General features: G+C 44.7%; 61 protein-coding genes, 2 pseudogenes and 2 riboswitches (1 of these 65 cut by a window edge). Of the genes and pseudogenes, 27 read left to right on the top strand and 36 right to left on the bottom strand.

The window, feature by feature from the left end; all coding sequences use genetic code 11:
• The first annotated feature begins 803 nt into the window (after positions 1–803).
• Together FLK61_RS03100 and FLK61_RS03095 are read left to right on the top strand one after the other, a co-directional pair.
• Positions 804–1781, top strand: a complete 978-nt coding sequence (locus FLK61_RS03100; protein WP_176008072.1) for a Gfo/Idh/MocA family protein — start codon at positions 804–806, stop codon at positions 1779–1781.
• A 23-nt stretch (positions 1782–1804) separates the two neighbouring features.
• Positions 1805–2239, top strand: coding sequence for a hypothetical protein (locus FLK61_RS03095; protein ID WP_176008071.1), 435 nt, complete (start codon positions 1805–1807; stop codon positions 2237–2239).
• A gap of 469 nt (positions 2240–2708) precedes the next feature.
• On the opposite strand, the gene FLK61_RS03090 is transcribed toward FLK61_RS03095, so the two are convergent.
• From FLK61_RS03090 to FLK61_RS03070, 5 genes are all read right to left on the bottom strand, one after another.
• The gene (locus tag FLK61_RS03090) at positions 2709–3827 is read right to left on the bottom strand and encodes a GntR family transcriptional regulator (RefSeq protein ID WP_176008070.1); all 1119 of its coding nucleotides are present in this window, start codon (positions 3825–3827) and stop codon (positions 2709–2711) included.
• A gap of 471 nt (positions 3828–4298) precedes the next feature.
• Positions 4299–5810: an arabinosylfuranosidase ArfA gene (gene arfA / locus FLK61_RS03085; RefSeq protein WP_176008069.1), complete on the bottom strand. Its 1512-nt coding sequence runs from the start codon at positions 5808–5810 to the stop codon at positions 4299–4301.
• Positions 5807–6439, bottom strand: a complete 633-nt coding sequence (locus FLK61_RS03080; protein ID WP_176008068.1) for a YesL family protein — start codon at positions 6437–6439, stop codon at positions 5807–5809. Before FLK61_RS03080 ends, arfA begins: the two co-directional genes overlap by 4 nt.
• Before the next feature lie 27 nt (positions 6440–6466).
• Complete coding sequence (locus FLK61_RS03075; RefSeq protein ID WP_176008067.1) at positions 6467–7321, bottom strand: carbohydrate ABC transporter permease; 855 nt, start codon at positions 7319–7321, stop codon at positions 6467–6469.
• Positions 7321–8238: a carbohydrate ABC transporter permease gene (locus tag FLK61_RS03070; RefSeq protein WP_176008066.1), complete on the bottom strand. Its 918-nt coding sequence runs from the start codon at positions 8236–8238 to the stop codon at positions 7321–7323. The genes FLK61_RS03075 and FLK61_RS03070 overlap by 1 nt, the downstream gene beginning before the upstream one ends.
• A gap of 486 nt (positions 8239–8724) precedes the next feature.
• Here FLK61_RS03070 and FLK61_RS03065 point away from each other — a divergent pair, with 486 nt between their 5' ends.
• From FLK61_RS03065 to araA, 4 genes and pseudogenes are all read left to right on the top strand, one after another.
• Complete coding sequence (locus tag FLK61_RS03065; RefSeq protein ID WP_176008065.1) at positions 8725–10083, top strand: ABC transporter substrate-binding protein; 1359 nt, start codon at positions 8725–8727, stop codon at positions 10081–10083.
• Positions 10084–10163: 80 nt separating this feature from the next.
• Positions 10164–10877 (top strand): annotated as a pseudogene (locus tag FLK61_RS03060) (L-ribulose-5-phosphate 4-epimerase).
• Entirely contained in the window at positions 10874–12559 is a 1686-nt protein-coding gene (locus FLK61_RS03055) for a ribulokinase (RefSeq protein ID WP_176008064.1), read from the top strand. Before FLK61_RS03060 ends, FLK61_RS03055 begins: the two are co-directional and overlap by 4 nt.
• Positions 12560–14023: an L-arabinose isomerase gene (araA, locus tag FLK61_RS03050; RefSeq protein ID WP_176008063.1), complete on the top strand. Its 1464-nt coding sequence runs from the start codon at positions 12560–12562 to the stop codon at positions 14021–14023.
• Positions 14024–14284: 261 nt separating this feature from the next.
• Here araA and FLK61_RS03045 read toward each other — a convergent pair whose 3' ends face one another.
• From FLK61_RS03045 to FLK61_RS03035, 3 genes are all read right to left on the bottom strand, one after another.
• The gene (locus tag FLK61_RS03045) at positions 14285–14632 is read right to left on the bottom strand and encodes a nuclear transport factor 2 family protein (RefSeq protein WP_176008062.1); all 348 of its coding nucleotides are present in this window, start codon (positions 14630–14632) and stop codon (positions 14285–14287) included.
• Positions 14633–14656: 24 nt separating this feature from the next.
• Positions 14657–14965: a hypothetical protein gene (locus FLK61_RS03040; protein WP_176008061.1), complete on the bottom strand. Its 309-nt coding sequence runs from the start codon at positions 14963–14965 to the stop codon at positions 14657–14659.
• An 83-nt stretch (positions 14966–15048) separates the two neighbouring features.
• Entirely contained in the window at positions 15049–15747 is a 699-nt protein-coding gene (locus tag FLK61_RS03035; protein ID WP_176008060.1) for a class D sortase, read from the bottom strand.
• 283 nt (positions 15748–16030) lie between these two features.
• Here FLK61_RS03035 and FLK61_RS03030 point away from each other — a divergent pair, with 283 nt between their 5' ends.
• Positions 16031–16633, top strand: coding sequence for a CHRD domain-containing protein (locus FLK61_RS03030; RefSeq protein ID WP_176008059.1), 603 nt, complete (start codon positions 16031–16033; stop codon positions 16631–16633).
• A gap of 137 nt (positions 16634–16770) precedes the next feature.
• On the opposite strand, the gene FLK61_RS03025 is transcribed toward FLK61_RS03030, so the two are convergent.
• The 3 genes from FLK61_RS03025 to FLK61_RS03015 all read right to left on the bottom strand — a co-directional run bounded on the left by FLK61_RS03025 (position 16771) and on the right by FLK61_RS03015 (position 19020).
• Positions 16771–17253, bottom strand: coding sequence for a DUF4188 domain-containing protein (locus FLK61_RS03025; RefSeq protein ID WP_176008058.1), 483 nt, complete (start codon positions 17251–17253; stop codon positions 16771–16773).
• 6 nt (positions 17254–17259) lie between these two features.
• Positions 17260–17793: a PadR family transcriptional regulator gene (locus FLK61_RS03020; RefSeq protein ID WP_176008057.1), complete on the bottom strand. Its 534-nt coding sequence runs from the start codon at positions 17791–17793 to the stop codon at positions 17260–17262.
• Positions 17794–18189: 396 nt separating this feature from the next.
• The gene (locus tag FLK61_RS03015) at positions 18190–19020 is read right to left on the bottom strand and encodes a stalk domain-containing protein (protein WP_249777666.1); all 831 of its coding nucleotides are present in this window, start codon (positions 19018–19020) and stop codon (positions 18190–18192) included.
• Between the two features lie 328 nt (positions 19021–19348).
• Between FLK61_RS03015 and FLK61_RS03010 the strand changes: the two genes are divergently transcribed.
• The 3 genes from FLK61_RS03010 to FLK61_RS03000 all read left to right on the top strand — a co-directional run bounded on the left by FLK61_RS03010 (position 19349) and on the right by FLK61_RS03000 (position 22444).
• Entirely contained in the window at positions 19349–20776 is a 1428-nt protein-coding gene (locus FLK61_RS03010) for a sodium/glutamate symporter (RefSeq protein WP_176008056.1), read from the top strand.
• Between the two features lie 275 nt (positions 20777–21051).
• On the top strand, positions 21052–21528 hold the full coding sequence (locus tag FLK61_RS03005) for a helix-turn-helix domain-containing protein (protein WP_176008055.1): 477 nt from the start codon (positions 21052–21054) through the stop codon (positions 21526–21528).
• A gap of 49 nt (positions 21529–21577) precedes the next feature.
• Positions 21578–22444 (top strand): IS3 family transposase, encoded by an 867-nt coding sequence (locus tag FLK61_RS03000; RefSeq protein ID WP_176008054.1) that lies wholly within the window; start codon positions 21578–21580, stop codon positions 22442–22444.
• A 362-nt stretch (positions 22445–22806) separates the two neighbouring features.
• Here FLK61_RS03000 and FLK61_RS02995 read toward each other — a convergent pair whose 3' ends face one another.
• The 5 genes from FLK61_RS02995 to FLK61_RS02975 all read right to left on the bottom strand — a co-directional run bounded on the left by FLK61_RS02995 (position 22807) and on the right by FLK61_RS02975 (position 25752).
• Positions 22807–23325 carry a phosphatase PAP2 family protein gene (locus FLK61_RS02995; protein ID WP_176008053.1) on the bottom strand — a complete coding sequence of 173 codons (519 nt, stop codon included), beginning with the start codon at positions 23323–23325 and terminating at the stop codon, positions 22807–22809.
• Between the two features lie 36 nt (positions 23326–23361).
• The gene (locus tag FLK61_RS02990) at positions 23362–23499 is read right to left on the bottom strand and encodes a hypothetical protein (protein WP_176008052.1); all 138 of its coding nucleotides are present in this window, start codon (positions 23497–23499) and stop codon (positions 23362–23364) included.
• A 57-nt stretch (positions 23500–23556) separates the two neighbouring features.
• Positions 23557–23862, bottom strand: coding sequence for a hypothetical protein (locus FLK61_RS02985; RefSeq protein WP_176008051.1), 306 nt, complete (start codon positions 23860–23862; stop codon positions 23557–23559).
• A gap of 97 nt (positions 23863–23959) precedes the next feature.
• On the bottom strand, positions 23960–24310 hold the full coding sequence (locus FLK61_RS02980; RefSeq protein ID WP_176008050.1) for a PH domain-containing protein: 351 nt from the start codon (positions 24308–24310) through the stop codon (positions 23960–23962).
• 176 nt (positions 24311–24486) lie between these two features.
• On the bottom strand, positions 24487–25752 hold the full coding sequence (locus FLK61_RS02975; protein ID WP_176008049.1) for an AAA family ATPase: 1266 nt from the start codon (positions 25750–25752) through the stop codon (positions 24487–24489).
• A 168-nt stretch (positions 25753–25920) separates the two neighbouring features.
• Positions 25921–26024: riboswitch (SAM riboswitch) on the top strand.
• Positions 26025–26092: 68 nt separating this feature from the next.
• Positions 26093–26195: riboswitch (SAM riboswitch) on the top strand.
• A gap of 65 nt (positions 26196–26260) precedes the next feature.
• Between FLK61_RS02975 and FLK61_RS02970 the strand changes: the two genes are divergently transcribed.
• The 6 genes and pseudogenes from FLK61_RS02970 to FLK61_RS02945 form a co-directional block, all read left to right on the top strand.
• Entirely contained in the window at positions 26261–26413 is a 153-nt protein-coding gene (locus tag FLK61_RS02970) for a Fur-regulated basic protein FbpA (RefSeq protein ID WP_176008048.1), read from the top strand.
• A complete protein-coding gene (locus tag FLK61_RS02965; protein WP_176008047.1) occupies positions 26410–26562 on the top strand; it encodes a YezD family protein in 153 nt (50 codons plus the stop codon). Before FLK61_RS02970 ends, FLK61_RS02965 begins: the two co-directional genes overlap by 4 nt.
• Before the next feature lie 96 nt (positions 26563–26658).
• Positions 26659–27684, top strand: a complete 1026-nt coding sequence (locus FLK61_RS02960) for a methionine ABC transporter ATP-binding protein (protein WP_176008046.1) — start codon at positions 26659–26661, stop codon at positions 27682–27684.
• Complete coding sequence (locus tag FLK61_RS02955) at positions 27674–28336, top strand: methionine ABC transporter permease (protein WP_176008045.1); 663 nt, start codon at positions 27674–27676, stop codon at positions 28334–28336. The genes FLK61_RS02960 and FLK61_RS02955 overlap by 11 nt, the downstream gene beginning before the upstream one ends.
• Positions 28337–28349: 13 nt before the next feature.
• Complete coding sequence (locus FLK61_RS02950; protein WP_176008044.1) at positions 28350–29216, top strand: MetQ/NlpA family ABC transporter substrate-binding protein; 867 nt, start codon at positions 28350–28352, stop codon at positions 29214–29216.
• Positions 29217–29218: 2 nt separating this feature from the next.
• Positions 29219–30079, top strand: a pseudogene (locus FLK61_RS02945) (M20 family metallopeptidase); the annotation flags it as partial.
• Between the two features lie 334 nt (positions 30080–30413).
• Here FLK61_RS02945 and FLK61_RS02940 read toward each other — a convergent pair.
• Complete coding sequence (locus tag FLK61_RS02940; RefSeq protein ID WP_249777665.1) at positions 30414–31457, bottom strand: NAD(P)-dependent alcohol dehydrogenase; 1044 nt, start codon at positions 31455–31457, stop codon at positions 30414–30416.
• Between the two features lie 99 nt (positions 31458–31556).
• Positions 31557–32063, bottom strand: a complete 507-nt coding sequence (locus FLK61_RS02935; protein WP_176008041.1) for a GNAT family N-acetyltransferase — start codon at positions 32061–32063, stop codon at positions 31557–31559.
• A 480-nt stretch (positions 32064–32543) separates the two neighbouring features.
• Here FLK61_RS02935 and hpt point away from each other — a divergent pair, with 480 nt between their 5' ends.
• On the top strand, positions 32544–33071 hold the full coding sequence (gene hpt / locus FLK61_RS02930; protein ID WP_176011117.1) for a hypoxanthine phosphoribosyltransferase: 528 nt from the start codon (positions 32544–32546) through the stop codon (positions 33069–33071).
• 29 nt (positions 33072–33100) lie between these two features.
• Here hpt and FLK61_RS02925 read toward each other — a convergent pair whose 3' ends face one another.
• Positions 33101–33334 (bottom strand): hypothetical protein, encoded by a 234-nt coding sequence (locus tag FLK61_RS02925; protein ID WP_176008040.1) that lies wholly within the window; start codon positions 33332–33334, stop codon positions 33101–33103.
• 513 nt (positions 33335–33847) lie between these two features.
• Here FLK61_RS02925 and FLK61_RS02920 point away from each other — a divergent pair.
• A complete protein-coding gene (locus tag FLK61_RS02920; protein ID WP_176008039.1) occupies positions 33848–34792 on the top strand; it encodes a sensor domain-containing diguanylate cyclase in 945 nt (314 codons plus the stop codon).
• Positions 34793–34897: 105 nt separating this feature from the next.
• Here FLK61_RS02920 and FLK61_RS02915 read toward each other — a convergent pair whose 3' ends face one another.
• Genes FLK61_RS02915 through FLK61_RS02895 form a run of 5 tightly spaced genes read right to left on the bottom strand, consistent with a single transcriptional unit; the run spans position 34898 to position 39438 of the window.
• Positions 34898–36037, bottom strand: coding sequence for a hypothetical protein (locus FLK61_RS02915; RefSeq protein ID WP_176008038.1), 1140 nt, complete (start codon positions 36035–36037; stop codon positions 34898–34900).
• Positions 36034–37251 carry a hypothetical protein gene (locus tag FLK61_RS02910; protein WP_176008037.1) on the bottom strand — a complete coding sequence of 406 codons (1218 nt, stop codon included), beginning with the start codon at positions 37249–37251 and terminating at the stop codon, positions 36034–36036. Before FLK61_RS02910 ends, FLK61_RS02915 begins: the two co-directional genes overlap by 4 nt.
• Positions 37252–38118: an ABC transporter ATP-binding protein gene (locus FLK61_RS02905; protein WP_176008036.1), complete on the bottom strand. Its 867-nt coding sequence runs from the start codon at positions 38116–38118 to the stop codon at positions 37252–37254.
• Positions 38097–38867 (bottom strand): hypothetical protein, encoded by a 771-nt coding sequence (locus FLK61_RS02900; protein WP_176008035.1) that lies wholly within the window; start codon positions 38865–38867, stop codon positions 38097–38099. Before FLK61_RS02900 ends, FLK61_RS02905 begins: the two co-directional genes overlap by 22 nt.
• A complete protein-coding gene (locus FLK61_RS02895; protein ID WP_176008034.1) occupies positions 38854–39438 on the bottom strand; it encodes an RNA polymerase sigma factor in 585 nt (194 codons plus the stop codon). Before FLK61_RS02895 ends, FLK61_RS02900 begins: the two co-directional genes overlap by 14 nt.
• 51 nt (positions 39439–39489) lie before the next feature.
• Here FLK61_RS02895 and FLK61_RS02890 point away from each other — a divergent pair, with 51 nt between their 5' ends.
• Positions 39490–39666: a hypothetical protein gene (locus FLK61_RS02890; RefSeq protein WP_176008033.1), complete on the top strand. Its 177-nt coding sequence runs from the start codon at positions 39490–39492 to the stop codon at positions 39664–39666.
• A gap of 313 nt (positions 39667–39979) precedes the next feature.
• Here FLK61_RS02890 and FLK61_RS02885 read toward each other — a convergent pair whose 3' ends face one another.
• Complete coding sequence (locus FLK61_RS02885; protein ID WP_176008032.1) at positions 39980–40957, bottom strand: nuclease-related domain-containing protein; 978 nt, start codon at positions 40955–40957, stop codon at positions 39980–39982.
• A 520-nt stretch (positions 40958–41477) separates the two neighbouring features.
• Here FLK61_RS02885 and FLK61_RS02880 point away from each other — a divergent pair.
• The 5 genes from FLK61_RS02880 (at position 41478) to FLK61_RS02860 (ending at position 46930) form a co-directional block, all read left to right on the top strand.
• Entirely contained in the window at positions 41478–42911 is a 1434-nt protein-coding gene (locus tag FLK61_RS02880) for a DEAD/DEAH box helicase (protein WP_430708785.1), read from the top strand.
• Between the two features lie 339 nt (positions 42912–43250).
• Entirely contained in the window at positions 43251–44621 is a 1371-nt protein-coding gene (locus FLK61_RS02875; protein WP_176008031.1) for a M48 family metallopeptidase, read from the top strand.
• 57 nt (positions 44622–44678) lie between these two features.
• Positions 44679–45080 carry a GNAT family N-acetyltransferase gene (locus tag FLK61_RS02870; RefSeq protein ID WP_176008030.1) on the top strand — a complete coding sequence of 134 codons (402 nt, stop codon included), beginning with the start codon at positions 44679–44681 and terminating at the stop codon, positions 45078–45080.
• A gap of 158 nt (positions 45081–45238) precedes the next feature.
• A complete protein-coding gene (locus FLK61_RS02865) occupies positions 45239–46159 on the top strand; it encodes a DHH family phosphoesterase (RefSeq protein WP_176008029.1) in 921 nt (306 codons plus the stop codon).
• A gap of 315 nt (positions 46160–46474) precedes the next feature.
• Positions 46475–46930, top strand: a complete 456-nt coding sequence (locus tag FLK61_RS02860) for a hypothetical protein (protein ID WP_176008028.1) — start codon at positions 46475–46477, stop codon at positions 46928–46930.
• Positions 46931–46996: 66 nt separating this feature from the next.
• On the opposite strand, the gene FLK61_RS02855 is transcribed toward FLK61_RS02860, so the two are convergent.
• The 5 genes from FLK61_RS02855 to FLK61_RS02835 form a co-directional block, all read right to left on the bottom strand.
• The gene (locus FLK61_RS02855) at positions 46997–47848 is read right to left on the bottom strand and encodes a pirin family protein (protein WP_176008027.1); all 852 of its coding nucleotides are present in this window, start codon (positions 47846–47848) and stop codon (positions 46997–46999) included.
• A gap of 186 nt (positions 47849–48034) precedes the next feature.
• Positions 48035–48703 carry a DUF1129 family protein gene (locus FLK61_RS02850; protein ID WP_176008026.1) on the bottom strand — a complete coding sequence of 223 codons (669 nt, stop codon included), beginning with the start codon at positions 48701–48703 and terminating at the stop codon, positions 48035–48037.
• Complete coding sequence (locus tag FLK61_RS02845; RefSeq protein WP_176008025.1) at positions 48703–49029, bottom strand: PadR family transcriptional regulator; 327 nt, start codon at positions 49027–49029, stop codon at positions 48703–48705. Before FLK61_RS02845 ends, FLK61_RS02850 begins: the two co-directional genes overlap by 1 nt.
• Before the next feature lie 109 nt (positions 49030–49138).
• Positions 49139–49324, bottom strand: a complete 186-nt coding sequence (locus FLK61_RS02840) for a PspC domain-containing protein (RefSeq protein ID WP_176008024.1) — start codon at positions 49322–49324, stop codon at positions 49139–49141.
• A gap of 70 nt (positions 49325–49394) precedes the next feature.
• Positions 49395–49538, bottom strand: coding sequence for a hypothetical protein (locus FLK61_RS02835; RefSeq protein ID WP_176008023.1), 144 nt, complete (start codon positions 49536–49538; stop codon positions 49395–49397).
• A gap of 190 nt (positions 49539–49728) precedes the next feature.
• Here FLK61_RS02835 and FLK61_RS02830 point away from each other — a divergent pair, with 190 nt between their 5' ends.
• The gene (locus FLK61_RS02830) at positions 49729–50352 is read left to right on the top strand and encodes a nitroreductase family protein (protein ID WP_249777664.1); all 624 of its coding nucleotides are present in this window, start codon (positions 49729–49731) and stop codon (positions 50350–50352) included.
• 203 nt (positions 50353–50555) lie between these two features.
• On the opposite strand, the gene FLK61_RS02825 is transcribed toward FLK61_RS02830, so the two are convergent.
• The 3 genes from FLK61_RS02825 to FLK61_RS02815 are packed head-to-tail and all read right to left on the bottom strand — an operon-like array spanning position 50556 to position 52438.
• Positions 50556–51632, bottom strand: a complete 1077-nt coding sequence (locus tag FLK61_RS02825; protein WP_176008022.1) for a zinc metalloprotease — start codon at positions 51630–51632, stop codon at positions 50556–50558.
• 52 nt (positions 51633–51684) lie between these two features.
• On the bottom strand, positions 51685–52047 hold the full coding sequence (locus FLK61_RS02820) for a DUF3147 family protein (protein WP_176008021.1): 363 nt from the start codon (positions 52045–52047) through the stop codon (positions 51685–51687).
• On the bottom strand, positions 52028–52438 hold the full coding sequence (locus FLK61_RS02815) for a MarR family winged helix-turn-helix transcriptional regulator (RefSeq protein WP_176008020.1): 411 nt from the start codon (positions 52436–52438) through the stop codon (positions 52028–52030). The genes FLK61_RS02820 and FLK61_RS02815 overlap by 20 nt, the downstream gene beginning before the upstream one ends.
• Positions 52439–52572: 134 nt before the next feature.
• Here FLK61_RS02815 and FLK61_RS20295 point away from each other — a divergent pair, with 134 nt between their 5' ends.
• Positions 52573–53127 (top strand): CueP family metal-binding protein, encoded by a 555-nt coding sequence (locus FLK61_RS20295; RefSeq protein WP_347338980.1) that lies wholly within the window; start codon positions 52573–52575, stop codon positions 53125–53127.
• A gap of 419 nt (positions 53128–53546) precedes the next feature.
• On the opposite strand, the gene FLK61_RS02800 is transcribed toward FLK61_RS20295, so the two are convergent.
• The 3 genes from FLK61_RS02800 to FLK61_RS02790 form a co-directional block, all read right to left on the bottom strand.
• On the bottom strand, positions 53547–53930 hold the full coding sequence (locus tag FLK61_RS02800) for a VOC family protein (RefSeq protein WP_176008017.1): 384 nt from the start codon (positions 53928–53930) through the stop codon (positions 53547–53549).
• A gap of 182 nt (positions 53931–54112) precedes the next feature.
• The gene (locus FLK61_RS02795; RefSeq protein ID WP_176008016.1) at positions 54113–54862 is read right to left on the bottom strand and encodes an MBL fold metallo-hydrolase; all 750 of its coding nucleotides are present in this window, start codon (positions 54860–54862) and stop codon (positions 54113–54115) included.
• A 74-nt stretch (positions 54863–54936) separates the two neighbouring features.
• Positions 54937–55890 (bottom strand): calcium/sodium antiporter, encoded by a 954-nt coding sequence (locus FLK61_RS02790; protein ID WP_176008015.1) that lies wholly within the window; start codon positions 55888–55890, stop codon positions 54937–54939.
• A 179-nt stretch (positions 55891–56069) separates the two neighbouring features.
• Here FLK61_RS02790 and FLK61_RS02785 point away from each other — a divergent pair, with 179 nt between their 5' ends.
• Positions 56070–57376, top strand: partial view of a cation-transporting P-type ATPase gene (locus FLK61_RS02785; RefSeq protein ID WP_176008014.1) — the start only. It continues 1390 nt past the right edge of the window; the window shows 1307 of its 2697 coding nt (coding positions 1–1307); its start codon is at positions 56070–56072; its stop codon lies beyond the right edge, outside the window.

The following is a 57376-nucleotide window of genomic DNA, read 5'->3' as shown; positions in this document are numbered from 1 at the left end:
CCCTGCTCACGGTACATTTCTCTTATATATGGTACATAATTTTTTTATACGGTACATAAATCTCACACAGCGTACATTTCTTAAACAAAGTAAGTCCCAACGTACATTCATTCCGAGTACGGTGCATTTATTTTTTACACGGTACATAAATCTTGAGTACGGTACATAAAAATCTTTATTGCCAAAAAGCCACTTATCTAAAACCATCTTTCAAACAAAAAAGCTTTCCTTCACAAAGAGAAAGGCTCTTTATCTATGTCTTTTTTAAATCAAACGCAGAGGTGGCAGACCCGTAGGACATTCGGAGACAATCCATAGGTGAAAGAGGTCTTTGAGATCCCACAGGAGGCGTTTATGGTAAGGCGACAGCCGCACCATGCCGACGAGGAAGCTCAAAGACCGGCCCTATGGATGTCGTAGAGTGTCTGGAGGGCTGACAGCTCGGAGTGAATCATTTTCCTTTAACGTGAAGCATCAACCGTTAGCCTGAAATCAGTGGGAAAATCACCCACTGTTTTCTAACTGCAAGGCTAACTCAAAAAGCTCGCAAAGAACGCAATCTTTTTGTGATGCTTTTGGACCGTGAAAACGACACGGTCTATGGATGTCGGAGAGTGTCCGGAGGGCTGACAGCTCGGAGTGCAGATTTAAACAAGTTAGCACTTAATCAATCTAGCCCGAAGGGCTGCTCTTGAAAATAGTTGGCACTTAATTAACCTATTTATTTTTTCCATCATTAATAAAGCTCGCAGAGCTTATGATATAATTACCTAAATTAACCACCTAAAAGGAGGCACCCCAACATGAACATCGGAACAATCGGGACCGGATTCATCGTCGATCGCTTCATTGAAGCATCTCACAACGTCCCTCATATGAACGTCACTGCCAGCTTTTCTCGCCAAGAAGAGACCGCAAAAAGCTTTACACATAAACATAATATCGCCAGCTACTACACCGACATCGAGGCGCTCCTTGGCGATACGTCGATTGATGCGATCTACGTCGCGTCGCCAAATAGCCTCCACTATACATATACGGTCCAGGCGCTCGAGCACGGCAAGCACGTGTTTTGCGAGAAGCCTTTTACCTCAAACTCGCGTGAGGCGCAGCACGTCATTGAGCTCGCTAAGGAGCGCAATCTCTTCTTGTTTGAGGCCATCACCACCATTCACCTGCCCAACTACGCGCTCATTCGGGAGCATATCGCGTCGCTCGGACCGATCCGCCTTGTGCAGGCTAACTACAGCCAGTATTCAAGCCGCTATGACAAGTTTTTGGCGGGGGAAACACCGAACGTCTTCAGCCCACATTATTCCGGCGGAGCACTGCAAGACATCAATGTCTACAATCTCCACTTTGTCATTGGACTATTTGGAAAGCCGGAGAGTGTTACTTACGCCGCAAATGTACAAAGGGACATCGACACCTCCGGAATCGCTCTACTTACATACGATGGATATGTAGCTAGCTGCGCTGGAGCAAAGGACACAGCAAGCGATGGCTTCGTTTATATGCAAGGGGAAAAAGGATTTATCCACGTTGTACAAGGTGCCAACGGATGCCGAGAGGTTGTTATCAAAGTCGGCAATAGCGAATCACGCTTAAACGCACAGACAGAGGACAACGTCCTTTACTACGAAATAGCCGCATGGCAAAAATTAATGGCAAACAATGATTTCGATGCTTGCTATAAGCTGCTAGACCACAGTCTACATGTGATGCAAACACTAGAAAAAGCGCGAGCAAGCGCTGGGGTGAGGTTTGAGGGAGACAACTAAATATCCTTTAGGAGGCTAGGAATATGGACTTTATCATGATGATCGTGGTTGGTTTGTTACTTGCCAGTCCAGTGTTGTTTTACTATTTAAAGCTTAAGCAGTTTGCAACGATCAATGCAGTAGTTGTAGTTATATTTTTAATAACATGGGCATTGATGCTAAACGCAATCGATGTAGGAACAATCCTCCCAACTATTATCTGGCCAGCTAGTATAGTAGGGATGCTTCTCTTTTTTACAATTGCGTTTGGTCTTTTTATCAAGCACGTTTTCGCAACTCCAACAAAGCACATTTCCCTAATTGGTGTCTTTGCAGCCGCTGTGACCCTTTTAGCTGTAACCATCATGCACGGTGATAGTAGCACCCTTCTTGATTATAGCCTGCGAGTTTTTGTTCCACTTTTCGTCGGAACATGTTTGCTAACTAGCCTCTTTCAAAAACGGCTGCTCACGATTTAGTGAGCAGTTTTTTTGGATGAGTATAATTGTGAGATACAAGAGATAACAGGATGCTTTGCGTCAAAAAAGGGTGCGTTTGCTTCAATGAGTTGATCGCATGCATCATATCGCCTTTTGTTTGCATCAAGTCATTTTGCTTTGCGTCAGTTGAGAACTCGTTTGCTTCATCGAAATAATGGTATGCACCAAACACAGTGAAAGGTGCGTCAGTTAGGGCTTCGTATGCGTCCGTTCAAATAGGTTTGCATCAAACGACGTGTCTGTTGCGTCACTTGGACCTCCGTATGCGTCAAGCCAATTTTCATGCTTCTAATCGCAGTAAGTTTGCTTCACTCCCCCCTCTCTTCAGTCAAACCCCTTCATCTTGCTTCCAAATTAATGAACCTTGCGCCCTCCTCCCCCCATCCAAAACCAAAAAAAGGAATCAGCCCACGAGCTGATCCCCTTCCACAAGCACTTTCTTATCCAGTTACCTCTTCACTTCCGCCGCACGTCTCTCGCTCGCGGAGTGACGTTTTACTAACGCAGATTCGAATACGACGGACTCGACCTGTTTCTTTTTGTCGACTGTCCCTGTATTTTCGACCATATCAAGTACGGTTTGGGCTGCATCGGCACCTAGCTTCTCCTGCGGGTGTGCGACGGTTGTCAGCTTGATCTCCGATGCAGTCGATAGGTAGGAATTATCAAAGCCAACGATCGAGATATCGCGCGGCACAGAGAGCTTCATCTCGCGCACAACGTCCATGAGTCTAAGAGCGAGCTGATCGTTGTAGCACACAAGCGCCGTTGGGCGGTTGCTCGCATCCTTCAGCTTGCGCCTCAGCTCCTCAACCGGCACCGTGTCTCGCGTCTCTGTCGTATACGTGACAATATTTTGCGGACTCATTGCCGTCCCATGCTCCCGATGCGCCTTGATAAAGCCTTGCATGCGCTTCGTGCCTTGAATATCATCATTTTTGAAAAGACCGATGATTTTTTCGTGCCCAAGCTCAAGTAAATGCTTTGTTTGGAGCCTTCCGCCCTCCACATCATCCATAACAAAGTGAACCGGTTCGAGCTCCTCGTAATAAGCATTAATCATCACATATGGGATTCCCATCCGCTCTATATTTAAGTAGTAGTTGATATTTGGATTCGGCAACGCGCTCTTCGTTGGCTCAATCATGAGACCGTCAAATTGCTGGGACAGTACCGCCTCCAGACACTTCTTCTCTTCTTCATGATCATTATTTGTGCTAAATACGGTGACCTGATAGCCGTTGTCTCGAAACACCTTCTCCGCACCGCGAATAATAGATGGGAAGATGTAGTCGGAGAAATACGTTGTGATCACCGCAATATTTTTGCGATTAGAACGCACTGGCTCTTCTGCGGTTCGATCCGCACAAAACGTCCCGGCACCCTGTTTTTTATAGATCCATCCTTCGTTTACTAGCTCATCTACGGCCTTGCGAATCGTGTGTCGACTCACTCCGTATTCTTGGAGTAACTCATTCTCCGAGCCTACCTTTTCGTGTGGCTGAAAATAGCCTTGCATGATTTTAGATTTAATTTCCGATTTTACATAGCTGTATTTGGTTTTCATCGCCGGATCCCTTCCTTCAGTCATAGCTTCTATACATGTCATGTGTCAGACACACGAACTTAATGTCACTTATGCGTACAACTATAGTTTAGCAGGTATTGGGATTAAATACACGTCCTAAAACGTTTTTTGATAATTTACGTTGATTCTTTTGATAGAAAACCGTACAAGTTTTATTTCATTTGCTCAGGTACTTCTATTTTTTATTTACTTGCATGTGATAGACCTATCTACACGGTAAAATCCTCTTCTTCTGTGTAAAGAAGTAGCACTACCTCATCCATTTTATTCCCTATTTTGCACAACTTACTCTAAATTTCGCACAAAGCGCCGTCAATTTGGTACACCCTACCTTAATTTTCATACAAAGCCTCCTCATTTTCGCACCAAGCCATCACACCCGTTGGCACCACATCAAAACAAGAAAAACAGACAGTAGGCACACTTCTCCCTACTGTCTGTTTCATTTCTCTACTTCTCGACGCGACGCAGACGCACCACGTTCCATGATGCTTTCGCAAGCTTCACTTGAAGCGTTGTGCCTTCAAATGTATAATCAGAAGCCTTTACTGGCTTCACTTTTTCACCATTTATAGAATTAGCTGCTTTTAGGTCAGGGTTCGACATAACAAGGTGCTCATGTACCTCATACCCCTCAAAGTCCTGCAGAGAATAATGCGTTAAAACATCCTCCTCTAAGTGACGGTTAAGGGCAAAAATCGTTAGCTCTTCCTGCTCTTCATTGTATACGACAGCAGAGTCCGTGTAAGGGACATCTGTAAAGTCCTTCGTATCAAATTTAGGTGACGTCGCTACTGTATGAAGGGACGTTCCTCGTCCATAAACGGACGCGTGCATATATGGATAGTAAATCGTTTGCTTCCACGAGCCACCACCGTTTTCGGTCACGATTGGAGCAATAACGTTCACGAGCTGCGCAAGACAGGCCATCTTAATACGGTCCGCATGCTTTAAAAACGTAATCAGAATTCCGCCGACTAAGAGCGCGTCCTCCATATTGTAACGATCCTCTAGCTGAGGTGGCGCTGTTTGCCATCTCTCTAGCTTTTTGTCGTCTTCGTTAGAGTGGTACCAGACGTTCCACTCATCAAAGCTTAGCATCATCGTTTTTTTACTGCGCTTCTTTGCCTTCAAATAATCACATACAGAGGTAACTGTGTTAATAAAGTGCTCAAGCTCCATTGTGCTTGCTAAGTAATTTTGTGAATCGTTATCACGGTTGCCAAAGTATTGGTGCAAGGAAATATAGTCGGCAATTTCATACGTGTGCTCAAGCGTGACTGCCTCCCATTCTGGGAATGTCGCCATACCGGATCCGGAGCTCCCACATGTAACGAGCTCAATAGATGGATCCACCTGTTTCATTGCTTTTCCACTCTCTGCTGCTAAGCGACCGTATTCCACCGCCGTTTTTTGTCCAATTTGCCAGTCTCCGTCCATTTCATTCCCTAGACACCACGTTTTAATATTGTGCGCCGCCTCGTAACCGTGCTCACGACGTTTGTCGCTCCAGTACGATCCCGCTGGATGGTTACAGTACTCAACGAGGTTTCTCGCCGCGTCAATACCACGAGTCCCTAAGTTAATCGCCATCATGACCTCAGAGCCTACCTTATTAGCAAAGTCGACGAATTCGTTTGTACCGAATTGATTCGTCTCGATCACTTGCCATGCAAGCTCGAGTCTTCTAGGACGCTCCGATTTTGGACCTACGCCATCCTCCCAGTTGTAGGCGGACACCATATTACCACCAGGATAGCGAATGATCGGCACCTGAAGATCCGAAATCAGCGAGATCACGTCCCGACGAAATCCTTGCTCATCGGCTTCAGGGTGATCCGGCTCAAAAATACCGCCGTAGACCGCGCGCCCCATATGCTCGATAAAGGAGCCGTAAATCCGCTCATCAATTTCCCCGATCACTGCGCGTTTATCTAGCATTACATTTGCTTGTTTCGTCATGTTAATTGCCTCCCTGTTTGCTTCAATTGTTGTTTATCGTAGAGTCGATCAATCGAACGTGTGATGAACCATGCGAGTAGGTATGCAAGCACACTCCCTGAGAAAAAGAGGATAAGCGCCGGAAAGGCCAGAGATAGATAAACGCCTCCCCAAAGCACGGCCGCCAGACCAACTGCTACATGGAGTTTTCCTAAAATAAATTGCATGGTGACACGAAACGTACTTTTAAGGTCTCCCTCGTAGTAGCTCCAGATTGGAAAGATCGTCACTACCGTAAGAACGTATAGAGTAACGATAAGGAGAAAGGCGATCACAACAAGTAGAGGCATCTCTCCACCTAACGTGGCAAGGAGCTGATAGTTGGTATATAAAACAGCTCCAACTGCTGCAAGTAACCACCCAGCTACGTTCGCTCGCCAAAAACCTTGCTTATAAGAGGCTAAAAACGATTTCACAACTGGCGTTTCGCCCCCATCATTCAGCCACTTTTGCACGGTTGCAAACAATACGTAGGTGGCTGGAAATAGCCCTAGTACAACAAGTCCCATCAGTGTCGCTAAAATCCATATGAGATTTAGCCCCGCAAAGCGAGTAATGACACGGAGCATCTCTTCTACCTTCGCTGTCATGACCCCTCACTCCTTTCTAAAAATGAATTATCCTTTTACTCCACCTGACGTTAGACCAGCAATGAAGAAGCGCTGGAAAAAGAGGAAGAGCACGATAATCGGGATGATCGCCATCACCGATCCAGAGAATAGTACTTCGTAGTTATTACCGTATGGCGTTAATAGTGTCGCAAGTCCGACAGGCAACGTAAACATGTCGTTCGAGCGAAGCACGATAAGTGGCCATAAGAAGTTGTTCCAACTAGATAGTCCTTGTAAAATCGCCATTGCCGCAAAGGATGGCAGCATAAGTGGTGCCATGATACGAGCAAAAATCCCAAACTCTGTACAACCATCAACGCGCCCAGACTCCATGAGCTCCTTTGGAAGTCCAAGACAATATTGTCTAAAGAAGAAAACAGCGATTGGCGCTACAATTAGCGGTAGCATCACGCCAAAATAGGAATCTACTAAACGCAAGTTCACCATCATGGTGTAAAGCGGTAGCATTAAAATTTCAAACGGAATCATGAGAATAAGTAGTACCAGGATAAAGATAAAACGCTTCCCTTTAAATTCGTAAACAGCCAGCGCATAGCCTACCATAGACGAAAAGATAAGAGAGAGAACAATTAAGATCGCAGAGATCAATAAGCTATTTCCATACCAACGCCAGTAAGCTCCAGCCTCTCCACCAAACAACGATTGGAAGTTCTCTACTGTAAAGCCACTAAAGAATAGCTCCGGTGTCAAACCAAATCGCATTAAATCCGTGGAAGGGCTAAAGGATGCGACGATAAGCGAGATGATCGGGAACAGAGCGACAAGTGCAATAAAAGCAAACAGAAGAATGAGTAAGACGCGAATGCCATTTTCTTTTGTAGATCGAGATAATTCTTTCATTATGCATCCTCCTTCTTAAATGCTCCGGTGAGATATAACTGGACTAAACTTACGACAAAAATAATTCCTAGAAGAACAATTCCGATTGCGGCTCCAAAGCCCATATCGTTTCGCTGAATACCTTCTGAGTAAATGTAACCAACGATCGTTAGTCCGATATTACCTGGAGATGTTGTCTCAAAGAACACGAAGCTTTCCTCAAACATACGGAAGCCGTTGATCGTCGTGATCGTGGATAAAAAGATAAAAATCGGCTTAATGGCCGGGAATGTGACGTGACGAAACTTTTGCCAAGCATTAGCCCCATCAATATCAGCCGCTTCATAAAGGTCCTTACTTACATTTTGTAAAGCTGCTAGATAGTAAAGAACGTTAACACCCATCCAGCGCCAGCAGGCAAGAGCAACCATTAAAAACATTGCCGTTCCAGCACTGTAGCGCCACTCCACTGGTTCAAAACCAAATAGCCCAATCACTTGGTTCGCAAACGCTGCGTCTGATTCCCCAAAGATCATTCGGAAAATAGTACCCGCAACAATTACGGATGTTAAAGCAGGAATGAAAATCGATGCCCGAAAGAAGTTTGTAAACATCATAAGACGATGATTTAAAAAGATGGCAAAGATCATTGGAATGATCGTTAGAATGACGACCGTCCACACCACGTAAATCGTCGTATTTTGAACGGCTGTGTAAAAGACCGGATTAAACACCCTCTCAAAGTTAGAAAACCCAACGTACGATGTTTGTCCTGGTAGCACGCGCTGAAAACTCATGTTAATTGCGCTTAAAAACGGATAAAGCGATAAAAGTAAAAACGAAATGATAAATGGTGAGACGAAAATATACGGTGCTAGTTTTTTAGAATAAAGGATGTTGGATCGTTTTTTCTTTCCTGCAGTTGCAGTGTTCGCCATAGAAGTACCTCCTCTGTTTTGCATTACCTCACACATGAACGCTTTTCACTTTAGTCATTCTTTAAACTAAGATGCCATTTTAAATCCTTTTAATTAGACTTATCTGACAATAGACGTCTTATCAATTTATATATTCTATAACTAAAGCGGTTACATATACTTATAACATGTACGTATGTATAATTCAAAATTATATTTTATTATTCTGATATTCGCAAGGTATTCTTAAAAATCCTTGCAATCGCATGTTTTTCGCACTTATATGAGGCTTTTATTCACACCATTAAATAATATGCTCTTTTTCATCCGAATAATTTTTTCTTGTAAAAACCATTTGACTTGTACGCATAACTAAAATAGACTAAGAGTTATCAAATAATTTATTCAATGAATTATGTTCGTTGGATAACTGCTTGAGGACTTATCGTTTTTACGCTTACTCATTTTTGTAAGCGTTGACACAACGATTAATGAGGAGGAAGTGCAATGAAAAAACGAGTATGGTTATCCTCCGTATTCGCATCAGCTGCGTTACTGGCTGCGTGTGGTGGCGGAGACAACGATGGGACAAATGATGCCGGGGCAGCCGATGGTGGCGACGCAGAAGAAGTTGTCGTTGTTGGGGACGATATTGAGGATGCAACGGAGCTTAGCTTCTGGACATTCGCGGATACACACGTATCCTTCTTCGAAAATGCTGCAGAACGTTGGAACGAAGAGAACCCTGATACACCGATCCAGCTAACAGCAGAGGTCTATCCATTTGATCAAATGCACAACAACTTACTATTAGCATTACAGTCAGGCTCTGAGGCTCCTGATCTTGTCGATATTGAAATCGCACGCTTCCCTAACTTTTTGATGGGTGATATCCAGCTTGAGCCTCTAAACGATCTAATTGAGGATGAAATGGATCAATTCATCACAGAACGACTCGATATCTACTCACAAGACGGCAACATTTACGGAGCTCCAACACACTTAGGTGCAACCGTTGTTTATTACAACATGGAGATTATGGATGAAGCAGGCGTGGATATTGATGCTATTGAAACGTGGGATGACTACGTGGAAGCAGGTAAGCAGGTTGTTGAAGCAACTGGTGTGCCAATGACGACTATCTCCACGAACTGGTATGGTATTTGGCCATTTGTCGCTCAGCGTGGCTCTGACTTCTTTAATGACGAAGGCGAACTTACGCTAGCAAACGAAACAAACGTGGAAACACTTGGTTTTATTAACGACATGGTCAACGAGCACGAAATTGCGCGTATTACACCTGGTGAGCAAAACCACTCAGAAGAATACTATGGTTTTATGAACAGCGGTGGTGCAGGTTCTGCCATCATGCCTCTCTTCTTCATGGCAAACTTCTTAGCGGAAATGCCTGACCTTGCAGGCAAAATGGAAATTAGACCACTACCAGTATTCGACGAGTCAGATGCACGTACAGTTGGTATGGGTGGAACAGGTACGGCTGTCACGAGCCAGTCAGAAAACGTAGATCTTGCAAAAGACTTCTTATACTTTGCAAAAATGTCCGAAGAAGGCAACATCAATCTCTGGACAGAACTAGGCTTTGACCCACCTCGTTGGGATGTGTGGGATACAGAGGAAATCCTTGCAGACAGCCCATTCTACGAGTACTTTAACGATGATATTTTCGAGTTGTTACTCGATATCCGCGATGAAGTACAAGGTGTAAATATCACAACAAACACGCCGGACGTATTAAATGAAATTGATACAAACGTGATGTTTAACGTTATCCGTGAGCAGTCACAAACGCCACAGGAAGCACTAGAGCAAGCAGAAGAAAGTGTACGTCCACGAATGGATCAGTAATAGTAACTCCCCCCTTGTTTCAGCCGGCACACAGCCGGCTGAAATCGTTATTTCTATCAGCATAAAAAGGAGGCCTACCGATGCTACAAGAGCTAAAAGAACAGGTACTCAAAGCGAATCAAGCGTTAGAAGAATATAATCTTGTTACCTTTACATGGGGTAATGCGAGCGGATTTGATCACGACTCGAACTTGATGGTCATTAAGCCAAGTGGTGTAAGCTACAAGGCGTTAACTGCGGAACAAATGGTCGTAGTGGATATGGACGGAAACGTAGTGGAAGGAGACCTTTCTCCATCATCCGATACCCCTACTCACCTGTATTTATACAAACACTTTAATGGAATCGGCGGGATTGTACATACCCACTCTTCCTGGGCAACTAGCTGGTCATAGGCAGGGCTTGATTTACCTGCTTTCGGCACAACTCACGCCGATTACTTTAACGGTCCCGTACCCTGTACGGAACCAATGACAAAGGAAGAAATTGAAGGTGCTTACGAGAGAGATACAGGTAAAGTAATCGTCGACATGTTTGACGATCGTAGCATCTCTCCTAATGAAGTACCGGCAGCTCTCGTTCACGGACATGCACCGTTTACGTGGGGTAGCTCTCCAGAAGAAGCCATTTACCACGCGGTTGTGCTAGAAGAAACGGCGAAAATGGCGGCACGAACACGAGCGCTTAATCCTGATTCCAAGGAAATATCTCCATATTTACTTCACAAACATTTTTCACGAAAGCATGGGGCTAACGCCTACTACGGGCAACAGAAGAAGGAGGAATCACGATGAAGCAGTTCGCGATTGGCGTTGATTATGGCACGGAGTCTGGGCGCGCGGTGCTTGTCTCCCTCGCGGATGGGAAGGAGATTGCGGAGCATGTGACGCCTTACTCCCACGGCGTGATGGACCGGGAGCTTCCGAATGGAACGCGACTTGGGCACGAGTGGGCGCTACAGCATCCAGAGGATTATATCGAGGTGCTATCGCGATCTGTGCCAGCTGTGCTTGAGGCTTCTGGCGCAAATGCGGAAGACATTGCTGGGATCGGCATTGATTTTACGGCATGTACGATGCTACCAGTCGATGAAAAGGATGTGCCGCTTTGTTTTAAAGAGGAGCACGCAGACAATCCACATAGCTGGATTAAGCTATGGAAGCATCACGCTGCGCAAGGTCATGCGGATGAGTTGAATGCGAAGGCAGCTGAGCAGGGTGAGGATTTTATTCAGCGTTACGGTGGCAAGCTCTCATCCGAGTGGATGCTTGCAAAGGCATATCAAATTGCAGATGAAGCTCCTGAGATCTATGACGAAGCAGATCGTTTTGTCGAGGCGACAGACTGGGTGATTTCACAGCTGACCGGCGAGTTTACACGCAATAGCTGTACGGCGGGCTATAAGGCTGCATGGCATAAAGAGGACGGCTTCCCGTCAGAGCAGTTTTTTGTAAGTGTGCACCCTAAGCTCGAGAATCTTGTGCGCGATAAATTGAAAGGTGCAATCGCCTCTCCTGGATCCAAGGCTGGCGAGCTAACTCGCGATATGGCCACGAAGACGGGACTTCCAGAAGGGTTACCTGTCGCTGTCGGGAACGTAGATGCGCACGCCTCCGTTCCTGCGTTAGGTGTGGTTGACGAAGGCAAAATGGTGATGGCGATGGGGACATCAATCTGTCACATGCTACTCGGCAAAAAGGAAGTATACTCCGATGGAATTTGCGGCGTTGTAGAAGACGGAATTATCCCTGGATACTATGGCTACGAAGCGGGTCAATCAGCTGTTGGCGATATTTTTGCCTGGTTCGTCGAGACGTGCGTCCCTGTAAGCTATACGGAGGAAGCCGCGCGCGAGGGCGTGAGCATTCATCAACTTTTAACAGAAAAGGCGAGTAAGCTCACTCCAGGAGAAAGTGGTCTTGTTGCACTTGATTGGTGGAATGGCAACCGCTCCACACTTGTGGACACTCAGCTATCCGGGCTGTTTATCGGCATGACGCTACAAACGAAGCCGGAAGAATTGTACCGTGCCCTTTTAGAGGCGACGGCATTCGGCACTCGTCAAATTGTCGATACGTTTGAAGGCGATGGCGTGCCAGTTGACGTGCTATACGCATGCGGTGGGCTCCCTCAAAAGAATCCACTTCTCATGCAAATCTACGCGGATGTAAATGAGCGCGAGATTTACGTCGCTGATTCGTATCAGACACCGGCGGTTGGAGCGGCGATGTTTGCGGCTGTTGCTGCTGGTGAAGAGAATGGTGGTTTTGCGACAATCACCGATGCTGCCGCAAAAATGGCGCGAGTCAAACCAACACCTTATCGACCTATTGAAGAAAATGTAGTGAAATATAAACAGTTGTTTAACGCCTACAAGGAGCTACACGATTACTTCGGTAAGAGCAGTAGCCTCATGAAGGATCTCCTTAAAGGACGTTCGCACGATAAACTTACAGAAGCACAGGCGGTGGAATAAATGACGACACAAACTAACGAATTTTGGATGATTACAGGTAGCCAGCACTTATACGGACCAGAGACACTTGATCTTGTTGCCTCACAGTCAGAGGAAATTGTCGCGACATTAGACGAGACTCTCCCCTACCCTGTTCGTGCGCACGCAGTTGTGACGACGGAGCAAGAAATTACAGAAGCCATTCGTCAGGCTAATGCTGCGGAAAATTGCGCTGGTATTATCGTGTGGATGCACACATTTTCTCCCGCTAAGCGCTGGGTACAGGGGCTTTTAGAGCTCCGCAAGCCGATGCTCCATCTACACACGCAGCATCACGAAGAGATCCCTTGGCAAACGATTGATATGGACTTTATGAATCTTAATCAATCTGCGCACGGCGACCGTGAGTTTGGGTTTATCGTGACGCGACTTGGTATAAATCGCCGCGTCATTGCAGGTCACTGGAAGCATACTGATACGCAGCAGGAGATCAAGCAGTGGATGAATACGATGGCGGCGGTGAAAGAAGGTCGTACGCTCCGCATTGCACGAATCGGCGATAATATGCGTGGCGTAGCCGTAACAGAGGGTGATAAAGTCCAAGCGCAGCGTGACTTAGGGTGGACAGTCGACGGATATGGCATTGGCGATATTACAGACTACTACGCGAAGTTCTCCGACGCCGATATTGATGCGCGCGTAAAGGAGTATAGCGAGATCTATCATATTAGTGAGACAAATCGTGACAACGCAGGCTTTATGGAGGCCGTGCGCGGTCAAGCTAAAATCGAGCTCGCGATGGAGGCCTTTTTGACCGAAAATAATTACCACGCCTTCACCACAACATTTGAGGATCTGCATGGCATGGACCAGCTGCCTGGTCTTGCTGTACAACGACTGATGGAGAAGGGCTATGGCTTTGCTGGCGAAGGTGATTGGAAGACAGCTGCACTCACGCGTATGATGAAGACGCTGACGAACAACGATCGCACGAGCTTTATGGAGGATTACACGTACCACTTTGGCGCTGACGGCACGAAGGTATTGGGCTCTCATATGCTCGAGGTATGTCCAACGATCGCAACGGATAAGCCAGAGATTGCGGTGCATCCATTAGGTATCGGTGGCAAAAATGATCCGGCACGTTTGATTTTTGATGGCGTGCAAGGTGACGCCATTAATGTAAGTTTAATTGATATGGGCGATCGCTTCCGCTTACTAGTGAATGAGGTAACGGCTGTGGCACTTCCAGAAGCAACGCCTCGTCTCCCTGTTGCGAAGGTGCTATGGGAACCAAAGCCAGACTTTAAGACATCGGCCGAAGCATGGATTTACGCTGGCGGTGCTCATCACACGGTGCTGTCGTTTACATGTACGAAGCATGAGATAGCTGACCTTGCGGATGCGTTAGACATTGAGCTTGTCGTGATCGATGAGCATACGGATATCTTTGCGTTTAGGCAGATGTTGAAAGGGATGAAGTAGGGTTATTTAATGTAGTAGGTTTTCGGTGGATCTACTGGATTTAGGACGGGCTGTGCTCGAATGAGAGAGCGTGGTGCTAAATTCAGAGAGGCTTGTGCAAAAATTAGCTCAAGCTGTGAAAAAAACAGGAAGAAGAAAGGACTCTCGCACGATTCGCGAGAGTCCTTTTTTGCTGCGCTAGTTGAGTGGTAGCGCGGGTAGGGTATCAAATCATGGTTGGATCGCAAATTAGTATGTAAGTCTCCATAAGGTTTTTTTATTTCACAACACAATAGAACCTTGATGGTACAGCATTCGCCACGTCTCCCCTTCTAGACGCCATATCGTCGTTCGACGCACATTCTTTTGCGAGACGTTGTCCGCAGAATGGTAAAACGTCTGCACGAGATTTTGTGCCAAAAAGCGCGCATCGAACTCCGTAATGGTCACATCAATAGTACTGACGCCAGTCTCTAAACAGTCGGCTTTATTAAAAATGGCCCCACTCTTGCCAATTTCAACGAAATCATCCGACAAAATGTCGCTCAATAGGTTCGTGTCATGACGAACGTCATCTCTAATATGCGTATGCTCTAGCGCCAAAAACGTCTGCAGCTCTTTTTCTTCCATTTTAATACCTCCTTATGATCATGATTATTTATTATCATAAGGATTTTTCTGGGAAATAGCCATCTTTAATTGCTCGATTTCCTGTTGCATCTGTAGCATTTGCTGATCTTGATGGTTTTTCATAGGTGCGAATTGAGCGTTTTTGAGCTCATCAATCTGTTGTTGGATAGCTTGCATCTGTACAGCCTGTTCTTGGTCTGATGCTACCGATTCGTCAAGCGCTAACACAGCTGCGTAGGTGCTAATCGCGTCTCCAATAGTAGCGATAAACGCTCCGATTATGGCTAGTTTTAGTGAGGCGTTTTCGTTTGATGAGTTGCAATTGTTGTTCATACTAAACCCAACTCTTTTCATCCTAATTTATAGCAAGATATGCGCGCTTCTTTAAAAGGAGTGGGTATATTCACGATACAACTCTACATCTCTACTTTCCCAATGAAATTCGCTTCGATTATATATCGATCAGGTGCAGGTCCTATAAAGCTAAATGGATAACATGTCGTAAGCGTCAGCGTTGGTTCATCCTTGTGCACAATAACGCTACGGTCGTCAGCATCCGTAATCCACGTTTTATTGATCTGATACTCGTATTGAACGCCTTCAAATTGCACATACATTGTGTCCGTTTCTTCCAAGTCACCTAGCTCACGAAAGACTGTATCACGATGACCTGACAAAACCGTATGGCTTAGTCCGTCAGGAGGCGTAGTAAAATCCCCAATATGGTAGCCAACTCCTTGAGTTAACGTTTCATCATCTGTACCCCAATAGATAGGATACTTAAGGTCTAGTGCAGGAATCAGTAGCCACCCCACGTCGTCTCCTCGTGCATACTCTGAATAATCGCGAGACTCTTTAGGTGAAAGCTCATTTTTAGGTGCACCGCTAGTCAACAGAAGCTCCTCTTGTGTCATATTTATAGATGTATCATTTAGAGCCTGTTCTTCGAAAGAGTGTGTATCAATCTGTTCCATATGCGATTCTTCTTGAACTACGATATCGTGTTGACCAATCTTTTCACTTCCAGACGAAGATTCCTTTATCCATATATAACCGTTAAACCCTCCAAAAGTAAGACCACCGATCATTAAAATTGTAGCGATTACATTTCTCATTTTTGCCACTCCCCTGCAAGTGCATCTCCTTTACTTATTACCTATTTAAACCAATTCTACACCTCGAACTCCGAAATTAACAGAATAATTCACTCTCATTCTTTTAATGAGTCATTATTTTTTTACGTGTAATTATAGGCTCATTCGCCAAATAAAAGTGGTATTTGTATCGATAAATTTGAAATAGATTACAATAATTTAAATGTAAGCGTTTAAATATTTTGTAGAAGGGGATAGTTAATCAACCACTTAACTAGTGGAAATTATTCCAAGGAGAGATCATATGAAAAAATCATTAATCGTTTCAACGGCATCAATCTTTGCTTTTACTGGATTTATGGGAGCTGTTTCTGCGGCTCATGAGGGTCAATCATTTATGGCGGAAATGACACCGGATCAAGAGGTTCACGACGTTGATAGTGACGCTAGCGGGCACATCCACATTCAAGTCAGCGAAGACGGCGAATCATTAGATTTCGAAGTTGAAGCTTATGACTTGACTGGAACAATGGCGGGGCACTTACATAGCGGAGCAGCTGGCGAAAACGGCCCTGTAGAGCTATTTTTATTTGAGAATGATGAGCCTATGGACTACGACGGAGAAGTAGCTTCCGGAACATTATCAGCTGATGACCTTGTAGGGGAGTTAAGCTGGGAAGAATTTTCTATGGCACTTGTAGCAGGTGATATCTATGCTAATCTTCATACTGACACGTATCCAGACGGCGAAATTCGTGGCCAACTAATGTCAGACGGCGATGAAGCTGAAGAAGGCGATGCGATGCCAAATACGGCTTCTAACGGTCTACTTTATACAATGCTTGGAATGGGAGCGGCACTTGGAGGCGTAGTGCTACTTGGTCGAAGAAAGCGCGTAGCTGAATAAGTATTTAAATAATAATAGTCTCTTTACTTATTAAACCGTAGTTTTATAAGTAAGGAGACTTTTTTATGCCAACCACTTGGCTATTTTCATAAATCTAATCTATTAAATTCGCTCACTTATTTTACATAGAATATAAATTAATCCTTAGTTATTACTGACTCATCACCCAACCGCTCCCTCGCACTCTCATGCGGCTTCGTGATTGCCTTGTGGCCAACGGCCTTTGCTAACCCAAACTCCGGCATGTTGCCGTAAATTGCCTCGTAGTTCTTCAGCTCATACGTCTCGTGAAAGATTCCTACAGCATTCGAAGCAGCGAGCTTTTGGTTAAATGTACGCCAAGCCGTCAAGTGCTTGCCATGACGGGCGTAGGCGATCAAGTCGTCTGATGACTTCCAGTATTGGAGCATCGTAATCGTGCGCCAGCCAATCATCATTTCCTGCGATAAAAAGCCGTGCTCTCGCTGCGTGTATAGCTCCTTGATCATCGGCGGCATCGCGCGAAACACCTTGCCCCATTGACGCACGGACAGTAGCTTATTTATCCGCATTCCAATCACAAACACCACAACATCCTGCTCCAACTCCGCCATGTATCTTCCTTGATGCACCTTTGCCATAGCCCGTCACCCTCTCAGTGTTTTGATCGAAGCCTCACACCATTCATACGACGCCCGTGCTAGCCGTTTGCCGTGATCAAGCGTCATCATCCAATACAGTTCGTCCTCTGACTCCTCGTCGCTCTCCCGAATCATCTCCTCAATCGCCTCATACGCCGCAAGCTTCTCCTCTAACAACTCTTGCTGATGCCGGAGTAGCGCTACTGACTTCTCAACCTCTTGATTTTTGCTGAAAAAAAGTTTGAGAAGCAACTCGTTTTTCTGTGTAGGCAAAGCATCTGGGAGTTCAGAGAGCCAGTTGGTAAGCTCCTCACGACCAACACTCGTAATCTCATATTCTTTCTTGTCAGCGTTCTCGTTTTTGATACGTACAGCGCCATCTTCCACTAACTGTTTTAGCGTCGGATAAATTTGTCCGTAGCTAATTTTCCAAAAATACGCTAAACTTTGATCAATAAACTGCTTCATGTCATAACCAGTCTTGCACGATGTCGTTAGTAAGCCTAACACCGCCACACGTGTCCGATTCGTCTTCGGCATTCAACCACCTACTTCGTTAAAAGTATATCTAAAAGATACTATCTAGTTGATATAAATATACTCCTGCTCGTCATAGAAGTAAAGTAATTTTTCACAATAAACTCAAATCACCTTGTGAATATTTGAGCATATAAGCATAGCGTGTCACTTTTCCTTCATTTCGTCACATTGCGCTTCATTTCTCCAAACTTGCATGTCACTTCCCACCAAATAATCAAATTGCCCAAATGCCGAATGTCAAAGACCCTACACGGCGGTAGCACATAGCATCCGATGTACGAACCTGTTGTTCATGCGTTCACGTTCTCTCAACATGTGTCCAACGCCCCTCCCCAAATCGCCACCAAACACAAAAAAAGGACCAGGCACGTGTGCCTGATCCTTTACCTATTAAACTTAGTAACTCACAAACATTTGTGTCCAGTAGTGACCGTAGTCGCCACCCTCTGCATGGCCAATACCAATGTGAGTGAATCGTTCACTTAAGATATTTGCACGATGTCCTGGTGAGTTCATCCAGCCTTCTACTACCTGTTCTGGTGTGCGCTGTCCTGCCGCTATATTTTCTCCCGCAGCACGGAAATCAAGGCCGTAGTGCTCCATCATTTGAAATGGGCTACCGTACGTTGGGCTATCATGTGAAAAGTAGCTATTGTCGCGCATGTCCTCGGACTTGATACGGGCTACATCAGCCACGTCAGACGCAGCTTGAAGTGCAGGCAATCCTTGTGCTGCTCGCTCCTGATTGGTTAAGCGAACAACCTCTTGCTCAAATGCCGAGCCAGTAACAGACTCCACTGGCGTCGCGCCTTCTGCCGTGATCTGAATCTCACCGCCTGGCTGCCAGTTTACATCGGCACCAGCCGCTTCAGATACAAAGCGAAGTGGGACAACTGTGCGTCCATCAACAATGGAAGGTGCTACATCTATCGTACGCGCTTCCCCATTGGCGGATGCTTCTGTGCTACCAATTTGCAAATTGATTGTCACGTCCTGATTGGATGCTACGATCGACTTGGACGCCGCATCCCAATTCACGCTCATGCCAAGCGCTTCAAAGATCGGACGGAATTCGACCATCGTGCGATCTGATTGTAAAAATGGATCAGATGTAAATGAGATCTGTTGCTCGTTCACAGCTACCGTTGGCGCATCATTCGCAGACACTGCCTGCGGAAGGACGAATAAAAGCATTGCCATCGATAGTGCGAGTAACCATTTTGACATGTTTATGCCACCTCCTGAATGATTTCGTCCTCATTATATAGGAGATTGATAGATTACAACGCTCATTTACGTAAAATGGCTACAAGGTACCACATAGTCTCCATTTCTTACTTTTTGAGATTATACAAGACTATTTAACTATTTCATGAGAAAAATGGTCGGCGAAGCGCTCTCATCTCGTTCAAAGTCCCAACATTTTCTTTTTCCCGCTTTCCGTTCCCACATATTTATAGAAAATTACGTGCGCATTTTTTTCGTAAATCGGGTATCGTGATATACGGACAGCTGTATCTACATACGATATCTATCTACGAAGGGAGCAACCTCTATGACAGCAAACGAAATAGGATTCAGTTTTATTATCATTGGACTATTTTTAATTATTGGAAAGTGGATTCGTGTCTTCTCTCCGTTTTTACAAAAACTTTTTTTACCCTCCTCTATCATCGCAGGTGTCATCGCGCTTTTAGTTGGACCAGAAGTGTTAGGCCGTATTATTGGGGCCGTTGTGTCTCCAGATCATGCTCTTGCTGACGGATTATTCCCCTCATTTATGTTCGATGTGTGGGCGACGTTGCCTGGGCTATTTATTAACGTCGTTTTCGCCTCTCTATTCTTAGGGACAAGCATTCCTAACCTTAAAAAGGTGTGGAACATTGGTGGACCGCAAATTGCCATGGGGCAAATGGTATCGTGGGGGCAATATGTAGTCGGTATGCTACTCGTGCTCCTTATTTTAGCGCCATTCTTCGGCACAAATCCACTTGCCGGTGCCCTGATTGAGATCAGTTTCGTCGGTGGTCACGGTACTGCCGCTGGTCTTGGCGATACGTTCGGTGACCTAGGCTTCGCGGAAGGGTATGACCTTGCACTCGGTCTTGCTACTGTCGGTATTCTAAGTGGGGTTATTATTGGTATTATCTTAATCAACATTGGTGTGCGCAGAGGAAATGCCAAGCACGTCGAGAACGCCGCAACATTTTCTGACCAAGGTCGTACGGGTATTGTGGAACTTGATAACCGTGACGCTAGTGCCGAGATGACAACTCGTCCTGAGTCGGTCGATCCATTCTCGCTTCACCTTGCGTACGTTGGGTTTGCAATTGGACTTGGCTGGGTGCTTCTTGAAGGCTTTGTTTGGCTCGAGGCTGTGACCTATGGTCCGGCAACAGACGTCTATCTGTTTGAATACGTGCCACTCTTCCCATTTGCGATGATCGGTGGTATTATCGTGCAGCTTCTATCGGATAAATATGACCGCTTCCGCGTTATTGATCGCAAAACGGTTAACCGCATTAGCGGTCTCTCACTAGATGTTCTTATTGTGAGTGCACTCGCGACGATTTCGATCGCTGTAATCGGTGATAATCTTGTGCCGTTCCTAGCGCTTGCTGCGATCGGTATTGGATGGAATGTCTTCGCATTCCTCTATCTCGCACCGAAGATGATTCCGTCGCACTGGTTTGAGCGTGGTCTCGGTGACTTCGGTCAAGCAACAGGTATCGCGGCAACTGGACTTCTATTGATGAAGGTAGCTGATCCAAATAACGAGACACCAGCTCTCGAAGGCTTTGGCTATAAACAGGTACTCTTTGAACCATTCGTCGGCGGCGGTCTCGTCACAGCAGCCGCCATGCCACTCATCTTCCAGTTCGGCCCGATCCCATTCTTAATCGGCTCGACGCTAATGACCCTGTTCTTCTTATTCTTCGGAATCTTTTATTTCGGTAGAAAAAAGGGTGAAGGTGTTGCGTAAGTTAGGAAGCTAATATGTAAGGAAGGCGCTAACCCGTGCTTGGGTTAGCGCCTTTTTTTGATGGGGCTACGGTTCATTTATTTTGTGTAAGGTTCATAAATTTTGTATACGGTACATTCTTTCTCCACACGGTACATAAATCCCGCATACCGTACATTCTTTCTCTATACGGTACATAAAACCCAAATTGCCAAAGAGCCACTCAAAAAAAAAGAGCCTCTTGGTACCGACCCCCGAAAGTTAGAGTAGATAATCTAACTTTCGGGGGTGTTTTTATGGCCAAATATAGTGAAGAATTTAAAATGAAACTTGTTAGCGAATATTTGAATGGAAATCTCGGGTATAAATTATTAGCTAAAAAGTATAATATGCCCTCTCGAACTCCACTACAAAATTGGGTAAGATCCTATAAAACGCAAGGGGTTGAAGGATTAAAACGAAGAAGAACGAATGAGGCGTACTCTGTTCAATTTAAAGTGGATACGATACAATTTATGCTTGAGACAGGTGCTTCTTTTCAGGAAACTGCTGAACAATTTAGATTGAATAATCCTGCTTTAATTTACAGTTGGATGAAAACATTTAATGAACAAGGATTAGGAGGCCTGAAACCAAGATCAAAGGAGCGACCTTCTATGTCTAAAAACAGTAATAAATCAAAGGGAAAAGAAGAGAAGAAGTTAACACGTGAAGACGAACTAGAACGCGAGAATGAACTGTTGCGGCTAGAAAATGCCTACCTAAAAAGTTGAGAGCTTTTCGAGAGAATCCGAATGCCTTCCACGAAAAGCACAAGCAACAGTGGCGTTCGAACTCAAAGAAGAAGGATACCGATTAAAAGATATTCTAGTTATTGTAGGTATTCCAGAATCAACCTACCACTATCATGTGAAAAACTTTGGGAAAGAAGATCCGGATAGAGAACTAAAAGAAGTCATTACTGAGCTGTTTAAGGCGTTTCATGAACGTTATGGTTATAAACGCATTACCAAGGAATTAAAGAAATCAGCCTGGTGTATTAATCACAAAAAAGTGTATCGACTTATGAGGGAATTAGGGTTAAAATGCGTAAAGTTTATGAGGAAGTCTCGTAGATACAATTCTTATAAGGGTAAGGTTGGAAAGGTAGCGAAGAATCGACTGTCCCGCCGATTTAGCACGCCTATTCCTTTTCAGAAATTAGTAACCGACATTACAGAATTCAAATGTCTAGGAGAAGAGAAATTGTACTTAAATCCACTCCTTGATCTTTACAATGGGGAAATTATCGCGTTTGGTATCAAGAAACGTCCAACATTAGATCTTGTCATGGAACCTTTAAAAGAAACAATAGAAGTACTAGGAGCTCAGGCAACCTATCGTACGACTATCCACTCCGATCAAGGCTGGCATTATCAGCACAACCAATGGGTGAGGACATTAAAAGAAAATAAAGTATTTCAAAGCATGTCACGTAAAGCAACCTGCGCAGACAATGCTTCAATAGAGAATTTCTTTGGTATATTAAAACAAGAAATGTATTATGGAGAAAAATTAGTGAGCTACGAAGAATTAAAAAGGCAGATTGAAGAATATATTTACTGGTACAACCATATACGATCAAAAGAAAAATTGGCTGGTTTTAGTCCAGTCGAATACCGAACACAAACCAGCCAATTAGCTGCATAATAAAAACTCTAACTTTTAGGGGTAGCCACCCTTCTACAAAAAGAAGGCCCTTCCCTTTCGAATTTTTTAAATCAAACGCAGAGCTGGCAGACCCGAAGGACATTCGGAGACAATCCATAGGGGAAAGAGGTCTTTGAGATCCCGCAGGAGGCGCTAAGGGTAAGGCGGCAGCCGCACCCTGCCGACGAGGAAGCTCAAAGACCGGCCCTATGGATGTCGTAGAATGTCTGGAGGGCTGACAGCTCGAAGAGCTGATTTAAACTAGTTAGTACTTGGTCATTTTAGTCCAAAGGACTGTTCTTAAAACTAGTTAGCCCTTAAGCAACAAGCCCTAAGAACTCCTCTATAAAACCCGAACCACCCTATGCCATCTTCACCCGATTTTCTGCAAAACGCTTGGTCCAAAGCATCGCCGCAAAAAACACTACAGCCGCCAGGACCGCCACGATCGCGTCAGACACGAAATGGTAGTCGAAGTACACGCGACTTGTCGCAACGGACGCGACAACGAACAAAAGTGCCGCTCCTGCTACGAGTCTCATCGCTCCTGTTTTAAGCACGAACCTAAACAGCACATATCCAACGACCAGCGCTAAAATCGTCGCACGCATCGTATGTCCACTCGGAAAGCTGTAGGATTCCATTTCAAACGAGAAACCAAACGCCTCGATCATCCGCTCCTCGCCTGGGCGCTCACGTCCGACGATCAGCTTCAACATAAAATTCGTTGCCACACCACCGTAAATCGTGATGTTCAGCCAAATAACTTCACGTACTCGCTTCATCAAAACGAGTACGCCTGATAATACAACAGAGACGATCACTGTGAGCTCCACGCTCCCGAACGTCGCTGCTGCCTGCAAAAATTCCGTCATGCTCATGTCCTGTTTCCCCTCTAAGAACCTTCTCTATTTCTATTACGCAAAAGCTTGTACGCCAAACACGAAGTGTAGCAGTAAAAAGAATACGATCATCATAACCATCCCGATACCAAGTCCTCGTAGTGCTTCGGAGAACCCGTCGTCAAACGGTTTATCGTCTTTTTTCTGGCTCATCGCTCATCCCTCTTTTCTCACCAAAGTCGGATATAAAACGAATTTGATAAGAGTGAGTTAGAGCGCGCTCTCCGCGAGGTAGGACATGCGAATTGCCTTTTTGTACGCTTCATTCCACTCAGCAGTGAGGTGCTCGCGGAGTTTGTGAGCGTCATCCACGACTTCCCCTCTTACCTGCTCCTCTAGTGGCGAAAATAATTTGGCATCGTCCGATCTCGAGGTGGTCGTACCCTCTTGATCGTCATCAATAAGCCATGCGCTGATGCTATCGTCCGACGAGGAGATGGCAGTGGCCGTTTGTGCGTTCAACGGGTCTACGAGTAGTGTGCTCATAATCATGATAAACGCAATAAATCGTAGCATCCTCCTGCCACCTCCCTCTTGATAAAGTAGCTTAATCATAGTGATGTTGTCACATTTTGTAAAGCCACTTTTTCATTATTCCATTATTTTACGCAAGTTATGCGCAGATCCGCTGCGACAGCTCCTTATAAAAGCCCATCACATCGCTCCCCTTCGTGAACTGTAGCTGATGATTCCCAGACTTTGTTGCAATTTCGATTGTGTTTGAAAAGGATAGGAACCCAGTCTTCTCTATCGCAATTTCCTCTATTTTAGAAAATGGAATTGTCACTACGACAGAGCGCGACTTCGACATAATCGAACGGTCTACAAATAAGACGCGATGCGACGTCAACGCCACAAAATCAACCATCAGCCCATACGTGCTGTGGAGCTCTTCTCCTTCAAATAGGAATTCCTGTACTTGGTCGTGGTGCTTTGATTTATTGTCCCCTTTGAAAAAATTCATTCATTTCGTCCTCCTTCTACTTTCTCTTAGCCTTGTTTGTCGTTAAGAGGTCGCGGTACGTTACATGATTAAACACCATTTCTGCATGTTCCCATGCGCGCTTTCAACCAACAAAAATAAGAGTTTCACAGTACGCATCAAACGCACCGCTACTCCTCTCATTCACCCTTACCCTCTTAATAAAACCCCACCGGATCATGGTTTGACTCGTTCCACTCATCACGCTTCTTTTTTCGATTATCATTTTGTAACTGACTACACAATTCATCAATATCAACCTTTTCTTCATAGTGCCATTGGAGTGCAGCTGACGTATACAGTTCATTTAATTGCGCAAATGAGAGCCCGTCTGTCTTTTCTACTAAAAGCTCCACTTGATCTTCGGTTAAGAAACGATCGAAACGTTTAACTTTTGCGTACTGACTTCGAAGCTCTTTGCCGGGAAGCTTCAGCTCATACGAGCGATCGAAGCGACCAGCACGGTTTACTAAGGCAGGATCAATTTTCTCCGGATAGTTTGTTGTACCAACTAAAAAGACCCCTTCTTTAGATGTTGATCCGTCTAGTGTATTAAGAAATACAGAACGTACGTCTAGTGGCATCGAGTCCAAGTCTTCAATAACAAGTACCATCGGCGTTAACTTCGCCACCTTCTGGAATACTTCCATTACGGTGTAGCTCGATGTGTGTTCTGTAATCTGCCAGTACACGACAGGAGCCTCTACACTTCCTGCTATTGATTTAACAAGCGTAGTCTTCCCGTTTCCAGGGTGCCCGTATAGTAAAATGCCTCTTTTATAAGGAATATCATACGTCTTAAAAAAGGAACCATCCTCTAGAAAGAATTGATCGATAGAACGATAAATTTCCTCTTTTAGTCCTGCTTCTAATAAAACATCTTCTCTTAATACAGCTGTTGTAATTTGTTCTCGTCGTTCCTCTACTCCATTTAATGTATCAATGAGCATAGACATGTGCGCCTTACTATATATACGATTTTGTTTGTATACATAATGAAGGAAGCGTTTGACGGCTGTTTGTGACGTGGAAAAAACGAAGCTTTGCTCATAGTTCATATGCTCACGAAAAATCGGAATTCTAACTAGAGCAACCTCAAAATCAGGATAGTAGTAAACCGAATTATCAATATTCAGGTTAGAGTTTACCCGCAGACGATCTTCCTCTATCTCCGTTGTAACCTTAAATGCTTCAACTGACTCAAAAACATATGTAACAAATTCTACGTTCGCGTTATGCTTAATATCATCTTGGAGCACTTTCCAAATATCCACAAGTTCCTCTTGGAGAGAAAATTGATAGAAAGTATGTCCAAATTCAGTAAACAAGTGTTCACTCACACCCTCAAGCGCAACCGCATGTTCTCTGTAATTTATCATATCTTTTATTCGCGTATTTGACTTATTGAAGAGAAACGAATCCATAGTAACCACTCCTTAAATGGGAAGTATAATTGGCTGGTACTCTCATAATAGCATGAATATGGGTTTTGATTCTCCATTCGTGCGACTCTCTCAAGATTTTCCTCAATAAGCAGTTGACATTTTAAGGATACTAAGATAGAGTACTGATTATCGAATCGAACACATACACTCTTATCCAGAGAGGCGGAGGGATTGGCCCTACGAAGCCTCGGCAACAGGCCGCATGCGGTACTGTGCCAAGTCCAGTAGCGTTTGTGCTACAAAGATAAGAAGAGATAGTAGTCAACTACCCTCTTCTTGTGAAGTGGGCTTTTTTATATGCTCGAATCGAAAACTGAATACCTTATCCAGAGAGGGGAAGGGACTGGCCCAATGAACCCTCGGCAGCAGGCTACTTGTAGCACTGTGCCAAATCCAGCAGGCGAAAGCCTGACAGATAAGACGCATGTTTGCCGCTTCTTATCGGACGAAGAAGTGGCTTTTTTGCGTACCTAGGGAGGAAAAGAACATGAATGCCTCACAGGAAAGCACAAAGCAACAGCTCATTACACGGTTGCTCGAAGCAGGTCACTTTAAGATCGGTAACCAACAACTATATGAGCTAACGGTGGAGGAATTACGCCAAGCACTAAACCAAACAGAGGAGGTTCGCCTACGATGAGTGAGAGCACCACAAAAGAATCGTATGTCCAGTCCGTCTTAAAACAAATTGAGTTTGGCACAGTAACAGTAACTGTGCACAATGGGGAAATCACCCAGGTAGACGTAACCGAGAAAAAACGATTTCCGAATCAGAAAAAAACAAACTAGCTGCTGATCTGACGACAGAAGGCACCTACCCCCAACACATAGGGGGAGGTGCCTTTTTGCGTCCCAGCAGACTTTTAGTAAAAAGGAGCACATGCATTGATTACATTCGATGAAGTCACAAAAAGCTTTACCACAAATGGAAAGGACATCCTTGCCGTCGATGACGTGTCCTTGACCGTGAATAAAGGAGAAATATTTGGCATTATCGGCTTCAGTGGAGCGGGTAAAAGCACGCTACTTAGACTCGTTAACTTACTCGAAAGCCCAACAAAAGGTCGCATCCTCATTGGCGATCAAGACATTCAGTCATTAAAACCACGGGATCTTCGTCGCCAACGTCAGCAAATCGGCATGATCTTTCAAAACTTTAACCTATTTTCGTCACGGACGGTTTTTGGCAATGTTGCTTATCCACTACGACTTGCACGAAAACCAAAACGAGAAGTGACGCGCATCGTCAACGACATGCTCGACTTTGTCGGATTAAAGGACAAAGCCGATCATTATCCTGAGCAACTGTCTGGCGGTCAAAAGCAACGCGTTGGCATTGCTCGTGCGCTAGCCACGTCACCGGAATTCCTTATCTGTGACGAAGCAACGTCTGCACTTGATCCTGATACAACCGATGATATTCTTCGCTTATTAAAAAAGGTGAATGAAGAATACGGCATCACAATTCTTCTCATCACGCACGAGATGCACGTGATTAAAACGATTTGCGATCGTGTTGCAGTCATGGAGAATGGTCGCGTGATTGAGAGTGGAAATGTATTCAACGTTTTTTCGAATCCACAAACAGCCACGACAAAGAATTTTATTAGCTCTGTATTAAATGATCGACTATCTATTAAGCTATTAACGCATTTACGCAATAGCCATACTAACCCTCTTTATCGGGTCATTTTTAAAGGCGAATCAACCAATCAACCATTATTATCAAAGGTTACACGTAAGTACGATCTAGATTTTAATATTGCTTATGGCAGTGTCAATGAGTTACAGGATCAGCTTTACGGCAACTTAATTGTCGAGTTTATCGGTGATCCAATCGCGGTTCAGCGAGCCATAGAAGAGCTCGCAACAACCGTCGAGATTCGGGAGGTGATCAATCATGGGAGTTGATTGGAGTACGTTTTGGCTCAGGGTTGTGGAGGCGACCGGTGAGACGATTACGATGGTCCTCTTCACACTCGCCTTCGCCAGTATCTTCGGCGTCGCGATCGGTCTCACCTTATATGTCACGCGTGAGGACAATATTTTAGAAAATAAAGTCGTATTCTTTTTCATCAATGTGTTAATCAACATCATTCGCCCAATTCCGTTTATTATCTTTCTCGTCGCTATTACACCTTTAACGAGATTGGTAATGGGTACAACGATTGGAACGACAGCAGCCATCTTTCCTATGACAATTGCTGCTTCGTTCGGGATCGCCCGCATTGTGGAAAATAACCTTGTTGCGATTGATCCAGGCTTAATTGAAGCCGCAAAAGCAATGGGTGCATCCCCTTTTCAAATTATTTATGGTGTCCTCATTCCAGAGACACTCGGTCCACTTATTTTGGGACTAACCTTTGTGACAGTTGCCTTAATCGACTTTTCTGCTATGGCAGGGATTGTTGGGGGTGGCGGTTTAGGAGACCTCGCCATGACTTACGGCTACCATCGCTTTGACGCGTCTGTCATGTTTGTCACCGTCGCTATACTCATTATTTTAGTACAAATCGCACAGTTTGCCGGAAACAAATTATCACGAAAATTCTTAAGAAGATAGGGAGAGATTAATCATGAGAAAAGCAGCATTTTTAACAGGGGCACTTACACTTTTACTAGTAGCATGTGGAGAATCACAAGCATCGGAGGACCGCATAGAAGTCTCGATCGGCGTAACAGGTGCAGACGGTCAGTTCTGGAATTTAATTTCAGACCGTGCTGCAGAGGAAGGTATCGATATCGAGCTAATCGAATTTGCAGACTACGCATTACCTAACACGGCTCTTGTGAATGGAGAGATTGATCTCAACTCGTTCCAGCACTTAGCTTTCCTAAGCCAATACAACGCGGAGTACGATGAAACGATCACGCCAATCGGCTCTACCGTTATTGCACCTCTTGGACTATACTCAACCAACCATGAGTCAATCGAGGATATTCCTGATGGCGGCGAAATCGCGCTACCAAACGACCCCGCTAATACGGGACGAGGCCTCAAAGTGCTTGAGAGCGCAGGCTTAATCACCCTTCGTGAGGATGTAGGGCTTTATCCGACCGTCGATGATATTGAGGAAAATCCAAAGAATCTAGAATTTGTATTAGTCGTTGCGCAACAAACACCACGAGTGTTACCTGACGTTGCCGGCTCTATTATCAATAGTGGAATTGCCACACAGGCAGATATTTTCTTAGACGAAGCACTCGTACACGATGATCCATACAGTGACGAAGCAGCGCCTTATATTAACGTTTTTGCGACACGCGCAGAGGAGAAAGACAACGAAGCCTACCATACTATTGCTCAAATTTATCAAGAGGAAGACATTGCCCAAGCTGTTGTCGACGATTCTAACGGAGGAAATATTGTGGTCGATATTCCACAGGAGGATTTGCAGCAAACACTTGATGAGCTTGTACAAAACTTAAAGGAGGGACAATAATAATGGCGATCCGAGACGAATTGAAAGCAAGAATTGACCAGAAAAAGGACACGTATATTGAGGCTGCTAAGCGGATTCATGGTTACTCCGAAATCGGAAATGAGGAGGTACAATCAGCTGCTGAACTAGTAACACTATTAAAAGACGCGAGCTTCGACGTAGAAACATCGATTGCCGGTCATGAAACAGGGTTTATTGGGAAGAAATCAAGCTCAAAGCCAGGACGTAACATCGTGTTTCTAGCAGAATATGACGCCTTGCCAGGCCTTGGGCATGCGTGCGGTCATAATATTATCGGCACAACATCCGTCGCAGCCGCAATTGCCCTAGCCGATGATCTGGAACAAACCGGTGGCACCGTCTATGTTTACGGGACTCCCGCCGAAGAAGGCGGACCAAATGGTAGCGCAAAAGCAAGCTTCGTCAAAGCCGGACTCTTCGATGAGATTGATGCAGCCTTAATGATTCATCCATCAAGAGAAACAGGGACAACAGGCGCAACACTTGCAGTAGATCCTTTAGAATTTCACTTTACCGGTCGTGCAGCCCACGCGGCTGGTTCACCAGAAGAAGGGATAAACGCGCTAGACGGCGTGCTTCAGCTATTCTCAGGCATCAATGCCCTGCGTCAGCAGCTAGCAAGCACGATTCGCATTCATGGGATTATCACACACGGTGGCGATGCTCCTAATATCATTCCAGACTATGCCGCAGCCCGCTTCTTTATTCGGGCAACGACGTGGGAAGAGGTTGTGAAGACCTCCGAAAAAGTGCAGCAAATTGCTCGTGGCGCCGCTCTGCAAACTGGTGCGGAAGTCGACATTAAACGATTCCAAAACGAAATTCATGAGTTTGTCCGCAACCGTCAGAAGGCGACAGTTTAAATAACGCGATGTGAAAAGCCCCCCATGCGGTGGGGCTTTTCTTGTGTCGCGGTGTCAGGGCTTTGGTTTTAGTTGATGAAGGTTCGGTATAGCGTGTCACTTCTTGCTCGTTTTGGTGGATTGCGCGTCACTTCTCGGAGATTGCGTGTCTCTTCTCCTTCTTTTTGCCGATTTCCGTGTCACTTCTCTTAGATTGCGTGTCTCTTCCCCTAAAACGCTCCCGCAAACCACCCACAAACAGCAAAAAGACTAGGCACGAACTCATGCCTAGTCTCCTTCCCTTTACACACGATCTATCTATTAACGCCCAACCTTAAATCGTCGCCGTATCAATCACAAATCGATACTTCACATCGGAGTCCAACACGCGATCGTAGGCTTCGTCAATGTCATCGGCTGAAATGACTTCAATTTCCGGCTCAATGCCGTGCTTTGCGCAGAAATCGAGCATCTCCTGCGTTTCACGAATACCGCCAATCAACGAGCCTGCAAACGAACGACGCTGCGGGATTAGCGAGAACACGTGTAAATCGAGTGGCTCAGCTGGAGCGCCAACGTTAACAAGCGTTCCATCTAATGCTAAGAGCCCTAAGAATTTATTAATATCCAGCTTCGCGCTGACCGTATTTAAGATGAAATCGAATGAACCAGCAAGCTTCTCAAACGTTTCCTCATCTTCTGTAGCATAGTAATGCTTCGCACCAAACTTTAAGCCGTCCTCTTCCTTCGCAAGCGTACGAGACAGCACCGTCACTTCAGCGCCCATGGCATTCGCAATCTTCACGGCAACGTGACCGAGACCGCCCATACCAACGACCGCAACCTTCGACCCTTTCCCAATATCCCAATGGTTTAATGGGGAAAATGTGGTGATACCAGCGCACAATAAAGGTGCCGCTTTATCTAAAGGTAGCTCGTCAGGGATGCGGACGACAAAACCTTCTGTCACAACGATATGCGTCGAATAGCCACCTTGCGTCGGTTCTCCGTATTTATCCACACCAGCGTAAGTAGGTACATTACCTTCTAGGCAATATTGCTCCTCACCCTTTTCACAGCTACTACATTTCCCGCAAGAGTCGACCATACAGCCAACACCGACGCGGTCTCCGACTTTATAAGCAGATACCTTCGATCCAATATCCGTCACATATCCTGCGATTTCATGACCTGGTACAAGCGGATCCGTCACTTCGCCCCATTCTCCATGAGCGGTATGAATATCCGAGTGGCAAATACCCGCATACTTTATTTCAATCTGCACATCGTATTCATCTAAATCACGACGCGTAATTTCTACCTTCTCAAACGATTCTTTCGCTCCACGTACTCCTCTTGCTTTAACTGTTTGACTCACAAAAAAACCTCCATCCATATGTGTGATGTTCCGAAAAACTCTTTCACAAGAGTCTCATTCCCGCATTCAGAGCACCATCAAACATAGAGGAGGCATTTCTTATTTTTCTAGAACTGCTTTATAATCCGTCCATTCGTAATAAGTTGCCTCATGGAAGCCATCGGCAATCTCAATATCCTTCGTGCAATATTCGCGTCCACCAAAGCTACCATAAAAGCTAGCAGATTTATTAGCTGAAAGCACCTCCACTTTCACTCGCTCCGCATTTTCCTTTTCAAAAAAGGCAAATAGTTGCTGCATCATTTCACGCCCGATACCACGCCCTTGAAATCCCTGCAGTATATAAATAGCGCCGATCTCGCCCTCACACGTCTTCGGATCAATCCGACCAGACGCAAAGCCCACGATCTCCCCATCCACTTCGGCAATGATCACATTTGCATGCACCTTCGGAATCAGGTATTCCCAGAGCTCCTTACGACTCTCATATGATAAACTCGCTAAATAATCATCCGGTATGATACCTTCATACGTTTGTCTCCACGAATCAACGTGGACCTTTGCAATACCCATTGCATCCTTCATTTCCGCTAATCGTAATTTCACTGCATCCGTCTCCAATCTTTACCATATCCTGCATTATTCCGCTTCCCTAAAAACACAACCTTCACACGCAAAAATCCTCTTAAAACGCAAAAAGTAAATAGAGCACCGCTACAATCGACAGCACACCGCTAATCATCATAATGAGAGACTGCTTCTTATCCACAAGCCAGCACCCCTTTTTATCCTATTTTCTTTGGCTTAACCACATTACCCTTTTTTCGACATTAGCCTGCCAATACCCTTGTTGGTAGCTAAGAAGGACCCTCGCGCTATACACTAAAACACGAACATTCCTGTTAGGCGATAGCTAATCAATCATATATTTATAGTGTAAAACCCTTAATTAATAAGGATATAGCTTAATTTTCTAAAATAGTAGTGGTCTTATCATTCGGAAATTGACAAAAATAATTATTTTACTATGAGTGAAATCATGGTAGGATAGAGACGATGAAAAACGGACAAAAAGGTGGAATTAAGATGGCATATGAGCTTGATGGAACGATGATTTCAGAGGAGCAAATTAAGACGCGCGTGAAGGAGCTAGCAGAGCAAATCGAGAAGGATTTTCGCGGCGAGCCTGTCGTATTAATCGCTGTGTTAAAGGGATCTTTCGTATTTGCGGCTGACTTGATGCGTGAGATTTCGCAAAACGTGCAAATCGATTTTATCTCCGTCTCAAGCTACGGCGACGCAACAGAGACAACGGGTAAAGTACGTCTTTTAAAGGATCTTGATAGCAATATCACGGGTGAGAATGTGGTAGTTGTCGAAGATATCGTGGACAGCGGGTTAACGCTTGATTTCCTCGTTGATCATCTGCACATGCACAAGCCAAAGGAGCTTAAAGTATGTACACTCTTAGATAAGCCCGAGCGCCGTCAAGTAGAGCTGCAGATTGACTACGTTGGCTTTGAGATTCCAGATCGTTTTATCGTTGGCTACGGGATTGACTATGCGCAACGTTATCGTAACCTTCCATATATCGCTTCTGTAAAAGAAGTGTAAAACAAAACCGCAGCGGTTGCTGCGGTTTTTTACATGACTGCTAAAATATTTTGGATTAATACGGCTGCAATAATAAAGGTAACAATAAACGTCGTATAGGCCCATACGCTCTTTTTGCTAGCTTGAAATTCTTTATAGCCAAGGTAGCCACATGCGGCTGTAGCGATAGCAAGTGCCGTTATTGTGACGGCTATATTTTCGAGCGAAAAGGCGACGAGCATAAGAAGTATAGCGATAGTAATGGCAATGTTAAATCGTTTCATCGGTGATCCCTCCGAGGCTATTGTAGCATAGGCGTTCTGGTAATAGGGAGGTTTAGAGCGGACCTTCGGTCCTCCTACGCTTACTGGCGGACGCGTTCGGCAGAGCTACCTCAACTATTTCAGTCGTCCAGCGGCCGCCTGAAAGGATTTTCGGATACGCGTAACCCCCCTCTGCCTGAGTCGCTACCAGACGCTTCGGAGGACCGAAGGTGATTCAACACACCTTGACTACTTATTATTATAGATCTTCTAGGCGTAAGTTCGTTGCCTAGCTTAAGAACATGCTGGTCTACTTTTTGGTGTGTCGTTCATTTATTTTGTCTACTGTTCATTCTTTTAAGTGGTTAATTAAGTTGACTTCATAGAATAACGCTTTCATCTGACTTTTAAACCATAAAGGATGGATTCAAGTAACAAATACTACCCAAACGTTTAAGTGACGTAAAATGAAAACGATTTCATTATTGTTACAAATGATGTAAACTTAAATTAAACCCGGAGGTGAGATAGCATATGAGTTTATCCCATTTTGAGATCGCTATTTATCGCCACTTAGACCAATTAACGACAGACGTCTTAGAAATCACAAAGGGCGTATTTCCCGATTTGACCTTATACATCAATGCACTGACAGATTATGAACAAATCACCATTAAAGTAGCAGAACACCACACATCAGTAAAACTAAAAGAGGGCGACATCTCTGATTTGTCAGGTGCACTTTGCCATCGTGTAGATTTTGAGAATCAAAAGCCTTTAATTTATGAAAATATTGACCAAGCAAAAGATTTAGGAGACGCCCGAAAATTGTTAAATGATGTGAATATAAAAGCTTATTTAGGGATTCCGATCGTGTTAAATTCAGGAGAACGATTTGGTACCTTATGTGTGGCAAATGACGAGCCGACTACATTTAAATCTGAAAGCGTTCAACTAATTCAAAGAATTGCACGATTATTTTCGTTCTATATTGAGATACAATATGAAGCCTATCGCGATCACTTGACGAAGGTGTATAATCGGTCATTTCTTGAAGCCGTGTATCCTTCCGTGTCTAACGACAAAGGTATCATTGCTCTTCTCGATTTGGACGGCTTTAAACTAGTAAATGATCGCCTTGGTCATCAGGTTGGTGATGAGGTATTAATGGAGGTCGCAGAGAAACTTAGAAAACATACGATTGGCAGGTCATCATTTGTTGTAAGATTAGGCGGTGATGAATTCGTTATGTACTGGCCTCAAGAATCAGCAGAGACGATCAACCAACACTTATCTAATGTGTTACAAGATTTCAAATCATGGGACGTCGACATAAAGGAATGTCAATTATCTGCTAGTATTGGTGCAGTAAGTTTTGAAAAGCAAGAATTATTAAAGGTACTTAAACAGGCGGATGACGCCTTGTATCATGTAAAAAAATCTGGTAGGAACAATTATAAGTTAGAGCATTGTGATTAACGACATTATCCCCCGCGAGTTTTAATCTAGCGCGGGGGTTTAAGTATTATTTTGACATTCTGACGACTAATCTCCCGAACAAAGCTTCCTTAATCGCAATGCTCCCTACAAATCTTTTTTCTGTTCACGTAGATACGTCCACGTAAATGTTGCTATTGCTAGTGTGACAAGTGTTGCTATTAAGACTGGCATCGTCCAAGGGTTTCTATATAGACTGAAAGGATACTCAACGATGCGAGAAGAGATGCCCCAAATAAAGAGGCTGACTAGTATCGTTTGTATACTAAGCTGAGCGATGACGCCAGATTGAATGTGAGAAAGCGCTAGCGCAAGCACGGCGTACAGCATGCCCATTGCATAGAGCAATCCGACCGATAAGAGAATGTACTGTTGCACGGTCATGTCGATCCATTTGGGGTCATATCCAAAATGAGCGACGTCCATCCCCCAAGTTAATTGCAGACCCTGATTCACATACATATACCCTAAGAAACTAATGAATAGAGTAATAAAAAGGAACGAAAGCAGAAGTCCTGTACGCCATTTTGTCCACGCAAGCCTTCGTCCCACCTTTGATGTGTATAGTAGAGATGTCGTGTTGCGATTAGTGTCTCGTAAAACTGCCGGTGCTAGTAAAAGTGATAGTGTGGTGAGCATACTAACACCTGAGAAGTAAGAGATTCGTTGAATATTATCTACGATCCGTGTTTGGTACGTTCCATATTCGTAGCGGTTTTCAAGTTCTGCGTATCGCTGCTGTTGTGCTTCTGTATAAGATGGGTGCTCACTTCGAAGCGGATACTCTGTACTCTCTTCATACACATGCAATCGATAGTTAAGTTGCGTTATTCGTTGATAATCATCCGCTAAATCACTCTGGTTAATTGCATTATACATGTCCCAATATTCCTTACTGCCTCCACTTAATGCAACAATATCATCAATGTTATCTACCCCCATTGCTTGGACTTGGGGAAGAGTGAACAAGTCTGGAGTAAGAGCTAACTTTTCCTCCTCTAATTGAATCCAAAGGTCGTCTATCATTTTCCCTGCGATTGGGTGAGGTCCGAACTCTTGGATCCACTCTGACTCTAGCTCAAATGTAATTGCCTCTGAACCATTCGGAAAGTATTCGAAATAAAATTCGATAAATAGTACGTAAAATGCTACATTCACAAGCACGATCAGAAGTATAATCGGCCAGCTCATCATTTTTTTGCATTCATTCCAAAACACTCTCATCACGCTTTCACGTCCTTTATCATGTAAAATCTTGAGCTGCGCCATACTACTAGCATGCTGATTGTGAGCCAAATTCCTAAAGTAATAAAAACAAATTCGCGTAATCCCATAGGACTAGAAGAAACTTCGGTAATTGCACCAAGATTAAATAATACATACATAGGATTAAACATAGAGAGAAACATGACCTCACCAGGGAAGACTCCTATAAATGGCAGTGCAATTAAGTTCAAAAATAGTACAAGGACAGCAACTGCTGCTACATACGTTTGTGGAATCCAAATGGTAGCCGCAAACGTTGCACCTGCAATAACGTAACTACTTAGGAAAACTAGTACAATCACGTATAGTAAATACTCTAAAAAGCTCATACTAAACCAATGGATAGCTGGACCATCCATGCGAAGCGTGAATACATTTGTGAGTGGAGCCTGCCATACATTTGCGTAATTAAAAACGGTAAAATAGACGAGTAACGTCATTCCTAAAATAGTAAAGATCAATGCGGATACCCCGATAAATGCCGCAAGTAATTTTTTATAAAGAAGTGGACGTCCTTGCTTCGTTGCTAAAATAGTAAGTTCTGTTTTTGCATCTCGCTCGTATCCTACGATGAGAGCTACAGTATAGACGGATAAAATAATTAGTTGCATACATACGAAAGTGAATAAATCCTTAAACAGGAGTGTATTTATAGAGGAACCTTCTAGAAAATACCATGCTTTATGTTCCTCCGTTGCCATAATTTCATGATAGCGTTCGGTAGCACGATTAATGTTGACCTGCTCGATAGAACTACCCATACTTCCTAGCTGATAGTTTTCTGAAACCTGCCCCTTGAGTACCTCAGGATCATACCCCTTAAAGGCTTCCACTCCATGCTTTGCAAATAGTAGATACGTATAAGTAATGTTTAAGCGCCTATCTTGTTCAGCATCGTAAATGGAGCGATCGCGTCCATCCTCAAAGAAATCTGCCAATGCTTCTTCTCCTGGAGAAATAGATTGCACCTCTTCCATTAAATCGGTCTCCATTTGCTCTAGAGACTCGTCGGTAAACGTTGGTCCGTACCAATCAACCATGTCGTTCGCTGCTTGAACCTCTTCCTGCAAATACGAATGACTTATAATAAAATACGCATTAAACCCTAAAAACACCGTAAGCATAACAAAGAGCGCTCGCGTGCGAAGGAGCTTTGTGAGCTCATACCAAACCATTTAGCTCACCTCTTCTTCGCGGTACTCGTATAAAAAGACATCCTCTAGTTGCGGCTCCTTTTGCTCCCAGCCTTGCATCGCTTCCTCCGCAATTAGGCGAACGAGCATCCCGTTTTGCTCTTGCTTTTCTGCTAAGACGACGTGGTCACGGCGAATAATTGGTAGTCGTTCGAAGTCGACTTTCCCTTCGTAAACGCGACCGTTTAGGCGCTCGCACAGTTCACCCACTGATTCTTTATATAGAAGACGTTGGTTTTTAATCATGATAATTTCGTTTGCGATGGATTCGACGTCAGAGACGATGTGCGTCGAGAGTAGGACGATACGCGTGCGTCCAAGCTCTGATAGAAGGTGTCTAAATCGTGCACGTTCCTTTGGATCAAGACCTGCTGTTGGTTCGTCTAGCACTAATACTGTCGGATCATTCAACAGCGCCTGCGCGATTCCGACGCGCTGGATCATTCCTCCCGAGAACTTTTTCATCTTCTTTTTCTTCACGTGTAAGAGCGCGACCTGGTCCAACACTTCCTCGATCCGCGCTTTCGCCGCTTCTTTTGGCATCCCTTTCAGCGCCGCTAAATAGAGCAGATACTGCGTCGGCGTGTAGTGCTTGTAGTAGCCAAAATGCTGTGGCAAATAGCCGATGCGACTGCGGTACTGCTCGTCTAACTTCAGAATTTCCTCCCCTTTAAACAACACGCGCCCGGACGTCGGCTTCATGAGTGTGACAAGCATCTTCATGAGCGTTGTCTTCCCCGCTCCGTTTGGTGCTAAAAGACCGTATACCCCGTTTTTCAACTCTAAACTAACGTTATCTAATGCTAAAAAGTCCCCATATTTTTTTGTTACCTGTTCCACTCGAAGCATTCGTGCATTCCCCCCTGCTTTTTTTGAGAAAATCGGATTAACTGGTCACTCATCACGATCCCACTAGCGAGTAAAAGACCGGCTAATAGAAGCGTTGGTGTGGTTTCTAACAAATAGGTGTAGATGGTTGGCTCAAAGATTAATAAGCTCAGGTGGCCGATGGTCCAGAGGACGATGTAGCTTGCGGCTGCGAGCATGGTGTACCTGCGTCTGACGGCGAAAAGGAAGCCGATGGCGAAGACGGTGAGTGATAGTCCGGACAGGGTAAAGATGCGCCAGATATCGATAGGTAATGTCGTTGCATAGATGAGGCCCGTTGCGCTGTTTAGGACGATTGTCCAGAGGCCGATGAGAATCATTTTGAGCGTAAAGATGTGATAGATTGTGTATTTCATGGTCATTTCGAGTTCGATGGTGCGCGCCTGCATTTTGATGACGATGGAGATGACGAGTAGCGAGCAAAATAGGAGCGGACTCGCGGCGACGATCATGCCTAAAAGTGGCGTGAGGCTACCTCTCACAAATGTCTCGCTAATTAAGGATGATGAGAATAGAAAAAAGACGCTTAGAATGATCGCAATAAGGGCTTCCTCCTTGCCCATGATCGCGCGCATTGGTAGCTCTCGTAGCATCGCTTTGAGTAGACCGAGAAAGCTTGTTGGCTGCGGCATGCCTTTCGTTAAGATAAGGGCACGCTGCTGTTTTTGTTTATCACGTGATGGGATGACGAGCGGCTCATGCTTCTTCATGATAGTATCCCTCCAGTTTGCTACGCAGGCGTTTGATCACCTTGTAGTAGTTCGTTTTAACGGTTGATTCTGGTAGATCGAGCTCGGTTGAGATCTCGGCAAACGTATAGTCTTGGAACAGTTTATAGCGCATGATGTACTGAATTTGCGTGGAATATTCAGCGATACATGCCTGCACGACGGCGTACTGTTCTTTGGACACGAGTGCGAGCTCGATATCGTTATGTATGGTTGCAGCTGCGGCTGTGGTCGTAGCTGGGTCATCGATCTCGTCGGTTAAATTCGCTCGACTCACTTGAGCGTATTGCTTAGAGCGGAAATAATCGACGCAGGCGTTTTGTGCTACGCGATACAGCCATGTGCGAAAGCTAGCCCGCTCCGGATCGTAGTGCTCAATCCCCTGCAGCATTTTGATAAAGATCTCCTGCGTCATGTCGAGCGCCAGGTGCTTATCAATCATTTGCCGATACGCAAAGCGATACATCTCTTCGTAGTATTTCTCTATTAACTTGTCTGCGCTCTTTTGATCCGCCTTCTTTTGAATTCGGCGAATCCACCTTTGCTCGTTCATCACTCTCACATCGCTTTCACAGACTATATTCGAAGTGGTGGGGGAAATAGTTTGGATTATTTTAGATTTTTTAGAGGTGGTTCTGCACCGCTTTCTGGTTGTGCTGAATTTAGGCGGGGTGGTGCTAAATTGACGGATTGGAGTGCTAAATTCAGCTTGGGTCGTGCAAAAATGCCGGCAGTTTGTGCCAAAACAAACGGACTTTGTGCAAAAAAGGGAATTAATTAGGATACTCAAACTGCCACTCTACGCGGGTGAAGCTGGTATTAACGCGCATATTGTCGTGTGCATTGAGGGTGTGCCAAATTACCGGTGAGTGGTGCTTAACTTAGACGGTGTCGTGCCAAAATGATGGTGCTTTGTGCCAAATTTAAAGCATGTTGTGTAAAAAAGTAAGAAGAATGGTAATACAGAATAGGCTTCTCTCTTTGATATACATTTAATGTATGTAATACAATCATCAACATACATATATTAACAGATTTTAACGTGTCTGTGTTCATTTAAAAAGGGAACGACGTCACCGCCGCTCCTCTCACTTTTATGGAATGATCTCTCCTCTAAAAAATGGAGACAGGTCATATCTTCTATGATAACGGTCGCCAAGATGTGGAAGGTTAACTTCATTTAACATCAATTGTGACAAGTAGCGCGATGAAAGGTGTGCAAACTCTAAAAATTCCCGAGTGGAAATCGTTGATTGCTTTAATAACGCATAATCATAGAGCGCTTGCCGATATGCAGAGCGGTCCCTTCTACCACACCTACACACCCAATGAGGGCGACTGTAGCTCATGAGCTTTTTACACGCGGGACAACGTACGCCGCTTTTAATGTAAGGTGCGTAAGCAGTATTGTCAGAGTAAGACGGAAGCTCGTAGACGTGATGCTGCACGAGGTGCTCGTAAAGCGCACGGACGTCAGCCATTGTCCCCCAAGGGTTACGATGTTGAGCAAACAAATCGTGAAGTCGGTCGTGAAGCCCTCCTGGTCGGCAAATGTAGGGAAGTGTGCTGGCGCGGCTATTCGCGAGCTCAATGGGTGTGCTGTTGTTGGAGAAAATTACGCATGGCTCGATATGAATGGGCGGGAATCCGTGAAGGTTGAGCCAGGTGGTCAATTTACGAACGGCACGTTTAACTTGCTGAAGTGGGTCTTCGTAGGTAGCTAATTCGTTGTCGTAGAGTCGAGTGATCTGTTGCAGATCGGGATCATAAGTGACGGTCCCAGCATATTGCTTTACTTCGGTAACGAGTATAAAGTTGGTCGTTAGGATGAGGCCGTCGAGTTGAAAGTGGTGGGTGCCATAGGGTAGTCGTACGTCGCGCAGGTAGATGTGCTCGTTTACTGTGTAATCTTCGAGATAATACTCGATCGAGCGTTCTCCCCTCACGCCGGCTCTTGCGGAGAGTAAGGATTTTTTGAGCTCCGGCTGGAACTCCTGAGGTAATCGTACGTGTAAGGCTTCGGCGATGTGGAGCCGAAGCGGTGGTACATAGCGAGCAATGTGTTTGGTCAATAAATATGCCTCCTTTTGGTTGTGAGTTTTATTATATAGCGAATTGATAAATTTTACATTTATGGAGTCGGTTTTTTGGATGAAAAGTGACTTTTGTTTATGAATTACATCCAATTATTTTACTTTTTTGCACAAGATGCGTTTGTTTTGGCACCAAATGACGGCGTTTTTGCACCACGCCCGCTATATTCAGCACCACCGTCCAGCAATTTGGTACACCCTTAGTGAACACGACAACCTGCGCGATACGGCCAGCACTTGCCGCGCTGAATGGCACTTACATCATCCTAATTTATTCCCTTTTTTGCACATAGTCTGTTTGTTTTGGCACAAAATTGGCTACACTTTTCACAGGTGGTCTGTAATTTGTTACACGCACTCATCAGTTTGTCACAGACCCCCACTAATTTAACTCACCACAACCAATCCACGACCTAAGGCCCCCTATCATCCTATGCTAATACGTAGTATGATAGGTAGATATGTAAACACCTGAACAGGTAGAAATCGAGGATAGATAATGACTAAATCGTTTAAAGATTTTCAATTAGGACAAGAAATACAGGAGGCCTTTGCTGGGCTTCACTACAGCGAGCCAACGGAAGTACAGGCGCGCGTGATTCCTCTTGCTTTAGAGGGGCAAGACCTTGTCGTTCGCGCTCAGACTGGTAGTGGGAAGACAGCTGCATTTGCAGCACCGATCTGTGAGGACATTGATTGGGAAGAAAATAAGCCGCAGGCTCTTATTTTAACGCCGACACGTGAGCTTGCAATGCAGGTACAGCAGGATGTTCAGCTTATCGGACGCTTCAAGCGTATTACAGCGGCACTTTTAGTTGGTCAACAGCCAGCTGCTCCTCAGCGACTTCAGCTGAAGCAAAAAGTGCACGTAGTAGTTGGTACTCCTGGTCGTGTACTTGATCACATTCAAAAAGGAACGCTTCAGCTAGATGAGATTAAGCATGTTGTTTTAGATGAAGCTGATGAAATGCTAAACATGGGCTTCTTAGATCAAGTTGAGTCCATCATTCGTGCGACGCCACGTGCCCGCACGACCTCCCTATTTTCTGCCACACTCCCAGAGAAGATTATGGCGCTTGCGAAGTCACATATGCAAGACCCTGAGCAAATCATCGTGGAGACGTCGATTGCTAAGAAAGATATTGAGTATCGTTGGTTTGAGACACATCCGGACGATAAATTTGATGCGGTGAAAAATATTTTGATGGTAGAAAAGCCGGAGTCGGCGATCCTCTTTTTTGCGCTACGTGAATCGGTAGATCAGTTTGCAGCGGACCTTGAGAAGGCCGGTATTCCGTGCGGTAAAATCCACGGTGGCTTAGAGCAAAAGGATCGTACGAAGGTAATGCAGGACTTTAAGCGCGGAACACTTCGTTACCTATTAGCAACCGACGTTGCTGCGCGCGGAATTGATGTTGCGTCACTTCCACTCGTTATCAATGTCGATGTACCTGAGGAACCAGCAAACTTCGTACATCGTACAGGTCGAACTGCTCGTGCCGGTGAGAGCGGCAAGGCGATCACGCTTGTAGCTCTTCGCGACGGACGTAGCATGGGTGCGATTAAGCGAATGATTAAGGAAAAGGTGACGCTTGAGCCAGTCCCTATGGCAACAAAGTCTGATTCTGATAAATTCATGCGTATGATTAGCGAAGCGCCTCAGTTAAAGAAAAGCAAGCGCGCTCCGCTTGATAAAAACATCATGAAGCTGTATTTTAATGGTGGAAAGCGTAAGAAGTTACGCGCCGTTGACTTTGTTGGTACGTTGACATCTATTCCGGAGATTGAGGCAGAAGATATTGGGGTTATCAATATTGAGCAGCTTGCAACATATGTAGACATCTTGAATGGAAAAGGCTCGATTGCGCTTCAAGAAATGCAGGAGCGCACGGTAAAAGGGAAAAACTTAAAAGTACGGGAAGCGCGCGACTAAAGGTTGCTTTTCGTTGGACAGGAACCGTCCGCCACATTTGAGTGGGGGCGGTATTTTTGCGTATTAATTTGTTGTTGCGTACGCTTTTCGGTCCCTGCGTACGCTTTTTGTTTTCTACGTACGCAACCTGCCTCCAATATAAGACTTTATACCTGGTCTGATTAAACATAAGCCCTATTTTCTAGATTTAAACCCTTACAAACTTCTCCAAAACAAAAATTACGTCACTGGGACTACTTTTTTACAGCTAAGAAGTCCCTTGTCACTTATTACAATAATAGGTATTGTATATAAAGATTCAATACACCACTAAAAAACACACCACAGGAGGAAGAAGTTTTGAACTATGCAGATATTCAATCTAACCGCGAAACACCTTATTTTGCTATAGCCCTTATTTTTAGTTTAATTACTTACTTATTTGCTATCATTTCTATTATTGGAGTCGTGATTGTACTTTTTGCTTTTCTTATTATGCTTTTACTTAACGCAATTCAGTTAGGTTCCATTCGAGGAAATGGGATGCGCGTAAGTCAGAACCAGTTTCCTGATATTTATCAACGTGCAGAGCAACTTTCTGCTGAAATCGGTTTAACAAAAACACCAGATTTCTTTGTTGTCCAATCAGAAGGATCATTGAATGCTTTCGCTACCCGATTTTTCGGTCGCAGTATGATCGTGATGTACTCTGAAGTATTTGACCTCGCTAGAGAGCAGGGCGAAAAAGAGCTTGATTTCATTATTGCGCATGAACTTGCTCATATTAAACGTAATCATGTGTGGAAAAATATTCTTACCTTCCCCGCAAGATTTGTACCATTCCTCTCACAAGCCTATAGCAGATCCTGCGAATATACGTGCGATCGTCATGCCGCTTCGCTCATCCAAGACGCCACAGCTGCAAAAAGTGCGCTTACGATGTTAAGCGTTGGTAAAGTGATGTATAGAGAAGTGAACGAAGATGCCTTCTTAGAGCAAATCCATTCGGAATCAAACGGAGCCGTTTGGTTAAGCGAAGTACTCTCCACGCATCCCATTTTACCGAAGCGAATTTTATCTGTAGAACAGTTTTTCAACCCAGAAACGTCTTACTCCTATAGGCCACGTTACGGTAAGATTGCCCTTACTGGAGTGGTTTTAACTGCTGGTTTTGTCGTTTCCATTGTCGCAACTGCTCTAGCTATTCCTTTTGGAATTGCATTTCTAGCAGACAATGTTGATTTCGCTGAAGAGGACTTTTTAGCAAATGACTCTTTTTCAACTTACGAAGCTTTAGGCGAAAATAATACGCTTACTGATGAGGAAAGTTTCTTAGATGAAGACGCCGATCCCGAGGTGATTGATTACGGTAGTACCGAGCTGATGGACGCAGTATCCATGAGTGATGCTGTTGAAGTTACTAACCTCGTTTCACAAGGAGCAGATTTAGAAGAAAGGGATGTGGAAGGATCAACTGCATTACTTTATGCATCATACGCAAACGATATAGATATGATAGGCGTCCTGCTTGATCATGGTGCAAATCCTAACGTCGAGGACGATTATTCTACTCCACTTATCAATGCTCTTGATTACTACGATCCCGAGGTTGCAAGGCTTCTGATTGAGTATGGAGCGGACCCAGAGTTTATGACATCATTTGGGGTTTCAGCCGTTGAGATTGCAGAGTCTGAATTAGGAATTGATTTTTACGAATGGATAAACGAATAGATTGATACGAGAGCCCTCCTATGCGAGGGCTTTTTACCTAACTAGGAGGCGACTACTATGTCAGCAATTACATACTCGACCATCCGAACGATCACCGCAGAGCAACTTTCCGCCCTGTTCCAAGCTTCGACGATTACTCGTCCTTATGAGGATCTAGCTAGACTCGAGGGAATGCTACATCATGCCAACCTACTTATCACTGCCTGGGATGAGGAAAAATTAGTTGGAGTAGCGCGCTCCTTAACAGATTTCCATTATGCGTGTTATTTGTCTGATTTAGCCGTCCATCTTGATTATCAGCATCAAGGTATCGGCAAAGCGCTCATCAAAGAGACACAGTCTCGCATCGGCGAACAGGTAGCTCTCATTCTTTTGTCTGCACCTGAAGCGATGGACTACTACCCTAAGGTTGGCTTCGAAAGAATAGAGAACGGGTTTATTGTAAAGCGGAAAGGGTAAGTCTTTATAAGTAGATAACTTACGAATTATACTTGATAAAACATTGATTAGTAGGTCCTAACTCTGTATAAACAGTAGAATAAAACGCTTGAATAAGACTAAAGTTATAGGTATTATATAATAGTATACCTATTGACTAATGATGGAGGAATCTGCTTATGAGACTCGTTACCCGATCTGACTTTGATGGACTTGTTACCGCTGTTTTACTTAAAAAATTAAATAAAATAGATGAGATGACATTTGTTCACCCTAAAGACATGCAAGACGGCAAAGTAGAAATTACAACGAATGATATTTTAACAAACGTTCCGTATGTAGAAGGCTGTGGCATGTGGTTTGACCATCATGCAAGCGAAATGAAACGCGTAGAAGAGAATGGTTATGAATTTGAAGGAGAGGTACGTCTTGCAGATAGTGCTGCTCGCGTTGTGTACGATTACTTCGGTGGACGCGATACATTCGGTCCTGAACTAGATGATATTATGGACGGCGTAGATAAAGCAGATGCTGCAAAATTTTCTCGCGAAGACATTTTAGACCCAACCGGCTGGGATCTCCTCTCCTTTATTATGGATGCGCGCACAGGGCTCGGGCGATTCCGTGATTATCGTATCAGCAATTATCAGCTTATGGAAAAGCTCGTTGATCTTTGCGCTGTCGCTTCGATGGAAGAGGTTATGAATGACCCAGATGTACAAGAGCGCGTGAAACGTTATCATGAGCTACATGACGACTTTAAACAAATGCTTGAGAAGCATACGAAAACAGACGGTAACGTGATTGTGACCGACCTTCGTGATGTGGAAACCATTTACCCAGGTAAACGATTCCTTGTTTATGCACTATTCCCTGAACAAAACATCTCTCTTTGGATCGTGGACGGGTATCAAAAGCAAAATTGCGCGATTGCCTGTGGCCATAGCATTATCAATAAAACGTCAAATACGCACGTCGGTCACCTCATGCGCGAGTACGGAGGTGGAGGCCACCAAGCAGCTGGCACGTGCCAAGTTGCTCATGAGGAAAGCAATAAAACAATTAACGAGATCGTTGCACGTATGAAGCAGGAAGGATAAAGCAGAGCCGAAATTCCTTTGAGGAGGAGTTTCGGCTTTTATGTATGATGTTGTTAAAATCGTGCTGACGGGTAGATGACTCTTTAGTGAAGTCCCTTTATGAAAACCAGCTAAGCTCGCTTGCCCAGCTGTTCTGACACCACCTTCTAAACACCCCTATGATCAAGTCCTCTGATACGATATACTTTACTAAGAGGAAATTTTACTCAAAACAGGATCTAACACCCTCTTTATCCCACTCTTATTAAGAGTAAGTACCAGGTTCCTTCTTATATACGATTCCTTTATTCCACAAGCAAAGCTGGTGATGTTATTATGAAATTAGAGATTAAACTTCTTCAAAAGGGATTAACCGCTGTCTTAGCGGCTATTAGTTTAGGTATAATTATAGCAGTCCTTTCCTACACTCCTCCGTCTCAACGTATACCTAATGTGGCTGACTTCTCCTTCTTTGAATACTTCATTTTGTACACGCTCTTTTCATTACCCGTATTTCTAGTGGGAGGCGTTCCATATTCCTTACTAATTGACTTTATCGTGAGTAAAACAAAAATTAAATACACATATATCACCAATTTAGTTTTTTATAGTATTGGTGGGGTTCTCGTAAACTACTGGTTCTGGACAGCTTTTTTCGATCCGAATGGTTATGGGATCGAGTGGGGTCTTGCGAGAGGTATGGTAATACTAGGTATCGGAGCATCCTTACTATTCCTCCACCTGTCTTACCTCTCTAAAAAAATCATATTCGAGGGTCGATTTTTGCGTTAACCAACAAAAAAGAACAGACTGCGATGCACCTTACACCGCTAGTCTGTCCTACTCCTCTAAAACTCTCTATCTTCCCTGCGGTTGAGAGGTTGGACCGAATTTTCCTGCATGATAATCACGGAAGGCCTGCTGAATCTCGTCCTCCGTATTCATCACGAATGGTCCGCCAGCTGCGACCGGCTCACCGATCGGCGTGCCTGCATACACAAGGATACGCGTGCGCGTCTTCGCTTTTAGAAGAACGGTGCTCTCACCCTCTTCGCCACGCTCAAATACCGCGACACCTGCACGACTGAGCGCAACATCATCTGTCCCAACAGACGCTTCGCCCGCAAGTACATAACAAAACGCTGTATCTGCCGCATCAAGCGGTAACTCATACTCAGCACCTTCCTTTAAATAAACCTCGACCATTGTAAATGGGTAGACGCTCTTCGTCGGTCCCTTTGTACCGGCTACATCCCCGCTGTATACGCGCACTTGGCCATTATCGATATCAAACGTTGGCGCCTCATCCACGCGTACATTCTCATAGTACGTGTCCGTAAACTTCTGATCCTTCGGTAGATTGAGCCAGAGCTGTAGCGTGTGAATCAAGTCATCATCCACCGCTTCCTCCGCGTGTCGTGCCGCTCCACCAGCGTTCATATATTGCATATCGCCAGCATCTAAAATTGAATGCCCACCGGCGTTATCAAAATGCTCTAATCTCCCATCGACCACGTACGTAATCGTCTGGAATCCTCTATGCGGATGGTCAGAAAACGCGCCGCGCTTGAACCAGTCCTCCGCCATTAATAAAAACGGATCATGTTGCTGCATTTTTTCAGGTGACAGCACCATGCCTTTTTGTACGTTTGGGTATGGTAATTGCTCATATTCTACCTGCCATGAATCAATCGTTTTACGCTGTAACATCAAACCCCTCCTTTATTTCTATCCTATTTATAACATAGAATCTCCTAACTTACAAAAAGTAAGCTCACACCCATATGCTATACTTTTCTGGGGAGGAGGGTCACCATGACAATCTTTAGTATCACAGCCATTCTTATGATCATTATCTTAATTGCCTTTTTGGTGAGAAAATAAAGTGGAGGTGCTTTAGCCTTTTTTCACAAAAAATAGTTGTAAGCCTAGCAACGCTGCGCCGATCGGGAACAGATAATAGGCCTCTATCGAAAACTCTCTACCGAACGGTGGTAGGAAATAAAAGAGTAGTCCAAATATGACCATCGGGATAACAGCAACCAACCCACCTACTAAAAACTCTTTCTTTTTCGAGACGTTCTTAAAACACCCCCACCTCAAGTAGCCCATGATTCCAACTAACGCCACTGCCAAAACAGTTAACCCGACAATCGTCTGAGTGAGAAGCGTTCCGGTATAGTAGGTTCTCATAGTAGAGACGCCTTCTACCAATGCTCCAGCAATGCTATAAAACGTTGCATGGAAAAGCATTATGACGCCTAGGAAGCCAGCTACTACATTCCCTGTTAACATCACCTGATAGCGCGTTAGGCTTTTCGGAATTTCTCCCATCACTTCATTGGCATACTGTTTTGGGTTGTCTCCAAAGACATCTCGAGCAGATCGTCCCTCCGCCTGAGCATCCAATAAATGATCGAGCAAGTCACGAAGTACCTCGTTAATCTCTTCCTCTGATTTGGTAAAAGACAATCTAAAATAGATCACCATATCACTAAAGTACGCTTTATTCTCCTTCGTCAGCTCTTTTTGACCCTCATCTATTTCCTTTGCCAACTCTCCCACTACGCATCTCCTCCTTTTAAAATAGAATCCACTGAATGCTCTAGCTGTTGCCACGAGACTTTAAACGTTGCTAGCGACTCTTCACCAAGATCCGTAAGCATATAATATTTCCGACTAGGTCCTGACGGCGAAGGTCGCCTTTCGCTCGTAATAAGCTTCTCTTTTTGTAAACGCAATAAAATAGGATAAATGGAACCTTCGCTTACATCTAGCCCATGCTTATGTAGCTTTAAAGCGAGCTCATAGCCATAGGTCGGCTCCTGCTTTACAATAGCTAGAATACTCCCTTCAAGCACACCCTTTAGTAACTGTGATTGTATGGTCACTCCTCTACACCAACTTTCATGATTAACCTTTTGTCGCTACCTTGCATAACAAGGTAGCGACGCATAAAAAAAGACATGCAAAGACCCCTTACAAAAGTGGTCTCGTACGCTATAAAGAGTAGGTTGGACCTTCATCTAGATACATACTTAACACAATGTACACCCAAATGGATACCGAGATCGTTAAGAGAAATACAAGCCTGACTAAGAAAGTAGAAATAGAAAAATAATCTGCTATCCCGCTACAAACACCGTACAAAACTTTCTCATTAGAAGACCTGATTAATTTACTCACCGGATATCCGCCTCTTATATGCAGTTACAAGAAAAGCTACCTTGTATCACAAGATAGCTTTTCTTTCACTTTACCTTTTATTCCCTAATCCGTCAATAGCTCGCTGCGACTTTTCTTTCAGGATGTCTGCCGCTCGTAGAATTTGCTCTGGTGTCCGTCCCTCTTGCTTCCATCCTCTAATGACCGCATGTAGCTTTTTACCTGTCTCCTGCATCGCGCTCGCTCTCCTTTACAACTTATATAGGAGCAGTATATCATAAATAAGAACATTTGTTCTCTTTTTCTTCAGAAAATATTTTTCACATAGATAATAGGTAGTTGGAGATCCTATTAGTGGACTTACTTTTTAATAGTACGTATAATTCAGTCTAGTAATATGTTTACCATAAAAGGAGAGATTGACATTGTCTAACGAATCTACGCAAGCGTTGTTAACCGTAAAAGAAGCGATTGAATCCCGTCGCAGTATCCGCAAATTCAAATCTGAGGCAATCTCAGAAAACGATATCACGAAGCTATTTGAGCTAGTTCGCCTAGCTCCAAGTGCATGGAACGTGCAACCGTGGCGCTATCACCTCGTGACAAGCGAGGACGTGAAGCAAAAGCTACAGGACGCAGCCTATGGTCAAAAGCAAATCACATCGGCACCGGCCGTTATCGTTGTAACGAGTGATATGGAGGATACGTTAAATAACCTTCGCGACGTGTTACACCCTGGCATGCCTGAAGAGCGCAAGGATCAAGAGGTGCAAAACCTTTCCGGTATCTTCAATAACATGAGCATTGCTGACCGAGGTCAGTGGGGATTAACGCAAACAAACATTGCACTCGGATTCCTTCTACTTACGATTCAAGGCATGGGCTACTCAAGCGTACCGATGCTTGGCTTCGAAGCAGAGAAGGTAAAATCTTTACTTGAAATTCCAGAGCACGCGAACATCGCAGCAATCGTACCATTTGGTGTAGCCGACGAAGACGGCTTCCCACACCACCGTCACGCTGTAGATACGATCGTGACTCGCCACTAAGAGTTACGTTAAACGCAGAGAAGAGCCCGAATTGGGCTCTTCTTTTTTTGTGGATGGATGTAGTCGTTTTTATTGCAGACGAACGATGATAATTTGCAGACTGCGCGACTATAAATGCACATCAGCACGGTGGAAATGCGCGCCGCGGAACTCGAATTGCACACCGCGGTTCCCAAATGCCTTCCCTCCCCTGGCTCTTCTACCTACAGCTTCCTCATAAGCTCGCGGACTAAGTCTTCTTCCATCATGGCGTTGCCTTTTACGGCGAAAAGGGGAGCGACGTCCTCCGCTTTTCGGCAAAGCTCCGCGGCGAAGGTCGCGTCGTTCTCTACATAGTAGGCATAGTATGCCTTCACACGCAGTCCGTTTACGTCGTTATCTTTTTTCAGAAGGGGTTCCGCCTTCTGGTAGTGGCTTTGGGCAGTGTCGATGTGGTTTCTTAAACAAGCCATAAAGCATAGCTCGTAGTAAATCGGCAGATGCGCTGGTGAGGCAGTTTGAAGCAGGTGGGCCTCGAGATAGTGCAGGATGCGCTCGGCTTCGTCCCACTCGCGCGCATCGATGGCTTGGTAATAATGATAGATGACGAAGGCTTTTTCGGCGTCCGAGCGAGTTTCGTTCGGGTCAAAGGCTGGTAGGTCAAAGTCGCGTGGGCGAACGCCTGCGACGGACTTGGCGCTGACGAGCTGAGCCTGCATGAGTCTCTCTGCGATCGGACGGCGAAAGAGAATGCTCCAAATGATGAGGCCGTCGGACATAACGCCCTGCGCGCTGATCGGGAGCAAATTGATGATGCCGGTGAAGATGCCGATGACGCCAAACATATAGAGCGCCGACGCGAGTATTGGTGACGGTGCGTATGGGAGTGCGCTAAATGCGACGATTGCAGTAGTTAGGTTGACGAGTATTCCACCTGATATGTAGAGGAGAAAGGCGCTTTTTTTGACCGGCTCCTGCGTCGGTGTCATGGCGCACATGCCGAGGAATCCTCGCGCGCGCTCCATTCTAAACTGCATACGCCCGTTCTGATCCTCCCACACTAAAAACCAAAGTCTAAAGGCGAGCAGGCGGAATTTTGCAATCCTCCCCGCGACGTAGTGCCCCGCTTCATGGATCGCGATATGAATCAGCATGGACAGAAACACGAATAACACCGTGAGTATGATTGGGGCTCCGCTTAAGACATCTAAATCTGGTCCTAGTTCGAAGATAAGTAAAATCACGGCTGCGCCCATAAATGCTGTGAGAAGAAAGAATAGGATCGCTTTAAGCTGTTGCATGATTGTGGTGTGCCTCCTTAGATGAATATGGTAAATGCGTGTTGCGTTTCGACTATGTTGTCGAAGCTACGACCGCACTAATCAGTTTCAACACATAGTTTTGTACGGTTAATACCGCTAACCACGCGGCTAGACCTCCTCCGATTGTGAGCCACATGGAGTAGGAGTAATACAGTCCGATGCCGATAACGGCTAGCATTACGACTGTTGCGGGGATTCCTGTTAAAACACCGACAGCAAATTTGCTGAGTGTTGCCGCGTTTTCTCCCTGCACATAGAGCCAAAAAATACTGAGCACGCTGACGAGGGGAAGTGCGGCGAGAATGCCTCCGTGCGTCGGGAAGCGTCTGGCAAGCTCTGTGACGAGTCCGATAACTACTGCCGACACGAGTATTTTAGTGACGGTAAAGAGCATTGGCTTTGTCTCGCAGTCGGTTTAATGTGTGGAGCGTCTCGGCTCGTTCGCTCTCGGTTAATTCATTAAAAACGCGCTGGAGCTTCTCCTCATCTAAGCTCGAGTGTCGGTAAAGGGTGTCCCCTCCCTTTGCGGTGAGCTCAAGAGTAACGCGACGCTCGTCCTGGATGCTCCGCGCTTTTGCTACTAGCCCGTCTGCGACGAGTCGCTTAACGTGCTCTGACGCGGTGTTTGGAGAAATTTTTAAAGCCTCCGCAACATTTTTTACGCCCACCTCTGCCTCTTTTTCAATCATCTGCAGAATCCGAACCGCTTGGTGCGACATCGCCTCTTGATTCTCGTGGCGTAGGACGTAGTATAAGTCCGTCCACAGCGTATTTATTTCTTTCATGATACCACCTCTTTATATCGTATGTATTGATTATATCGTAAATTACGATGTAATCAATAGGGGATTTATTTGTAGATAGTTTTTGTTCATTAATTGGACGTAATTTTGATCTCGACTGCTTTTACCGTCATGCTATGATTAATAAAAACAGCGAGGTGATGTTGGTGAGGATCATTATTTTACTATTGGTGAGCTTTAGTATCTTTCTTGCTGGTTGCGGGTCAACGGATTCAGCTGACTCTACTGCCACTTCCAATGAGAATGTAAAAGATCTAATTTATTCTTATAGCACGGGAGAAAATACAGAGGGTACTGCCGTTGTAAATGCTACCGAGCTGCTTATAACGGATGAAAGTAATAATCAGGTGTCTCACGAACTACCTGAAGATGAATTTTACGTATCTATCGCTCCATTTTTTAGTACAACCCATCCTTGAACGGATCATGTCTTGACAGGTTGTCAAGGAGAGTTGGTAGAAGAAGAGTTTGATGTAGTAGTAACGGATACAAAGGGTACGATTGTTTTAGAAGAAACCGTGACGACGTTTGAGAATGGCTTTATGGACCTTTGGTTGCCTCGAGACGACACCTTCACGATTTCAATCAAATCTGATGAGGGTCAAGCAGAGTCAACTATTTCCACATTTGATAACGATCCTACATGTATTACGACAATTCAACTTTTATAATAAAGATGAGGCTGAGACAAAGGGGATTGGACTGTCTCAGTCTTTTTGATGTGAAGAAACGAGGGTTCGGTTTTTCATTTGTGGCTCTTGGTTAACTTGGGGTTGGGGGTTGGTTAACTGTTTTTGGTGTTGGGTTAACCGGGTGTACGATTCGATTAACCGCTTTTTGCCTTCGGTTAACCGGAAGTGTAGCTTCATTATCCGTTTTTGCACTTCGATTATCCGAAAGTGTGGCTTCATTATCCGTTTTTGCACTTTCATTATCCGAATATGTGACTTCATTATCCGTTTTTGTACTTCGATTATCCGAAAATGTAGCTTCATTATCCGTTTTTGCACTTCGATTATCCGTGAACGTGCTCTCATTCGCAATAAAAAAGAGAAACCGATGCTTAGCACCATCGGTTCCTCTTTATTCATCACGTTTGACTCCTCACGTTAAATGCGTTTCCGTCCAAATCATAAAATACAAAGGTGCATTCGCTTGTACTTAGGTGCTTGATTTCTCCTACTGGGACACGCTTTTTTGACAGGTTGTTGCGTAGCGTCACAAGCTCCTCTTCGTTGTTTACTTCAAATGATAAGGAAAAGCGTTCTTTCCCTCGATAGTCTAAAAAGTTTGCTCGCTCCTCGAGTTTTGCTCGCACAAGAGAGAATCGCTGGTTAGCTAGATGGATCGTCGCCTTATTTTCGTCCGCAAAGGATTCCTCCGCTCCGAGCACTCGTTGATACCAATCCGACGATTTCGTTGGGTTTGCTACAGGTAAATAGGTCGTACTGACGCGCTGTAATAAGGAAGGCATGGATCAATCTCCTCTCTATTATGAAAATAAGTGACATGTACAAAAAATCACAAGCAACTCCTTACGTAAACGATTATATGTACCATAATTATACCAAATCAACCAAAAACGTACATAGGTGAATTGTAACAAAAAGGGAACAAAATCCGACATGAAATCGGACCTTGTTCCCTTCCTTTTGCTTATATATGCTCGCCATCCTCTGGAATGAAGATGGATCGGCCTATTCCTCGTTCATGGATAAACTCTCGCAAGTCGTCCCTAGATAATGAACAGTGATTGAGCGCATCCATATGAACCGCGACTAATCGTTCTGGTTGGCCGTGCTCATAAACGGCTAGTACATCGTCTTCCGTCATCGTAATAGGATCTCCGTCTAAAAACTGTGCGGCTCCACTATTTACAATGACCGTATGTGGGTGAAATGTTGCGAGCGTTTCTCTTACTGCCTCACACCAGATCGTATCCCCTGCGATATAGAGAGTTTCTTCCTCTTCATGCTCAAAAACGAAGCCTGACACATTACCCATACGTGCTTTAATATCGCCAGTTCCGTGTTCGCCATTCGTACGCGTGATTTTAACACTTCCAATGTGTGCATCTGATTCAATTGCGATAACATCTGTAAATCCGTTAGAGCGGATTTGCTCAGCATCCTGCTCGGATTGCGCAAATATGGGCATATCCTTAGGAAGCTCTCGAATTGCAACATCATCAAAATGATCAGGATGAAGGTGCGTGACGAGTACCGCATCGACATGCAGTAATTCGCTTACTGGCACAGGCAGATTTACTAAAGGATTTGGGAGCTGATTAGCCGTGTGCTGAAAGGCTGGAAAGGCTCCTTTGTCACTAAAGAACGGATCAACTAAAAATGTTTTACCGCCATACTTCACCACCAATGTGGCATTTCGTATTAGCTGAATATCCATAGTCTCCTCCTTTTTGTCTCTACCTATCTATTACCACATACGTCACAAAAACTAACATGTCCCAGGACTTCCCCTTAGTTTCGTAACAAGATATAGATCATGTAAATGACGTACGCAACCGCCAGAGTCACACCCTCACGCTTGCCGATACGATAGTTCGTGCGGGAGAAAATAAAGAGTAGGACTGTCAGTCCAATCGTAAGTATCGCATCAATATAAATTCGTGGATCAACAGGCAGTGGTGCAACAGTTGCAGCAGCACCTAATACAAAAAAGATATTAAAGATGTTACTACCGACGATATTACCAAGCGCAATCTCCGCCTTCTTTTTAAGCGCTGCAGTAACAGATGTAATAAGCTCAGGTAAGGATGTACCGATCGCGACAATCGTAAGTCCGACAAGCGTTTCGCTCATTCCAAGAGACAGTGCAATCGACGTTGCGCCTCGTACAACGAATTCTCCACCGAGAATTATTCCGACAAGACCACCGACCGTAAGTAGCGTATTTTTTGTCCACGCTGGATTGTGGCTTGCATCAAGTGCAGGAATAGCCGCACGATTTTTGCGAGCAACCTCAAAGATATAATATAAAAACACCACAAAGAACAGAAGTAAGATCAGTCCGTCTCCGCGCGTAATCAAGCTAGCGTTTACGCCTTGAAGCGTACTATCAGCAATGACAACAAGTAACACAATGGATCCAAGTAGGGCAAACGGGATCTCTTTTCGCACCGTTTCACTTTCTACTAATAACGGAAAAATAAAGGCGGTTAAGCCCACTACTAACGTGATATTAAAAATGTTACTTCCGATCACGTTCCCAATCGCTACGCCAGCGTTACCTTGAAAGGCAGCGACGATACTGACTGTCGCCTCTGGCGCACTCGTTCCAAAAGCGACGATTGTTAAACCAATCAGTAATGGTGACACACGTAGGTTGGTTGCAACGTTGGAAGCTCCTTGGACAAAATAATCGGCTCCTTTAATCAGTAGTGCGAACCCGATAAGTAATAGTACATACGACACGACGATCCCTCTTCTCTTTTGATTAACCAAATAATGAACAAATCTTACCACATTTTCTCAAGAAAGCGCTATTAAATAATTTTGTGAAAAAAAGCTGTTAAATCGCGGTATTTTTATGATTATCTTGACCGAAGAGGGGGAAGAGTATCCAGACGATAGCATGTTAAGGAGGGAGCCTTTTGGCAGAAAACGAACAACAAAAATGGTTTGCAAAAGATACAGATGACGTTGCACAAGCACTCGAAACAGATGCTAGTAGCGGTTTATCGCAGGATGAGGCTTCATCTCGGCTTGAGAAGAATGGTAAAAATGAGCTTCCAGAGGCGGAGAAAGAGCCTACTTGGAAGAAATTTTTAAAGCATTTCCATGATGTACTTATTTATGTGCTTTTAGCGGCCGCTGTCGTAACGGCCATTTTAGGGCACACGGTCGATACGATTGTTATTTTAGCTGTTGCGGTCATTAACGCGACGATCGGCTATTTCCAGGAAAGTCGAGCTGAGAAGGCGCTCGAAGGTATTAAGGACATGTTGAGTTTGGAAGCTACGGTGATTCGTGGCGGCGATTCACAGGAGATTGACGCGAGTGAGCTCGTTGTCGGTGACCTTGTGCAACTGCGAGCAGGAGATAAAATCCCTGCGGACTTACGTGTTATTGAGGCATCTAATTTAAACGTCGAGGAATCGGCGTTAACTGGTGAGTCGACGGCCGTTGAAAAGGGCACAGAGCCTCTTGACGAGGACACGATTTTAAACGATCGTGACAATATGCTGTTTTCTGGTACCTCTGTTTCCTCCGGTAGTGGGATGGGAATTGTTGTAGAGGTTGCGGAGCAGACGGAGATTGGGAAGATTAATGCGTCGATCTCTGAGGTCGATGATATTCAGACGCCATTACTTAAACAGACGGCGCGATTTGGTCGCATTATTGCGATGACAATCGTGGTCGTTGCAGCAATTATGTTTGTGATCGGCTATTTCTTCCGTGGCTATGAGGCTGGAGAAATGCTACTTAACGTGATTGCACTTGCCGTTGCGGCAATTCCTGAGGGTCTTCCAGCGATTCTCTCGATCATCCTTGCGATAGGCGTGCAGAACATGGCGAAGCGGAATTCGATCATTCGTAACCTTCCATCTGTAGAAACACTTGGATCGGTTTCGATCATTGCGTCGGATAAAACTGGTACGCTGACGAAAAACGAAATGACGGTTACTGCCGTCATGACGGATGAGCACGACTACGAAGTAAAGGGTACTGGCTATGCGCCTGAGGGTTCTATTGAGAAGGATGGCGAAACTGCTACTCCTTCAGAGGACAAAACACTTTACCACTTTTTACACGCAGTCAAAAATACGAACGATGCTAGTCTTACAAAGGATGATGACGATAACTGGACCATTGATGGCGATCCTACGGACGGTTGTTTCCTCACGTTAGCCGAAAAGGCCGAAGAGGATATTAAAGATTTAGAGGTTATCTCGAAGAT

The organism is Paenalkalicoccus suaedae (assembly GCF_006965545.2).
Taxonomy (GTDB): domain Bacteria; phylum Bacillota; class Bacilli; order Bacillales; family Salisediminibacteriaceae; genus Paenalkalicoccus; species Paenalkalicoccus suaedae.
The sequence above is the reverse complement of the archived record's forward strand: the minus strand, read 5'-3'. Positions and strand labels throughout refer to the sequence as shown.

What these genes read in the sequence shown, in the direction of transcription:
- FLK61_RS03100 (WP_176008072.1), top strand. Translation starts at nt 804, where the DNA reads ATGAACATCGGAACAATCGGGACCGGATTCATCGTCGATCGCTTCATT.
- FLK61_RS03095 (WP_176008071.1), top strand. Translation starts at nt 1,805, where the DNA reads ATGGACTTTATCATGATGATCGTGGTTGGTTTGTTACTTGCCAGTCCA.
- FLK61_RS03090 (WP_176008070.1), bottom strand. Translation starts at nt 3,827, where the DNA reads ATGAAAACCAAATACAGCTATGTAAAATCGGAAATTAAATCTAAAATC.
- arfA (WP_176008069.1), bottom strand. Translation starts at nt 5,810, where the DNA reads ATGACGAAACAAGCAAATGTAATGCTAGATAAACGCGCAGTGATCGGG.
- FLK61_RS03080 (WP_176008068.1), bottom strand. Translation starts at nt 6,439, where the DNA reads ATGACAGCGAAGGTAGAAGAGATGCTCCGTGTCATTACTCGCTTTGCG.
- FLK61_RS03075 (WP_176008067.1), bottom strand. Translation starts at nt 7,321, where the DNA reads ATGAAAGAATTATCTCGATCTACAAAAGAAAATGGCATTCGCGTCTTA.
- FLK61_RS03070 (WP_176008066.1), bottom strand. Translation starts at nt 8,238, where the DNA reads ATGGCGAACACTGCAACTGCAGGAAAGAAAAAACGATCCAACATCCTT.
- FLK61_RS03065 (WP_176008065.1), top strand. Translation starts at nt 8,725, where the DNA reads ATGAAAAAACGAGTATGGTTATCCTCCGTATTCGCATCAGCTGCGTTA.
- FLK61_RS03055 (WP_176008064.1), top strand. Translation starts at nt 10,874, where the DNA reads ATGAAGCAGTTCGCGATTGGCGTTGATTATGGCACGGAGTCTGGGCGC.
- araA (WP_176008063.1), top strand. Translation starts at nt 12,560, where the DNA reads ATGACGACACAAACTAACGAATTTTGGATGATTACAGGTAGCCAGCAC.
- FLK61_RS03045 (WP_176008062.1), bottom strand. Translation starts at nt 14,632, where the DNA reads ATGGAAGAAAAAGAGCTGCAGACGTTTTTGGCGCTAGAGCATACGCAT.
- FLK61_RS03040 (WP_176008061.1), bottom strand. Translation starts at nt 14,965, where the DNA reads ATGAACAACAATTGCAACTCATCAAACGAAAACGCCTCACTAAAACTA.
- FLK61_RS03035 (WP_176008060.1), bottom strand. Translation starts at nt 15,747, where the DNA reads ATGAGAAATGTAATCGCTACAATTTTAATGATCGGTGGTCTTACTTTT.
- FLK61_RS03030 (WP_176008059.1), top strand. Translation starts at nt 16,031, where the DNA reads ATGAAAAAATCATTAATCGTTTCAACGGCATCAATCTTTGCTTTTACT.
- FLK61_RS03025 (WP_176008058.1), bottom strand. Translation starts at nt 17,253, where the DNA reads ATGGCAAAGGTGCATCAAGGAAGATACATGGCGGAGTTGGAGCAGGAT.
- FLK61_RS03020 (WP_176008057.1), bottom strand. Translation starts at nt 17,793, where the DNA reads ATGCCGAAGACGAATCGGACACGTGTGGCGGTGTTAGGCTTACTAACG.
- FLK61_RS03015 (WP_249777666.1), bottom strand. Translation starts at nt 19,020, where the DNA reads ATGTCAAAATGGTTACTCGCACTATCGATGGCAATGCTTTTATTCGTC.
- FLK61_RS03010 (WP_176008056.1), top strand. Translation starts at nt 19,349, where the DNA reads ATGACAGCAAACGAAATAGGATTCAGTTTTATTATCATTGGACTATTT.
- FLK61_RS03005 (WP_176008055.1), top strand. Translation starts at nt 21,052, where the DNA reads ATGGCCAAATATAGTGAAGAATTTAAAATGAAACTTGTTAGCGAATAT.
- FLK61_RS02995 (WP_176008053.1), bottom strand. Translation starts at nt 23,325, where the DNA reads ATGAGCATGACGGAATTTTTGCAGGCAGCAGCGACGTTCGGGAGCGTG.
- FLK61_RS02990 (WP_176008052.1), bottom strand. Translation starts at nt 23,499, where the DNA reads ATGAGCCAGAAAAAAGACGATAAACCGTTTGACGACGGGTTCTCCGAA.
- FLK61_RS02985 (WP_176008051.1), bottom strand. Translation starts at nt 23,862, where the DNA reads ATGCTACGATTTATTGCGTTTATCATGATTATGAGCACACTACTCGTA.
- FLK61_RS02980 (WP_176008050.1), bottom strand. Translation starts at nt 24,310, where the DNA reads ATGAATTTTTTCAAAGGGGACAATAAATCAAAGCACCACGACCAAGTA.
- FLK61_RS02975 (WP_176008049.1), bottom strand. Translation starts at nt 25,752, where the DNA reads ATGGATTCGTTTCTCTTCAATAAGTCAAATACGCGAATAAAAGATATG.
- FLK61_RS02970 (WP_176008048.1), top strand. Translation starts at nt 26,261, where the DNA reads ATGAATGCCTCACAGGAAAGCACAAAGCAACAGCTCATTACACGGTTG.
- FLK61_RS02965 (WP_176008047.1), top strand. Translation starts at nt 26,410, where the DNA reads ATGAGTGAGAGCACCACAAAAGAATCGTATGTCCAGTCCGTCTTAAAA.
- FLK61_RS02955 (WP_176008045.1), top strand. Translation starts at nt 27,674, where the DNA reads ATGGGAGTTGATTGGAGTACGTTTTGGCTCAGGGTTGTGGAGGCGACC.
- FLK61_RS02950 (WP_176008044.1), top strand. Translation starts at nt 28,350, where the DNA reads ATGAGAAAAGCAGCATTTTTAACAGGGGCACTTACACTTTTACTAGTA.
- hpt (WP_176011117.1), top strand. Translation starts at nt 32,544, where the DNA reads ATGGCATATGAGCTTGATGGAACGATGATTTCAGAGGAGCAAATTAAG.
- FLK61_RS02925 (WP_176008040.1), bottom strand. Translation starts at nt 33,334, where the DNA reads ATGAAACGATTTAACATTGCCATTACTATCGCTATACTTCTTATGCTC.
- FLK61_RS02920 (WP_176008039.1), top strand. Translation starts at nt 33,848, where the DNA reads ATGAGTTTATCCCATTTTGAGATCGCTATTTATCGCCACTTAGACCAA.
- FLK61_RS02910 (WP_176008037.1), bottom strand. Translation starts at nt 37,251, where the DNA reads ATGGTTTGGTATGAGCTCACAAAGCTCCTTCGCACGCGAGCGCTCTTT.
- FLK61_RS02905 (WP_176008036.1), bottom strand. Translation starts at nt 38,118, where the DNA reads ATGCTTCGAGTGGAACAGGTAACAAAAAAATATGGGGACTTTTTAGCA.
- FLK61_RS02900 (WP_176008035.1), bottom strand. Translation starts at nt 38,867, where the DNA reads ATGAAGAAGCATGAGCCGCTCGTCATCCCATCACGTGATAAACAAAAA.
- FLK61_RS02895 (WP_176008034.1), bottom strand. Translation starts at nt 39,438, where the DNA reads ATGAACGAGCAAAGGTGGATTCGCCGAATTCAAAAGAAGGCGGATCAA.
- FLK61_RS02880 (WP_430708785.1), top strand. Translation starts at nt 41,478, where the DNA reads ATGACTAAATCGTTTAAAGATTTTCAATTAGGACAAGAAATACAGGAG.
- FLK61_RS02870 (WP_176008030.1), top strand. Translation starts at nt 44,679, where the DNA reads ATGTCAGCAATTACATACTCGACCATCCGAACGATCACCGCAGAGCAA.
- FLK61_RS02865 (WP_176008029.1), top strand. Translation starts at nt 45,239, where the DNA reads ATGAGACTCGTTACCCGATCTGACTTTGATGGACTTGTTACCGCTGTT.
- FLK61_RS02860 (WP_176008028.1), top strand. Translation starts at nt 46,475, where the DNA reads ATGAAATTAGAGATTAAACTTCTTCAAAAGGGATTAACCGCTGTCTTA.
- FLK61_RS02855 (WP_176008027.1), bottom strand. Translation starts at nt 47,848, where the DNA reads ATGTTACAGCGTAAAACGATTGATTCATGGCAGGTAGAATATGAGCAA.
- FLK61_RS02835 (WP_176008023.1), bottom strand. Translation starts at nt 49,538, where the DNA reads ATGCAGGAGACAGGTAAAAAGCTACATGCGGTCATTAGAGGATGGAAG.
- FLK61_RS02825 (WP_176008022.1), bottom strand. Translation starts at nt 51,632, where the DNA reads ATGCAACAGCTTAAAGCGATCCTATTCTTTCTTCTCACAGCATTTATG.
- FLK61_RS02820 (WP_176008021.1), bottom strand. Translation starts at nt 52,047, where the DNA reads ATGCTCTTTACCGTCACTAAAATACTCGTGTCGGCAGTAGTTATCGGA.
- FLK61_RS02815 (WP_176008020.1), bottom strand. Translation starts at nt 52,438, where the DNA reads ATGAAAGAAATAAATACGCTGTGGACGGACTTATACTACGTCCTACGC.
- FLK61_RS02800 (WP_176008017.1), bottom strand. Translation starts at nt 53,930, where the DNA reads ATGCCTTCCTTATTACAGCGCGTCAGTACGACCTATTTACCTGTAGCA.
- FLK61_RS02795 (WP_176008016.1), bottom strand. Translation starts at nt 54,862, where the DNA reads ATGGATATTCAGCTAATACGAAATGCCACATTGGTGGTGAAGTATGGC.